The sequence below is a fragment of the Fluviibacterium sp. S390 genome (assembly GCF_049800695.1).
Taxonomy (GTDB): Bacteria; Pseudomonadota; Alphaproteobacteria; order Rhodobacterales; family Rhodobacteraceae; genus Meridianimarinicoccus.
This window is the reverse complement of record NZ_JBNAFN010000014.1, coordinates 1-54,449: the sequence shown is the minus strand read 5'-3', so window position 1 is coordinate 54,449 and position 54,449 is coordinate 1. Positions and strand designations below refer to the sequence as shown.

Annotated in this window: 56 protein-coding genes, 1 other RNA gene and 3 pseudogenes (1 of these 60 running past the window's edge); 36 read left to right on the top strand and 24 right to left on the bottom strand. The window is 64.8% G+C overall.

Annotated features, from left to right (window positions below):
* From ACP15K_RS12270 to ACP15K_RS12250, 5 genes are all read right to left on the bottom strand, one after another.
* Positions 1-877, bottom strand: the 5' portion of a protein-coding gene (locus ACP15K_RS12270; protein WP_424990636.1) for an SPFH domain-containing protein. Its footprint begins 251 nt before the window's first position; 877 of the gene's 1,128 nt are visible here — the first part of the coding sequence; it begins with the start codon at positions 875-877; its stop codon lies beyond the left edge, outside the window.
* Position 878: 1 nt separating this feature from the next.
* Positions 879-1,913, bottom strand: coding sequence for a DUF2927 domain-containing protein (locus ACP15K_RS12265; protein WP_424990635.1), 1,035 nt, complete (start codon positions 1,911-1,913; stop codon positions 879-881).
* Between the two features lie 9 nt (positions 1,914-1,922).
* The gene (locus tag ACP15K_RS12260) at positions 1,923-3,080 is read right to left on the bottom strand and encodes a toxic anion resistance protein (RefSeq protein WP_424990634.1); all 1,158 of its coding nucleotides are present in this window, start codon (positions 3,078-3,080) and stop codon (positions 1,923-1,925) included.
* 23 nt (positions 3,081-3,103) lie between these two features.
* Positions 3,104-3,967, bottom strand: coding sequence for a 5-bromo-4-chloroindolyl phosphate hydrolysis family protein (locus ACP15K_RS12255; RefSeq protein ID WP_193142591.1), 864 nt, complete (start codon positions 3,965-3,967; stop codon positions 3,104-3,106).
* A gap of 199 nt (positions 3,968-4,166) precedes the next feature.
* The gene (locus tag ACP15K_RS12250; RefSeq protein ID WP_193142590.1) at positions 4,167-5,051 is read right to left on the bottom strand and encodes a pseudouridine synthase; all 885 of its coding nucleotides are present in this window, start codon (positions 5,049-5,051) and stop codon (positions 4,167-4,169) included.
* Positions 5,052-5,126: 75 nt separating this feature from the next.
* On the opposite strand from ACP15K_RS12250, the gene ACP15K_RS12245 reads away from it, so the two are divergent.
* Entirely contained in the window at positions 5,127-5,594 is a 468-nt protein-coding gene (locus ACP15K_RS12245) for a nucleoside deaminase (protein WP_193142589.1), read from the top strand.
* Positions 5,594-6,205 carry a DUF5671 domain-containing protein gene (locus ACP15K_RS12240; RefSeq protein WP_424990633.1) on the top strand — a complete coding sequence of 204 codons (612 nt, stop codon included), beginning with the start codon at positions 5,594-5,596 and terminating at the stop codon, positions 6,203-6,205. The genes ACP15K_RS12245 and ACP15K_RS12240 overlap by 1 nt, the downstream gene beginning before the upstream one ends.
* Before the next feature lie 9 nt (positions 6,206-6,214).
* Here the strand turns inward: ACP15K_RS12240 and ACP15K_RS12235 are convergent, their stop codons facing one another.
* Complete coding sequence (locus tag ACP15K_RS12235) at positions 6,215-6,907, bottom strand: metal-dependent hydrolase (protein ID WP_424990632.1); 693 nt, start codon at positions 6,905-6,907, stop codon at positions 6,215-6,217.
* A 59-nt stretch (positions 6,908-6,966) separates the two neighbouring features.
* Here ACP15K_RS12235 and ACP15K_RS12230 point away from each other — a divergent pair, with 59 nt between their 5' ends.
* The 10 genes from ACP15K_RS12230 (at position 6,967) to ACP15K_RS12185 (ending at position 14,004) form a co-directional block, all read left to right on the top strand.
* Positions 6,967-7,638 (top strand): ceramidase domain-containing protein, encoded by a 672-nt coding sequence (locus ACP15K_RS12230; protein ID WP_193142586.1) that lies wholly within the window; start codon positions 6,967-6,969, stop codon positions 7,636-7,638.
* A gap of 31 nt (positions 7,639-7,669) precedes the next feature.
* The gene (gatC, locus tag ACP15K_RS12225) at positions 7,670-7,957 is read left to right on the top strand and encodes an Asp-tRNA(Asn)/Glu-tRNA(Gln) amidotransferase subunit GatC (protein ID WP_193142585.1); all 288 of its coding nucleotides are present in this window, start codon (positions 7,670-7,672) and stop codon (positions 7,955-7,957) included.
* Positions 7,957-9,444: an Asp-tRNA(Asn)/Glu-tRNA(Gln) amidotransferase subunit GatA gene (gene gatA, locus ACP15K_RS12220; RefSeq protein WP_424990631.1), complete on the top strand. Its 1,488-nt coding sequence runs from the start codon at positions 7,957-7,959 to the stop codon at positions 9,442-9,444. The genes gatC and gatA overlap by 1 nt, the downstream gene beginning before the upstream one ends.
* A gap of 4 nt (positions 9,445-9,448) precedes the next feature.
* Positions 9,449-10,033 (top strand): hypothetical protein, encoded by a 585-nt coding sequence (locus ACP15K_RS12215; protein WP_424990630.1) that lies wholly within the window; start codon positions 9,449-9,451, stop codon positions 10,031-10,033.
* Positions 10,030-10,710: an N-acetylmuramoyl-L-alanine amidase gene (locus tag ACP15K_RS12210; protein ID WP_424990629.1), complete on the top strand. Its 681-nt coding sequence runs from the start codon at positions 10,030-10,032 to the stop codon at positions 10,708-10,710. The genes ACP15K_RS12215 and ACP15K_RS12210 overlap by 4 nt, the downstream gene beginning before the upstream one ends.
* Positions 10,711-10,720: 10 nt before the next feature.
* Positions 10,721-11,113, top strand: an RNA gene (rnpB, locus tag ACP15K_RS12205) — RNase P RNA component class A.
* Between the two features lie 113 nt (positions 11,114-11,226).
* Positions 11,227-11,979 (top strand): DUF533 domain-containing protein, encoded by a 753-nt coding sequence (locus ACP15K_RS12200; protein WP_193142581.1) that lies wholly within the window; start codon positions 11,227-11,229, stop codon positions 11,977-11,979.
* Between the two features lie 179 nt (positions 11,980-12,158).
* The gene (gene rpmG / locus ACP15K_RS12195; protein WP_193142580.1) at positions 12,159-12,326 is read left to right on the top strand and encodes a 50S ribosomal protein L33; all 168 of its coding nucleotides are present in this window, start codon (positions 12,159-12,161) and stop codon (positions 12,324-12,326) included.
* A gap of 175 nt (positions 12,327-12,501) precedes the next feature.
* Complete coding sequence (locus ACP15K_RS12190; RefSeq protein WP_424990628.1) at positions 12,502-12,798, top strand: hypothetical protein; 297 nt, start codon at positions 12,502-12,504, stop codon at positions 12,796-12,798.
* A gap of 87 nt (positions 12,799-12,885) precedes the next feature.
* Positions 12,886-14,004, top strand: coding sequence for an acyltransferase family protein (locus ACP15K_RS12185; protein ID WP_424990627.1), 1,119 nt, complete (start codon positions 12,886-12,888; stop codon positions 14,002-14,004).
* A gap of 57 nt (positions 14,005-14,061) precedes the next feature.
* On the opposite strand, the gene ACP15K_RS12180 is transcribed toward ACP15K_RS12185, so the two are convergent.
* Positions 14,062-14,838 (bottom strand): Bax inhibitor-1/YccA family protein, encoded by a 777-nt coding sequence (locus tag ACP15K_RS12180; protein ID WP_193142577.1) that lies wholly within the window; start codon positions 14,836-14,838, stop codon positions 14,062-14,064.
* A 176-nt stretch (positions 14,839-15,014) separates the two neighbouring features.
* Positions 15,015-15,239: a DUF1127 domain-containing protein gene (locus tag ACP15K_RS12175; protein ID WP_193142576.1), complete on the bottom strand. Its 225-nt coding sequence runs from the start codon at positions 15,237-15,239 to the stop codon at positions 15,015-15,017.
* Between the two features lie 124 nt (positions 15,240-15,363).
* Here ACP15K_RS12175 and ACP15K_RS12170 point away from each other — a divergent pair, with 124 nt between their 5' ends.
* Entirely contained in the window at positions 15,364-16,236 is an 873-nt protein-coding gene (locus tag ACP15K_RS12170; protein ID WP_193142575.1) for a LysR family transcriptional regulator, read from the top strand.
* A gap of 6 nt (positions 16,237-16,242) precedes the next feature.
* Here ACP15K_RS12170 and ACP15K_RS12165 read toward each other — a convergent pair whose 3' ends face one another.
* Positions 16,243-17,202, bottom strand: a complete 960-nt coding sequence (locus ACP15K_RS12165) for an NADPH:quinone oxidoreductase family protein (RefSeq protein ID WP_193142574.1) — start codon at positions 17,200-17,202, stop codon at positions 16,243-16,245.
* Positions 17,203-17,489: 287 nt separating this feature from the next.
* On the opposite strand from ACP15K_RS12165, the pseudogene ACP15K_RS12160 reads away from it, so the two are divergent.
* Both ACP15K_RS12160 and hisN read left to right on the top strand, forming a co-directional pair.
* Positions 17,490-17,699, top strand: a pseudogene (locus ACP15K_RS12160) (helix-turn-helix domain-containing protein); the annotation flags it as partial.
* A 146-nt stretch (positions 17,700-17,845) separates the two neighbouring features.
* Positions 17,846-18,658: a histidinol-phosphatase gene (gene hisN / locus ACP15K_RS12155; RefSeq protein WP_424990626.1), complete on the top strand. Its 813-nt coding sequence runs from the start codon at positions 17,846-17,848 to the stop codon at positions 18,656-18,658.
* Positions 18,659-18,776: 118 nt separating this feature from the next.
* Here hisN and guaD read toward each other — a convergent pair whose 3' ends face one another.
* A complete protein-coding gene (gene guaD / locus ACP15K_RS12150; protein ID WP_424990625.1) occupies positions 18,777-20,081 on the bottom strand; it encodes a guanine deaminase in 1,305 nt (434 codons plus the stop codon).
* Between the two features lie 174 nt (positions 20,082-20,255).
* On the opposite strand from guaD, the gene mgtE reads away from it, so the two are divergent.
* The 4 genes from mgtE (at position 20,256) to ACP15K_RS12130 (ending at position 24,927) form a co-directional block, all read left to right on the top strand.
* Positions 20,256-21,632 (top strand): magnesium transporter, encoded by a 1,377-nt coding sequence (mgtE, locus tag ACP15K_RS12145; protein ID WP_193142570.1) that lies wholly within the window; start codon positions 20,256-20,258, stop codon positions 21,630-21,632.
* Positions 21,629-22,183, top strand: a complete 555-nt coding sequence (locus tag ACP15K_RS12140) for a 5-formyltetrahydrofolate cyclo-ligase (RefSeq protein WP_193142569.1) — start codon at positions 21,629-21,631, stop codon at positions 22,181-22,183. Before mgtE ends, ACP15K_RS12140 begins: the two co-directional genes overlap by 4 nt.
* Before the next feature lie 77 nt (positions 22,184-22,260).
* Complete coding sequence (locus tag ACP15K_RS12135) at positions 22,261-23,073, top strand: TIGR00282 family metallophosphoesterase (protein ID WP_193142568.1); 813 nt, start codon at positions 22,261-22,263, stop codon at positions 23,071-23,073.
* A gap of 78 nt (positions 23,074-23,151) precedes the next feature.
* Complete coding sequence (locus ACP15K_RS12130; protein ID WP_424990624.1) at positions 23,152-24,927, top strand: SLC13 family permease; 1,776 nt, start codon at positions 23,152-23,154, stop codon at positions 24,925-24,927.
* Between the two features lie 377 nt (positions 24,928-25,304).
* Here the strand turns inward: ACP15K_RS12130 and ACP15K_RS12125 are convergent, their stop codons facing one another.
* Both ACP15K_RS12125 and ACP15K_RS12120 read right to left on the bottom strand, forming a co-directional pair.
* A complete protein-coding gene (locus ACP15K_RS12125) occupies positions 25,305-25,862 on the bottom strand; it encodes a PEP-CTERM sorting domain-containing protein (RefSeq protein WP_424990623.1) in 558 nt (185 codons plus the stop codon).
* 414 nt (positions 25,863-26,276) lie between these two features.
* The gene (locus tag ACP15K_RS12120) at positions 26,277-26,828 is read right to left on the bottom strand and encodes a hypothetical protein (RefSeq protein ID WP_193142566.1); all 552 of its coding nucleotides are present in this window, start codon (positions 26,826-26,828) and stop codon (positions 26,277-26,279) included.
* Positions 26,829-27,290: 462 nt separating this feature from the next.
* On the opposite strand from ACP15K_RS12120, the gene ACP15K_RS12115 reads away from it, so the two are divergent.
* Together ACP15K_RS12115 and ACP15K_RS12110 are read left to right on the top strand one after the other, a co-directional pair.
* A complete protein-coding gene (locus tag ACP15K_RS12115) occupies positions 27,291-28,031 on the top strand; it encodes a YebC/PmpR family DNA-binding transcriptional regulator (protein ID WP_193142565.1) in 741 nt (246 codons plus the stop codon).
* A 110-nt stretch (positions 28,032-28,141) separates the two neighbouring features.
* The gene (locus tag ACP15K_RS12110; RefSeq protein ID WP_193142564.1) at positions 28,142-28,375 is read left to right on the top strand and encodes a YdcH family protein; all 234 of its coding nucleotides are present in this window, start codon (positions 28,142-28,144) and stop codon (positions 28,373-28,375) included.
* 45 nt (positions 28,376-28,420) lie between these two features.
* Here the strand turns inward: ACP15K_RS12110 and ACP15K_RS12105 are convergent, their stop codons facing one another.
* The gene (locus ACP15K_RS12105) at positions 28,421-29,833 is read right to left on the bottom strand and encodes a helix-turn-helix domain-containing protein (protein ID WP_193142563.1); all 1,413 of its coding nucleotides are present in this window, start codon (positions 29,831-29,833) and stop codon (positions 28,421-28,423) included.
* A complete protein-coding gene (locus ACP15K_RS12100) occupies positions 29,830-31,068 on the bottom strand; it encodes a multidrug effflux MFS transporter (RefSeq protein WP_424990622.1) in 1,239 nt (412 codons plus the stop codon). Before ACP15K_RS12100 ends, ACP15K_RS12105 begins: the two co-directional genes overlap by 4 nt.
* 175 nt (positions 31,069-31,243) lie before the next feature.
* Here ACP15K_RS12100 and ACP15K_RS12095 point away from each other — a divergent pair, with 175 nt between their 5' ends.
* The 6 genes from ACP15K_RS12095 to ACP15K_RS12070 all read left to right on the top strand — a co-directional run bounded on the left by ACP15K_RS12095 (position 31,244) and on the right by ACP15K_RS12070 (position 36,664).
* Positions 31,244-32,776 (top strand): acyl-CoA carboxylase subunit beta, encoded by a 1,533-nt coding sequence (locus tag ACP15K_RS12095; protein WP_193142561.1) that lies wholly within the window; start codon positions 31,244-31,246, stop codon positions 32,774-32,776.
* 15 nt (positions 32,777-32,791) lie between these two features.
* Positions 32,792-33,373 carry a DUF4760 domain-containing protein gene (locus ACP15K_RS12090; RefSeq protein ID WP_424990621.1) on the top strand — a complete coding sequence of 194 codons (582 nt, stop codon included), beginning with the start codon at positions 32,792-32,794 and terminating at the stop codon, positions 33,371-33,373.
* Positions 33,370-33,768, top strand: a complete 399-nt coding sequence (locus ACP15K_RS12085; protein ID WP_193142559.1) for a RidA family protein — start codon at positions 33,370-33,372, stop codon at positions 33,766-33,768. The genes ACP15K_RS12090 and ACP15K_RS12085 overlap by 4 nt, the downstream gene beginning before the upstream one ends.
* The gene (locus ACP15K_RS12080; protein WP_193142558.1) at positions 33,768-34,154 is read left to right on the top strand and encodes a hypothetical protein; all 387 of its coding nucleotides are present in this window, start codon (positions 33,768-33,770) and stop codon (positions 34,152-34,154) included. Before ACP15K_RS12085 ends, ACP15K_RS12080 begins: the two co-directional genes overlap by 1 nt.
* Positions 34,151-34,540 carry a hypothetical protein gene (locus ACP15K_RS12075; RefSeq protein WP_193142557.1) on the top strand — a complete coding sequence of 130 codons (390 nt, stop codon included), beginning with the start codon at positions 34,151-34,153 and terminating at the stop codon, positions 34,538-34,540. The genes ACP15K_RS12080 and ACP15K_RS12075 overlap by 4 nt, the downstream gene beginning before the upstream one ends.
* Positions 34,541-34,618: 78 nt before the next feature.
* Complete coding sequence (locus ACP15K_RS12070; protein WP_193142556.1) at positions 34,619-36,664, top strand: acetyl-CoA carboxylase biotin carboxylase subunit; 2,046 nt, start codon at positions 34,619-34,621, stop codon at positions 36,662-36,664.
* Between the two features lie 76 nt (positions 36,665-36,740).
* Here the strand turns inward: ACP15K_RS12070 and ACP15K_RS12065 are convergent, their stop codons facing one another.
* The gene (locus tag ACP15K_RS12065) at positions 36,741-37,187 is read right to left on the bottom strand and encodes a DUF4174 domain-containing protein (RefSeq protein WP_193142555.1); all 447 of its coding nucleotides are present in this window, start codon (positions 37,185-37,187) and stop codon (positions 36,741-36,743) included.
* A 153-nt stretch (positions 37,188-37,340) separates the two neighbouring features.
* On the opposite strand from ACP15K_RS12065, the gene scpA reads away from it, so the two are divergent.
* Both scpA and ACP15K_RS12055 read left to right on the top strand, forming a co-directional pair.
* Entirely contained in the window at positions 37,341-39,479 is a 2,139-nt protein-coding gene (gene scpA, locus ACP15K_RS12060; protein WP_193142554.1) for a methylmalonyl-CoA mutase, read from the top strand.
* 69 nt (positions 39,480-39,548) lie between these two features.
* Positions 39,549-40,058 (top strand): GNAT family N-acetyltransferase, encoded by a 510-nt coding sequence (locus ACP15K_RS12055; RefSeq protein ID WP_193142553.1) that lies wholly within the window; start codon positions 39,549-39,551, stop codon positions 40,056-40,058.
* Here the strand turns inward: ACP15K_RS12055 and ACP15K_RS12050 are convergent.
* Positions 40,043-40,498 carry a GFA family protein gene (locus tag ACP15K_RS12050; protein WP_193142552.1) on the bottom strand — a complete coding sequence of 152 codons (456 nt, stop codon included), beginning with the start codon at positions 40,496-40,498 and terminating at the stop codon, positions 40,043-40,045. The two genes, ACP15K_RS12055 and ACP15K_RS12050, sit on opposite strands and share 16 nt — an antisense overlap.
* Before the next feature lie 117 nt (positions 40,499-40,615).
* On the opposite strand from ACP15K_RS12050, the gene ACP15K_RS12045 reads away from it, so the two are divergent.
* Together ACP15K_RS12045 and ACP15K_RS12040 are read left to right on the top strand one after the other, a co-directional pair.
* Positions 40,616-41,296, top strand: a complete 681-nt coding sequence (locus ACP15K_RS12045; RefSeq protein ID WP_193142551.1) for a molecular chaperone DjiA — start codon at positions 40,616-40,618, stop codon at positions 41,294-41,296.
* 149 nt (positions 41,297-41,445) lie between these two features.
* The gene (locus ACP15K_RS12040) at positions 41,446-41,760 is read left to right on the top strand and encodes a hypothetical protein (RefSeq protein ID WP_424990620.1); all 315 of its coding nucleotides are present in this window, start codon (positions 41,446-41,448) and stop codon (positions 41,758-41,760) included.
* Here the strand turns inward: ACP15K_RS12040 and ACP15K_RS12035 are convergent.
* Genes ACP15K_RS12035 through ACP15K_RS12020 form a run of 4 tightly spaced genes read right to left on the bottom strand, consistent with a single transcriptional unit; the run spans position 41,757 to position 47,389 of the window.
* Positions 41,757-43,307 (bottom strand): exopolyphosphatase, encoded by a 1,551-nt coding sequence (locus ACP15K_RS12035; RefSeq protein WP_424990619.1) that lies wholly within the window; start codon positions 43,305-43,307, stop codon positions 41,757-41,759. The genes ACP15K_RS12040 and ACP15K_RS12035 overlap by 4 nt on opposite strands.
* Positions 43,308-43,364: 57 nt before the next feature.
* Positions 43,365-45,554: an RNA degradosome polyphosphate kinase gene (locus tag ACP15K_RS12030; protein ID WP_193142548.1), complete on the bottom strand. Its 2,190-nt coding sequence runs from the start codon at positions 45,552-45,554 to the stop codon at positions 43,365-43,367.
* Between the two features lie 21 nt (positions 45,555-45,575).
* Positions 45,576-46,289, bottom strand: a complete 714-nt coding sequence (locus ACP15K_RS12025; protein ID WP_193142547.1) for a DnaA ATPase domain-containing protein — start codon at positions 46,287-46,289, stop codon at positions 45,576-45,578.
* On the bottom strand, positions 46,286-47,389 hold the full coding sequence (locus ACP15K_RS12020; RefSeq protein WP_424990618.1) for an AI-2E family transporter: 1,104 nt from the start codon (positions 47,387-47,389) through the stop codon (positions 46,286-46,288). The genes ACP15K_RS12025 and ACP15K_RS12020 overlap by 4 nt, the downstream gene beginning before the upstream one ends.
* A 165-nt stretch (positions 47,390-47,554) precedes the next feature.
* Here ACP15K_RS12020 and proS point away from each other — a divergent pair, with 165 nt between their 5' ends.
* The 5 genes and pseudogenes from proS (at position 47,555) to ACP15K_RS11995 (ending at position 52,110) form a co-directional block, all read left to right on the top strand.
* Positions 47,555-48,892, top strand: coding sequence for a proline--tRNA ligase (gene proS / locus ACP15K_RS12015; RefSeq protein WP_193142545.1), 1,338 nt, complete (start codon positions 47,555-47,557; stop codon positions 48,890-48,892).
* Positions 48,893-49,047: 155 nt separating this feature from the next.
* Positions 49,048-49,737, top strand: coding sequence for an aquaporin Z (aqpZ, locus tag ACP15K_RS12010; RefSeq protein ID WP_193142544.1), 690 nt, complete (start codon positions 49,048-49,050; stop codon positions 49,735-49,737).
* 60 nt (positions 49,738-49,797) lie between these two features.
* Positions 49,798-50,011: pseudogene (locus tag ACP15K_RS12005) on the top strand (ammonia channel protein); the annotation flags it as partial.
* Between the two features lie 139 nt (positions 50,012-50,150).
* Positions 50,151-51,434, top strand: coding sequence for an ABC transporter permease (locus ACP15K_RS12000; protein WP_193142543.1), 1,284 nt, complete (start codon positions 50,151-50,153; stop codon positions 51,432-51,434).
* A complete protein-coding gene (locus ACP15K_RS11995; RefSeq protein ID WP_424990617.1) occupies positions 51,427-52,110 on the top strand; it encodes an ABC transporter ATP-binding protein in 684 nt (227 codons plus the stop codon). The genes ACP15K_RS12000 and ACP15K_RS11995 overlap by 8 nt, the downstream gene beginning before the upstream one ends.
* A 55-nt stretch (positions 52,111-52,165) precedes the next feature.
* Here ACP15K_RS11995 and ACP15K_RS11990 read toward each other — a convergent pair whose 3' ends face one another.
* The 4 genes and pseudogenes from ACP15K_RS11990 to ACP15K_RS11975 all read right to left on the bottom strand — a co-directional run.
* Positions 52,166-52,603, bottom strand: a complete 438-nt coding sequence (locus ACP15K_RS11990) for a DMT family transporter (protein WP_424990675.1) — start codon at positions 52,601-52,603, stop codon at positions 52,166-52,168.
* A 64-nt stretch (positions 52,604-52,667) separates the two neighbouring features.
* Positions 52,668-53,135 (bottom strand): DUF302 domain-containing protein, encoded by a 468-nt coding sequence (locus ACP15K_RS11985; RefSeq protein ID WP_193142541.1) that lies wholly within the window; start codon positions 53,133-53,135, stop codon positions 52,668-52,670.
* A gap of 72 nt (positions 53,136-53,207) precedes the next feature.
* Positions 53,208-53,870 (bottom strand): DNA-3-methyladenine glycosylase I, encoded by a 663-nt coding sequence (locus ACP15K_RS11980; RefSeq protein WP_424990616.1) that lies wholly within the window; start codon positions 53,868-53,870, stop codon positions 53,208-53,210.
* 53 nt (positions 53,871-53,923) lie between these two features.
* A pseudogene (locus ACP15K_RS11975) lies at positions 53,924-54,449 on the bottom strand (IS5 family transposase); the annotation flags it as partial.

The following is a 54,449-nucleotide window of genomic DNA, read 5'->3' as shown; positions in this document are numbered from 1 at the left end:
GCCCGGCCGGGCGGGTGCCCCAGGGCCCGGCGGCATGGGTCATCTGCTGGCCCATGGCCATCCCCATGCCCGCACCGATGCTCGCACCCATGCCCGAATTGGGCGTGGCGGCGGCGGTGGTCATCGCCTCGGCGGCGGAATAGCGGGTGTATTCGCCCAGATCGCCTGCCAGCCCCATCGAGGTGCGCATGTCCAGCGCCTTTTCCACAGCCGGTGGCAGCGAGATGTTCTCGATGTAAAGCTCGGGCATGGCCAGCCCATAGCCGGCCAGCGTCGGTGCGATTTCGGCGGCGACCAGTTTGCCCAGATCGGCGGTGTTGGCGGCCATGTCCAGTACCGGGATGCCCGAGGCGGCAATGGTGCGGCTGAACTCCTGCACGATGATGTTGCGGATCTGGAAGCTGATCTCGTCCATGGTGAACTCACCATCGGTGCCGACGATCTCGACCATGAACTTGGCCGGGTCCGCCACCCGGATCGTATAGGTGCCAAAGGCCCGCAGCCGCGTCGGCCCGAACTCGGGATCGCGCAGCATGATCGGGTTCTTGGTGCCCCATTTGAGGTTGTTGAACCGGGTGGTGTTGACGAAATAGATCTCGGATTTGAACGGCGAGCGGAAACCGTGATCCCAGTGCTGCAACGTGGTCAGCACCGGCATGTTGTTGGTTTCCAGCATGTAGAGGCCGGGGGTGAACACATCGGCCATCTGGCCTTCGTGGATGAACACCGCCGCCTGGCCTTCGCGCACGGTCAGCTTGGCGCCGTACTTGATGGCGTGGCCCTGGCGTTCGAACCGCCAGACCATGGTGTCGCGGGTGTCATCGGTCCAGTGGATGACGTCGATGAATTCCCCAGACAGGAAATTGAACAGGGACATGTCAGGTCTCTCCTTGTAGCGGGGGGATCTCGGCGTCGGCCTCGGGGGCGGTGGCCAAAGTCGGAATATCTTCTGCCTCAGCGTCGGGTGGCGGCTCGGGCAGCAGTTCGGCGGCAATGGTGCGCACGATCGAGGCGGCCTCGGGGGCGGTCATGCCCGGACGCAGGCGTGGATCGTAAAGGATCGTCAGCATCAGCGCGTCCTGCGTGGTCAGCAGCGCGAATTCCTCGTCGTCGTTGAAGATCGACGGGCGCACATCGGGGCTGTCGTTGGCCAGCCCCAGGCCCTGGGTGATTTCCTCGTGCAGGCACGACTGGCGCAGCAGCGGCGGATGCTCGGCCCGCACGATGCCGATGGCGCGGCGATAGATGTTCGGCGCGTTGTCGGCCGAAAAGGCGATGATCAGGCAGAAAGTGCTGGTGGGCATCTGGGTGATGGCGCGCATCACCCCGTCCGAGATGCCGGGCATGTTTTCCCGCAACATGGGTTCCAACGCGCGCCGCTCGTCCTCGTTGACCACATAGACGGTCAGGTTTCCGGGGCCGCTGGTGGTGCGGATGTCATGGCCGCTGGCGGCGCGCAGCCGCCCGGTCAGGGCTTTCACCGTGTCGTCATCGACCGCCCGCTGTGCCGCGCTGACCGAGGCGCCATAGACCAGCCCGACGCGCACCGGATCCTGCCAGCGGCGCAGCGGGCTTTCGGTCTCGCGCGCGACCAGCCGCCCCGACAGCGGGGCGTATTCGTCAAACAGCGCGATCTGCATGAAATTCCGGGCCAGCAGGTCGGCATCAAAGGGCGTGTCCAGCCCACCGCCATCGGTGCGCAACAACCCGCGCGTCACCAGATCTTCTTCGATCCTTGCATAGCGGGCGGCCAGTTCACGGCTTTCCTCGGACACCTCGACCTGCGGCGCGGGATCGCCGCGCGGCACTGCCCGTGGCGCGGTGTCAGGGCTCAAGGGCATCTCGCAGGCCGTCACCAGCAGCATGGCGGCCAGGGCGGCCGCCATGCGGGACAAGACTGCGGGACGGCCCATGATCCGGCCTCAGGCTTTGGGCGCGGCGGCCTTGGCCGACGCCAGGGTGTCGCGAAGCTCTGCCTCCATCTGCTGCAACTCGGCCTCGGCAGCGGCGCGCTTGGCCTTGCCCTCGTCGGCGATCTGCAGGCTTTCCTGAATGGTCGCGATAAGGTTGTCGTTGGCCGCCTTCACCGCCTCGATATCGAACACCCCGCGCTCGATCTCCTGCCGGACGGCCTTGTTGGCGGTGCGCAGGTTCTCGGCGTTGGATTGCAGCAAGTCGTTGGTCAGATCGGTGGCTTCCTTCACTGCCCCGGCGGCCTGTGCCGAGCGGTTGATCGTCACCGCTTGCGCCAGTTGGGTTTCCCAAAGCGGCACGGTGTTGACCAGGGTCGAGTTGATCTTGGTGATCAGCGACTTGTCGTTTTCCTGCACCAGTCGGATCGAGGGCAGGCTCTGCATCGTGACCTGGCGGGTCAGCTTCAGGTCATGGACCCGGCGTTCCAGATCGTCGCGCGCGGCACGCATGTCGCGCAACTCCTGCGCGGCGATGACCTGATCGGCCTCGGGGGCGGCACCGACCTCGGCATCCTTGGCGGGGATCGTGACCGCGTCCAGTTCCTTCAGCTTGGCCTCGCCTGCCACGATGTAAAGGGCCAGTTCGTCGTAGAACCCCAGCGTCTTTTCATACAGCAGATCCAGCGACTTGATGTCTTTCAGAAGCTGATGCTCGTGGCCCAGAAGGTTGTCGGTGATCTTGTCGATCTGACCCTGCACATCCTCGTACTGGGCCATGAATTTCGCCATCGGCTCCATCTTACCGGTCAGCTTTTCCCACCACGACCGCTTGCGGTTCGGGTCCAACTCGTCGACCGAAAAGCCGCGCAGGGTGGTGACGATCTCGCGCAGGCTGTCGCCCGCCGGTCCCACATCCTTGTTGCGCACATCGGCCAGCATGGCCTGGCTGATCTCCTGCAACTCGGCCTGCGCCTTCGAGCCGAACGCGATGATCGAACCTGTCTGGCTCATGTCGATCTCGTTCATCCGGCGGCGGATTTCATCGGCCACGGGTGCGTCGGCTTGCTCCAGCACGACAAGCGCGTCCTGCGGGACGGGCAGGGGGGCGGCCAGATCGGCCAGCAGCTCGGTCTGGGCGGCGGCCTTGGTGCGGGTCTCTTCGGACATCAGGGGCTCCTTGTCAGAAATTACTATTCCCGCGCCAGACGTTCGCGCAGCACCTCGATCTCGACATCAAGGTCGGTGCGGTTGTCCAGCAGCAGGGTTTCGGTCTTGGCGGCAAAATTGGCGTCCAGATCATCCAGCAGCGCGGCATAGTCGGCGCGTGCCTGGGGATCGCGGGTGCGGGCATGGATGTCGGCGAATTTCACCGTCGCGTCGCGGGCGCCCAGCAGGTAGACGCCCAGGAACTTGCGGGCGGCGGTCAGGTCGCGGGGGTCTTCCTCGACGGTGCGGAACATCTTGCGCACGGTATCGGCGAAACGATCGACACGCACTTCAAGCTTGCGATCGCCCGCGCGGGCGATGGCGGCGCGCATGTCGTCCAGGTATTTCTCGGCCTCGCGCACGGCGCGCTCCACCCGGTCGGACTGGAAGCGGTCAATCTCTTCCATGCCCTTGTCCTTCAGCGGGTCGATGCCGAAGGACAGGCTGTGCAGCACTGCGCCCAGAACCGTGAAGATGCCGGCATTCAAAAGGCTGCCATCCGCCAGCCCGGCCAGCCCAAGCCCCAGCCCGGTCAGCGCCGAGCCGAACAGCTTGCGCGGGATCGCCGGACGTTTCGAGATGCGCCGCTCGTTATAGGCATCCTCGGCCCGCAGCCCGTCGCGGGTCAGCCAGGCGGCCAGCATCAGCGTTGCGAAACAGGCCAGGTTCAGGGCCAGCCCCAGCGGGTCGGCCCGGAAGGCCGAGATCAGGAAGGGAAACGGCAGCAGGAACAGGAAATTGACGCGAAAGCCGACGCGGCTGCGGATCTTTCCGTCATAGGGGTGAACCTCGGGCAGATCGCCCGCCGTGGCGCCGGGGCTGAACTTGCCGCCGAACCGCTGGGCCATTACACCGCCCCCGTGAAGGCGACGTAAAGCACCAGCAGCACCAGCAGGGTGTATGACAGTTTTTGCATTCCGGTCCCGGACATGGCCATCCTCGAATGATCTCTGACTTCAAGAGATAGGGGACGAATGCCTCCCTGTTAAGGGAGGATGGCACGATGTGCCGGTTGCGCAAGCCCCGCGTGGCGGGAAATTTGTGCTCTCAGCGCGAGCCGGGCTTGCCGCGTCGCACGGGCCGGGGTGTCGGGGCCTTGCCGCCGCGGGCCGGTTTCCCCGGATCCGAGGGCCGGGTTTTTCCGTCGGGCGGCGTGGCGGCGGGGTCGTCCCGACGGCTGCGTTGCGGTTTGGGGCGTGCCGGGCCAAGGCCCAACTGGTCGCGCACGACACGCGGTTTGACCTCTTCCACCTTCCCGGCTTTCAGCTCGCCAAGTTGGAACGGGCCATAGGACACGCGGATCAGCCGGTTCACATCCAGCCCGATGGCCCCCATGGCGCGGCGGATCTCGCGGTTGCGGCCTTCGCGCAGCCCCACGGTCAGCCAGGCGTTCGAGGCCTGCTGCCGGTCCAGTTGCACCGCCATCGGCTGAAACCGCTCGCCCTCCACGGTGATGCCCTTGCGCAGCGGCTCCAGCGTTTCATCCGTGGGCGCGCCCTTGACGCGGACCCGGTACTTGCGAACCCAACCGGTCGCGGGCAGTTCCAGCTTGCGCTTGATCTCGCCATCGTTGGTCAGCAGCAGCAGCCCTTCCGAGTTCAGGTCCAGCCGCCCCACGCTCATCACGCGGGGCATGTCCTCGGGCAGGTTCTGGAACACCGTCGGGCGATCCTTCTCGTCGCGTTCGGTGGTCACCAGACCCGAAGGCTTGTGATAGAGCCACAGCCGCGTCGGTTCGGCTTCTTGCACCGGTTTGCCATCGAAGGTGATGCGATCGGAGGGCATGACATTGACGGCGGGGCTGGTGATGCGCTTGCCGTTCAGGGTGACGCGGCCGGCGGCGATCAGCTTTTCGGCATCGCGGCGCGAGGCGATCCCGGCGCGGGCCAGGACTTTGGCGATCCGGTCGCCGGGAGGGGTCTTGTCAGTCATGTCACAGCCTTAGTCCTCGGGGGCGGGAAACGAAAGCCTGTTGCATGGGCGCGGGGCCAAAGGCAAGAAAGGATGATGAGCACGTTCCATTCCCACATGAGCCTTGCGCTGGACGAGGCCCGCGCCGCCGCAGCGCGCGGCGAGGTGCCGGTCGGGGCGGTGCTGGCGGGGCCGGATGGCGCGGTACTGGCGCAGGCAGGCAACCGGACGCGCGAGATGGCCGATCCGACGGCCCATGCCGAGATGCTGGTGATCCGGCAGGGCTGTGCGCGGCTGGGATCGGAACGGCTGACCGGGTGCAGCCTGTATGTGACGCTGGAACCCTGCGCCATGTGCGCGGCGGCCATCGCGGCGGCGCGGGTGGCGCGGTTGTACTATGGCGCGGCGGATCCCAAATCCGGCGGCGTTGCTCATGGCGCGCGGATTTTCACCCGCGCCCAAAGCCACCACAGCCCCGAGATCTATGACGGCATCGGCGCGCAAGAGGCCGAACGCCTTCTGAAAACCTTTTTCGCGGAGTTGCGCGTGGGGCGGCCGGCCTGATGTCCCGTGCCCAGTTGCAGACTTTTGTGCGCGAGGCGCTGGTCGATGGCCAGGATCGCAACACCATTGCCGCAGCGCTGGCCAGCGCCGGTTGGGATGATCGCGAGATCGCCCGCGCAATGGATCTTTATGCCGACAGCGATTTCCCGGTGCCCGTGCCGCGCCCGCGCCCGGCGATCTCGGCCCGTGATGCGCTGTTCTACGCGCTGATGTTCATCGCGCTGGTGAATGCAGCACTGGCGGTTGTCCACCTGTTGCACGCAGGGATCGAACGGCTTTGGGGCGATCCGGAAACCCGTTTCTACAACACTGACTGGTGGCTGGCCGAGTTTCTGGTCTTTACCCCGATCTACCTGCGGCTGGCGCATCTGGATCGCCGCAATTGCCGCCGCGATCCCCGGCGGCGGCTGTCGCCGGTGCGGCAATGGCTGACGGCGCTGGCGGTGCTGGTCGCGGCCGTCAGCCTGCTGGGCTGTTTCGTCGTCACCATTCACGGCGCGCTGCAGGGTGACCGCGAACTTGTGTTCTTCGCCAAGACCGCCGCGACCGCATTGGTGGCGGCCGCCGTCCTGCTGTTGTTCCTGCGGCCCGATGATCTGGACGGCCGCTAGGGCTGCGGCCTACAGCGTCAGTGTCTCCATCACCTCGGGGGTCTTCACATCCACGTCCGGCAGGGCATCGACAAGCGGCTGGGCCGATTGCTCCAGCAGGGGGAAGGTCTTGTAATGGCAGGGGATCACCGTCTTGAAGGTGAAGAACCGCTTGGCCGCATAGGCCGCCCGCGCCATGTCCATGGTGAAATGCCCGCCGCAACACAGGATGCCGATTTCCGGATGATGCAGATCCTGGAACAGCTCCATGTCCATCATCACGTCCGTATCGCCCGAGAAATAGATCGTGCGGCCGCCCTGCGCGATCATGAACCCGGCCTCGCCGCCCGCGTACATCGGCCCGTGATCGGTGCCCAGCGACGAGGAATGCACCGCGTGTACCATGGTGACTTTGACATCGCCCAGTTGCACGGTGCCGCCCTTGTTGAAGCCGACGCCGTGGATGTCCTTGGCAGCTTCCCAATGCGAGACGATGTCGAAACTGCCCACCACCGGGATCTCAAGCGCCCGCGCGATTTCCAGCATGTCGCCGGTATGATCGAAATGGCCGTGGCTCATCAGGATGGCGGTGGCGCCTGCGATGGCCTCGGCCCGGCGATCGTCGGGAAAGGCCGGGTTGCCGTCAAGCCAGGGGTCGACCAGCAGGATCTGATTGCCGATCTCGATGCGAAAGCCCGAGTGGCCAAGCCAGGTGATTTTCATGGGAACCTCCCTACATGTCCCGAAGCAGGGTCACGATAGCACAGGGACGGGACAAGGGAATGGATCTGACGCAGGCGCTGGATGGCTATTGCGAGCGGTTGGGGCCCGCGTTCTGGGCTGAGCCGTGGAATGCGGTGACAAACCTGGCCTTTCTCGTGGCGGCCCTGGTGATGGCGCGGCGGTTGCACGGGCAGGCGGTGCCGCTGGCGCAGGTGCTGACCGGGCTGCTGGCGTTCATCGGGCTGGGCAGTTTCCTGTTTCACACCACAGCGCAGGTCTGGTCGGCGCTGGCCGACACGCTGCCCATCGTGCTGTTCGCGCTGGTCTATCTGTTTGCAGCGAACCGGGCCTACCTTGGGCTGCGACGGCTGCCGGCACTGGCGCTGGCCCTGCTGTACCTGCCGCTGACCGCCGCCCTGACACCGTTGCTGTCGGCGTTGCCCTTCGTTCGCATTTCGGCGATGTACTGGCCGCTGGTTGGTGCGTTTCTAGTCTATGCCTTCGTGCTGCGTGCCCGGCTGCCGCAGGTGGCGCGCGGGCTGGTCATTGCCGGGGGGCTGCTGACGGCATCATTGACCTTCCGGTCGCTGGACATGCCCCTGTGCGGGGCCTTGCCCATGGGGACGCATTTTCTGTGGCATTGCCTGAATGCGGTGCTTCTGGGCTGGGTGATCGAAGTCTATCGCCGCCATCACCTGCGCTCGCTTGCAGCCCCGGCTTCGGACCGCTAAAGCGGGGCGCAGCACAATTACGGAGACACGCATGTCGATCGACCGCGACACCGCCGCGCGCGTGGCCAAGCTCGCCCGCATCCGGGTGGAGGAGGACGCGCTGCCCGCCCTGGCCCAGGAATTCAACACCATCCTCGGCTTCATCGAACAATTGGGCGAGGTGGATGTAGACGGCGTGGAGCCGATGGTTTCGGTCACGCCCATGCGCCTGAAACGGCGCGAGGATGTGGTCACCGATGGCGACCAGCAAGACAAGGTTCTGGCCAATGCGCCGGACGCCCGCGAAGGCTTTTTCGCCGTGCCGAAGGTGGTGGAATAATGTCGGACCTGTCGAAACTGACCATCGCCGCCGCCCGCGACGCCCTGCGCGCCGGCGAAACCACGGCTGCCGAGCTGACCGAAGCCTGCCTGTCGGAGATCGACACCGCCGGCGCGCTGAACGCCTTTGTCCACAACACCCCCGAGATCGCGCGCCAGCAGGCCGCGGCAGCGGACGCGCGGATCAAGGCGGGGGATGCGCCCGACATGTGCGGCATCCCGCTGGGCATCAAGGATCTGTTCTGCACCAAGGGCGTGCCGTCGCAGGCGGCCTCGGCCATCCTGGACGGGTTCAAGCCCGAGTATGAAAGCACCGTCACCACAAAGCTGTGGAACGCGGGCGCGGTCATGCTGGGCAAGCTGAACATGGATGAATTCGCCATGGGCTCGTCGAACGAGACCTCGACCTATGGCAATGCGGTGAACCCCTGGCGGCGCGCCACGGAAGAGACGGCGCTGACGCCGGGCGGCTCCTCGGGCGGCTCGGCCGCCGCGGTGGCCGCCGACCTGTGCCTTGCAGCGACCGGCACCGACACCGGCGGCTCGATCCGCCAGCCTGCGGCCTTCACCGGCATCACCGGGCTGAAGCCGACCTACGGGCGCTGTTCGCGCTGGGGCATCGTGGCCTTTGCCTCCTCGCTGGATCAGGCCGGACCGATGACAAAGACCGTGCAGGACGCGGCAATCATGCTGAACGCCATGGCCGGACACGATCCGCTGGACAGCACATCCGCCGATCTGGCGGTGCCGGATTTCGAAGCGGCGATCACCGGCGACATTCGCGGCCAGAAGATCGGTATTCCCAGGGAATACCACATGGACGGGATGCCGGCGGAGATCGAGAAGCTCTGGGCCGACGGGCGGGACATGCTGCGCGATGCGGGGGCCGAGATTGTCGACATCTCGTTGCCGCACACCAAGTATGCTCTGCCGGCCTATTACGTGATCGCCCCGGCAGAAGCCTCGTCAAACCTGGCGCGCTATGACGGCGTGCGCTTTGGCCATCGCGCCAAGCTGGCGGCGGGCGACGGCATCACCGAGATGTACGAAAAGACCCGCGCCGAGGGGTTCGGCGCCGAGGTGCAGCGCCGCGTCATGGTCGGCACCTATGTGCTGTCGGCGGGTTTCTACGACGCCTATTACAACCGCGCCCGCAAGGTGCGCACCCTGATCAAGCGCGATTTCGAGACCGTCTTTGCCGAGGGCATCGACGCCATCCTGACCCCGGCGACGCCCTCGGCGGCCTTCGGGTTGGGCGAGATGAATGATGCCGATCCGGTCAAGATGTACCTTAACGACGTGTTCACCGTGACCGTCAACCTTGCCGGTCTGCCGGGCATCGCGGTGCCCACGGGTGTGGATGGTCAGGGGCTGCCGCTGGGGCTGCAACTGATCGGCAAGCCCTGGGAAGAGGGCGCGTTGCTGAACCAGGCCAGCGTGCTGGAAAGGGCCGCCGGGTTCGCGGCCAAACCCGCGCGGTGGTGGTAAGCTGATGCGCGCCGCGCCGATCGCCGTCACCCTGTCGCTGCTGGCGCTGGCCGCCTGCAGCCCCTCGGTCCCCGATTCGGGTAACGTGGTCTATCTGGAGCCGGTCTCGCCCGAGGCGCGCGCCGCCCGCAACGCGGCGCTGCAGGGCCCCTCGGGCCGTGGCACGGTCGGGCTGGAACCGGTGGCGGGAAGCACGACCCTGATCAGCAGCACCCCCGGTGCCGTCGGCAACGACACCACCTATACCGGGGCCGCGCCGGCGCAGATCACCCATGTGACCCCTACGGCGGTGGCGGTCGAACAGGTCGAGGCGCGCCCGGTGCCCTCGCGCCCGTCGACGGGCAGCCCGTCGGTGGTGGGCTTCGCCCTGGATACCTCGCACCCGGTGGGGCAGTCGGTCTATGCGCGCTCCAACCCTTCGGCGGAACGCGCCGCCCGCGCTTGCGCACGCTATGCCTCGGACGATCTGGCACAAGCGGCCTTCCTGAACTCGGGCGGGCCGGAACGCGACAGCGCCGGCATCGATCCCGACGGCGACGGCTATGCCTGCAACTGGAATCCTGAACGGTTTCGCAAGGCCATCCGGTGATCTGGCATCCCTCGCCGAACTTCGGCCCCCGGCGCAACGGCGCACGGCCCGGTCTGATCGTTCTGCACTATACCGCCATGGACAGCGCCCAGTCGGCGCTGGAACGGCTGTGTTCGACCGAGCATGAGGTTTCGGCCCACTACCTGATCGGCCGCGACGGCACGTGCTGGCAACTTGTCCGCGAGGCCGACCGCGCCTGGCACGCCGGGGCCGGGGCCTGGGCCGGGCAGGGGGATGTGAACTCCCGCTCCATCGGGATCGAGCTGGACAATGACGGGCAGACGCCGTTTTCCGAACCGCTGATGGCGCGGCTCGAGGCGCTGCTGGGCGAAGTGATGGCCAATTGGCAGATTGTACCCCAGGCGGTGATCGGCCATTCCGACATGGCGCCGGACCGCAAGTCTGATCCGGGGGCGCGCTTTGACTGGTGCCGCCTGGCGCGGCAAGGGCTGGCGATCTGGCCCGAGGTCGCGACCGCACCCGCAACGGACCCCGACGCCTTCGCCCGACTGGCCTGCACCTTCGGCTACCCAGATGCGTCCCCCGACGCCCTGTTGACCGCAGTTCGCGACCGTTTCCGCCCGGCGGCGCGCGGGCCGTTGGCGGCGGAAGACATGGCGGTGATTGCCGATCTGGCCCGCCGCTTCCCCGTTGACCCGGACCCCGTCCCGGCCTAACAGGCGGGGCGCGGATGGCTGGGTGATCGCGGGCAGCAATGCCCGAGGAAAGTCCGGACTCCATGAAGCAACGGTGCCGGGTAACGCCCGGCCGGGGCAACCCGAGGGAAAGCGCCACAGAAAACAGACCGCCATGGGGCAGGTCGGCCTTGCCGATACCGTCCATGGTCAGGGTGAAACGGTGGGGTAAGAGCCCACCGCGCGGCTGGCAACAGTCGTGGCACGGCAAGCCCCACCGGGAGCAATGCCAAATAGGGATCTCACGCGGCTTCGTCCGCAGGCCGCTTCAGCCGCGAGATCCGGGTTGGCAGCTAGAGCGCATCGGCAACGGTGCGCCCAGAGGAATGGTCATCCAGGGGGGGCAACTCCCGGACAGAATCCGGCTTACAGGCCATCCGCGCCCTTCTTTTCTGCCCCTGCGACGACGCGGAGCCGGAAAAGTTTTGCAATATCGTCGGTTTGGGGGTCCACTTGACCGGGCGGGAAGCATTGCCCGCCAAAACGGGAGGACCACAAATGAGCTTCATGCGAACGCTAGCTACCGTCGCCATGGGATTTGCCGCGGCAAAGGGAGTGGACAAGTTCAAGAACATGGGCGGCATGGCCGGGATGCAAGACATGATGTCGGGCAAGTCCGGCGGTGCCGGCGGCCTTGGCAGCATGGGCCTGGGCGGCATGACCGACCAGATCGCCCAGATGGCTGATAAACTGGGCGTGCCCGGCGGCAGCAAGGCCGTCAAGGACTTGATGGGCAGCCTCGGCGGCATGGGTGGCAGCAGCAAGGACAGCGGCGCCGCAGCCATGGGCCTTGGCGGGCTGATGTCGGCCATGGGCGGTGCTGCGGCGGCCGGTGGTCAGCAGATGGATGACATGATGGGTGGCATGTTCGCCAATACCCCGGTCTCGGTCGCAGCCGAATCCAACGCCAAGCTGATGATCCGCGCCATGATCCAGGCCGCCAAGGCCGATGGCGAGATCGACGCCGACGAGCAGGCCAAGATCCTCGATCAACTCAAGGATGCCGATCCCGATGAGGTCGCCTTCGTGAAGGCCGAACTGGCCGCACCGGTCGATCCGATGGGGCTGGCACAGGACACGGGCGAGGCCATGAAGGCGCAGGTCTATTCCATGTCGCTGATGGCGGTGAAGGTCGATTCGGCGGCCGAGATCACCTACCTGCGGCAGCTTTCGACGGCGCTTGGTCTGACCGATGCGGCCCGCGATCAGGTGCATCGCGCCATGGGCCTGCCGCCGCTGCCGCGCGGCTGACCGGGCGGGGCCGGGCCGCGCCCGCTGGCGTCATGACCCGGCCTGCCATTCCTTGCGGCTTTGCGCGCCTTGCCCCGGATTTCCGGGCGGTTTCACTTGACACCGGGGCGGGCATCCGTAAAAGGCGGGTTTCATGAATTCTTCGGGTGGTCCGTTCCGCCCGGTTGAGGAGACCTCCCATGGCGAAGCCGACCACAATCAAGATCCGCCTGAACTCGACCGCGGGCACCGGCCACTTCTACGTGACCAAGAAAAACGCCCGCACCATGACCGAGAAGATGGTGACCAAGAAATATGACCCGGTGGTGCGCAAGCACGTCGAGTACAAGGAAGGCAAGATCAAGTAAGATCGCCAACCTTTCGAATTTTGGGGCCACGCATCGCGCGTGGCCTTTTTCGTGGGTGCATGACGTTTGGGCAAGGTTCTGCGAAACAACGAGAATTCCGCAAAGGGCTTTGTCACGGCGCATTTCCCTCGCTAGGCTCGGAGTGAACGACTTTGGACAGGGAGAATCGACAATGATGAATGGTTTGAAAATTGCCGGCGGTCTGGCCGTGGCTCTGGGCCTGATGGGCTGCGACATGCCCTCGGGCGGTTCCAGCAGCGGGACGCCCACGGTGGCCGAGAGCGCATGTGCCGCCGCCGTGGCAGATGTGACCCAGAACCCGATGATCGCCGTGACCTCCTCGGAGTTCTCGGAAGCGGGCACTTATGTGACGCTTGCCGTCGGGGAGCAGAAAGCGCCGTGGAAATGCATCGCCTACAGCGATGGCAGCACTGACGGGGTAGAGTTCCTCGGCTCCGAGGGTGCGCTGTAGCGCCCTGCGGACGGCCATGACGATGCGGCCAACGCGCGGGGCAACCCGCGCGTTTGTCATTTTTTCCGGCAAACGTCTGGCAGTCACATGCCCTTGATTCTGTCGCGGGCCGCTGCCGCAAAACGCAACGACATTCCCGGTCTCGACGGGCTGCGGGCGCTGGCGGCGGGGATCGTGGTTCTCAGCCATATGTCCAACGCCAAGTGGCTCAGCCTTGGCGGCCTGTCCTTTGCGGGCTGGGGCAAGACGGGCGTGTTCCTGTTCTTCTTTCTCAGCGCCTTCCTGCTGTCGCGCATCCAGATCGGGCAGGGGGCCGGGTTCTGGACGCCGGGCGGGATGGCGGCTTATGGGCTGCGCCGACTGGCCCGGATCGTGCCGCTCTACCTGCTGTATCTGACGTTGGCGCTGGTCACCACATGGGCGCTGCAAGCCTCAGGCCAGCGCGCCACGGCCGCCTTTCCCTTCCCGCTGTGGTGGCAGGAGTACCTCGGCCACCTGACCCTGCGCGACGGCAAGAGCGTCACCTGGAGCGTGCCGGTCGAGCTGAAATACTACGTGTTGCTGCCGGTGGTCACGCTGGGCTTCGACCTGCTGCGGCGGTTGGGCTCGGGCGCGACGGTCGGGATCGGGCTGGCGGGGTTCGGGGTGCTGGCAGTGCTGTCGCGTGATGCGGCGGCCAGCAACAGCGTCGCGCTCTGGCCCTATCTTTGCTGTTTCTGGGCCGGATCCCTGGCGGGTGTCCTGTCGGCCACGGCACAGGCAAGCGAGGTGCGTCCGGCGCGGGGTGTCGCGGGCGGGGGCATGATTCTGGGCCTGATCCTGCTGGTGCTGACCATCCCGGACCTGTCTGACGTTCTGTTCGGGGATGCCGTCACGGCCACGTTGCGGGTCTGGCTGGTGCCGCTGGCCAGCCTGTGTGCGGGGCTGCTGGTGCTGGGGCTGGAACATGGACCGCGCCCCTTGTGTGCGGTGTTCGTGGCCCCGTTGATGCGGGCGGGCGGCGCGCTCAGCTTCGGCATCTACCTGTGGCACATGGCGGTGCTGGACCAGATCGCCCTTCGCACGGATTTGACCGGAGGGCTGGCCATCCTGGCCTTGCTGGCGGGAACTCTGGCGCTGTCGCTGGCCAGCTACCTTGCGATCGAAGCCCCGATCCTGCGCCGCAGCCAGCGATTGGCCCAGCATCTGACCCGCGCGCGTCCATGAAAAAACCCGCCGGAAAGGCTCCGGCGGGTTGTGATCTGTTCAGGCTTTGCCCGGCGATTACTCGCGGTTGCCGAGGAACTGCAGCAGGAACATGAACATGTTGATGAAGTCCAGGTACAGGCTCAGCGCGCCCATGATGGCGGCTTTGCCCAGCCATTCCTGATCACCGGCTTGCGCCATCTGGAGGTAGGTGGTCTTGATCTTCTGCGTATCATAGGCGGTCAGCCCGGCGAAGATCAGCACACCCAGCACCGAAATGGCGAAGGCCATGGCCGACGAGGCCACGAAGATGTTGATGATCGACGCGATGATCAGACCCACCACACCCATGATGAGGAAGGTGCCAAGCGCGCTCAGGTCTTTCTTGGTGGTGTAGCCGTAGAGGCTGAGCGAGGCGAAGGCGATCGAGGTCACCAGGAAGGTGGTCACGATCGATTCCCCGGTGAACACCAGGAAGATCGAACTGATGGAAATGCCCATCACCGCGGCGAAGGCGTAGAACACCGTCTGGGCCGTGGCCGCCGACATGCGGTTGATCCCGGCTGAGAAGCCGAAGACGAACAGCAGCGGTGCGAACATGACCAGCCATTTCAGCGGCGAGGTGTAGATCGCGGCGCCAAGGCTTGTCAGATAGGTATCGGCACCGATTTGCGCGGTTGCGCCGGTGGGGTCGCTGGTCACGGCAAGGCCGGCAATGGCCCAGGATGTCAGGGCCGTGATCAACATGCCGATCGACATGGTGCCGTAGACCTTGTTCATATGGGCGCGAAGGCCCTCGTCGATCTGCGCGGTCCGGGCCCCGGCCTGTGCGCGGATCGTCTGATATTCAGCCATGAAGCTCTCTCCTGTCATATCTGGCAGGCGGCCAGTTCACGGGCCGCACTTGCAACAGAATATCGGCAACCGGGCGCGGTTTTTCAAGCGAGTGTGGGTACGATTTCAGCCGATCTTCCGGATTTGTTCGGCCTGCGGGGGCTGATTCCTGTCAATGTCGGGGCCGGCAGGGCCTTTCAGCGCCGTTGCAGCCAATGGGCGGGCGCATCCCAGACCAGCCGCGCGGCCTCTTGCTCGGCCTGGGCGCGGGTGATCCCCACATCCGCCAACATCCGGTCGTCCAGTTGCTGCAAGGCACGCCGCTGGCGGTGCGCTGCCCGGACGGCTTGGAAGAGACCGGGCAGGGACAGGCGGCGGGATTGGCGGGGCAGGGCACAGGTGCAGGAGACGGGCGCGGACATGGGGTGTTCCTTTCAGTGTTCGTGATGCAGTTTGGCTCTTTCATGAATTCTGTTGATGTTTCTGTGCCGCTGTGGTGAATTTGTAGAACGAATGATTTTGAACCAAAACATCACAGGTATTGATATGAGGCGTGTTCTTGACCTGTCAGCCCTGCGCAGTTTTGTGGCCGTGGCCGATACCGGCGGCGTGACGCGGGCGGCAAACCTTCTGAACCTGACGCAATCGGCGGTCTCGATGCAGATGAAGCGGCTGGAGGAGGCACTGGACGTGCAGCTTCTGGACCGTTCCGCTCGCACCGTCACCCTGACCGCGGCGGGAGAGCAGTTGCTCGGCTACAGCCGCAAGATGCTGGCCCTGAACGACGAGGCGGTCAGCCGCCTGACCGACACCGTCTTCGAAGGCGAACTGACGCTTGGCGTACCGCATGACATCATCTACCCGCATATTCCCGGCGTGCTGCAACGCTTCAACGCCGAGTTTCCCCGGATGCGGGTGCATCTGGTGTCGTCCTACACCCGCAAACTGAAGGAAGAATTCGCCCGCGGCGATTGCGATCTGATCCTGACCACCGAGGAAAGCCCCGATGCGCAGGGTGAAACCCTTGCAGCGTTGCCGCTGGTCTGGATCGGGGCGCCCGGCGGGATCGCGTGGAAGCAGCGCCCGCTGCGGCTGGGGTTCGAACCGGGCTGCATGTTCCGCGCCCCGGTCCAGCAGGCGCTGGATCAGGCAGGCATCGAATGGGACATGGCGGTGGAATCGGATTCCTCGCGCACCATCGAAGCTTCGCTCAGCGCCGATCTGGCCGTGGGCGCGGTTCTGTCCGGCACCGCCTCGCCGCAACTGGACGAAATCCCGCACGGCGGCGCCCTGCCGCAACTGCCGTCGCGCCAGATCAACCTTTATGTCAACGGCGCCGGCCAGGAGACGCCCGTGGCCCGCATGGCCGAACTGGTGCGCGCGGCCTACCAGATCCGTCGCGCCCGCGCCGTGGCCTGAGCTGGCTCAGGGGGTGATGACCACTTTGCCGGTGGACTTGCGGCTGCGCAGCAGCTCCAGCCCCACGTCGGCTTTCTCCAGAGGCAAGGTGTGGCTGATGTGCGGCCGCAGCTTGCCCTCGGCGTACCAGTCGAACAATTCGGCCATCGAGTCTGTCAGCACCTTGGGGGCAAAGGCCAGGTAGCCGCCCCAGTACAAGCCATGGACGGTGATGTTCTTCACCAGCAGGTAATTGGCGGGGATCTGCGGCACCTGACCGGCGGCAAAGCCGATCACCAGCACCCGCGCACCGGGACGGCAGGCGCGCAGCGCCGCCGAGAACATCGGATCGCCCACCGCATCATAGATCACGTCAACGCCGCCCATGGCTTTCAGCGCGGCCTTCAGGTCAGGGGTTTCGCTGTCGATGACCTCATCGGCCCCGGCCCGGCGCGCGATGTCCAGCTTTTCGACCCCGCGGGCGCAGGCGATCACCCGTGCGCCCATGCGATGGGCGATCTCGACCGCCGTCAGGCCCACACCCCCGGCCGCGCCCAACACCAGAACGGTTTCGCCCGGTTGCAGGTTGGCCCGGTGGCGCAGCGCCACATGCGAAGTGCCATAGGCAATCTGGAACGCCGCCGCATCGGCGAAGGGCATTGCATCGGGCAGCGGCACGCAGCGGTCCGCAGGCACGCAGGCGACCTCGGCCAGACCACCACCGCCCGAGTAGGTTCCGACGCGGGTGCCCACCGCCAGGCCCGTCACCTCGGATCCCACCGCCCGCACCACGCCGGCGAATTCCATCCCCAGGGTCAGGGGCAGCGGCGGCTTTTCCTGGTACTGCCCCTTGATGGTCAGCAGATCGGCGAAATTCAGCCCACAGGCGGCAATGTCGATCTGCACCTCGCTCGGGCCGGGTCGGGGCGGCTCCACACTGTTAAGTTGCGGCGTTCCACCGATTTCTTCCAGTTGCCAAGCCCGCATTTGGTTCTCCTTACCCAAAAAACACTGTTTGCCGTCCGAGGTTTCGAATATGTGAAGTGTTAACCACTGGTAAAGATTAAGCTGACGTTGCACTGTATTTTTGAGAAATTTTTCCAGTATATGCGTTACAAGAGTGTTGCACGCCCCGAAGCGGTCGCTTTCCGGTCCTGTACCCATGGTGCGGGGACATGCCGGAACAGCACAGCGGGAGAATCCCCAACGGCCCAGAACGGGCCAGGCGTTTCGGCTTTCACCAGTTTGGTATTGAGCGATTTGGGAGAACAGGAATGCCACATCCAGTGGATACCCACGTGGGAAACGTCATCCGTCAACGACGGCGCGAGATGTCGATGACACAACAGCAACTGGCCGAGCAGGTCGGGATCAAATTTCAGCAGATCCAGAAGTACGAAACCGGGGTGAACAGGGTCAGCGCCTCTCGCCTTTGGGAAATCTCTCAAGCCCTGTCGGTGCCGATCGACTATTTCTTCAAGGGCTACAACCCCAGGGCGCAGGACCCGGCAATCGAAGTGACCCCGTTCCGCCGCTAGGGCGGAGCTTTGCGAAAACCCCGTCCCCGGCCGCGCAGGCCGGGTGACAGACGCGCTTGCGCCCGTTATGACGCCTCCATCTTCAAGTGCGGGTGGTCGACGTGGTCCAACAATCAGAAATCTCCGGTCTTCTCGACTGTGCCCTGAAACTGGCCGATGCGGCGGCCGGGATCAGTCTGTCGCACTTCCGCACACGGGATCTGGCGGCCGACAACAAGGCCGCAACCGGGTTTGACCCGGTCACCATCGCGGACCGCGAGGCCGAACGCGCGATGCGGCAACTGCTGGCGGACCTGCGCCCCCAGGATGCGATACTTGGAGAGGAATTTGACGTCAAAACAGGCACTTCCGGCCTGACGTGGATCCTTGACCCCATCGATGGCACACGCGCGTTCATGTCCGGGACCCCGACCTGGGGCACGCTGATCGCCTGCTGCACGGCAGACGGCCCGCTTCTGGGGGTAATCGATCAGCCGCACACTGGCGAGCGTTTCATCGGCACGCCCGACGGCGCACATCTGGCGCATCGTGGCACGACAACACCGATGACGGCGGCCGCGACGACCGACCTGTCGCAGGCCATCCTGTTTTCAACCTTCCCCGAGATCGGCAGCCCGGCCGAACGCGCCGCCTTCACCCGCGTGGCCGAGCGTGCCCGTCTGGTGCGCTATGGCATGGATTGCTACGCTTACGGGCTGCTGGCCATGGGCCAGATCGACCTGGTCATCGAGGCCGGGCTGAACGCCTATGACATCGCCGCCCCGGTCGCGGTGATCGAGGCCGCTGGCGGGATCGTCACCGATTGGCAGGGCGGGCCGGTCTGGCAGGGCGGTCAAGCACTGGCCGCCGCCACGCCCGAGCTTCACGCCGCGGCCTTGGCGCTGTTGAACCGGCCAGATACCTAGACAGACGCGCGCTTCGGCTTGCGCCCTGCCCAGTCTTCTTGGCAAAAATACTCAAGGCACCCCGACAGCATTGCGCGACCACGTCGCAGCACATCGCGCCACCGACCCAAATTCCAGTTTACTCAGACGCGTTGACCCGACGCCCCTGCACATAGGTCGCTGCCACCGACCGGTCGTCGCCCATCATGATGGTGGGAAAGACCGCCTCCCAGATGTCATTGGCTTGTGCTTGGCGCTGCGCGATGGCGGGGGTTGCGGCCAGGTCCAATACCACCAGATCCGCATTGCTGCCGGGCGCCAGCGTGCCAAGGCGATCGTCCATCCGCAGCGCGCGGGCCGAGCCTTCGGTGGCCAGCCACAGAAGCTGCGCCGGATGCAGGGCGGTGCCGCGCAACTGGCCGACCTCATAGGCTGCGGCCATGGTCCGCAGCATGGAAAAGCTTGACCCGCCGCCGGTGTCCGTGGCCAGCCCGACGCGCTGTCCGGCGCGGCAATGGTCTATCGTCGCGAACAGGCCCGAGCCGATGAAGGTGTTCGAGGTCGGGCAATGGATCAGGCTGGCGTCCACCGCGCGCAGGCGGTCGATCTCGCGCGGCTCCAGATGGATGGCATGGCCGTACAGGCCGCCGGGGCCCAGCAGCCCGTGGGATTCGTAGGTGTCCAGGTAGTCCCGCGCCTCGGGAAACAATTCGCGAACCCAGGCGATCTCCTCGTGCTGTTCGGACAGATGGGTCTGCATCAGGCAGTCGGGGTGTTCGGCCCAAAGCGCCCCAAGGGCCGCCAGCTGGTCGGCTGAGGAGGTGGGGGAGAACCTTGGCGTGATGACATAGGCCGCGCGCCCGCGCCCGTGCCAACGGGTCAGCAGCGCCTTGCTGTCGTCATAGGCGCTTTGGGCGGTGTCGCGCAGCCCCTCGGGCGCGTTGCGATCCATGCTGGTCTTGCCGGCGGCCACGCACATGCCACGGGCCTCGGCGGCCTGGAACAGCGCCTCGACGCTTTCGGGATGGATGGTGCAGAAACTGGCCACTGTCGTGGTGCCATTGGCCAGCAGAAGATCCAGATAGCGGGCGGCGATCTCGGCGGCATAGGCCGGGTCGCCGAACTTCATCTCTTCGGGGAAGGTGTAGGTGTTCAGCCAATCGATCAGCCGCTTGCCCCAACTGGCGATCATCGCGGTCTGGGGATAATGGGCGTGGGCATCGACAAAGCCGGGCAGGATCACCCCATCGCCATGGTCGATCCGCCGGGCGTCGGGGTGGGCGGCCAGCACCGTTTCAGCCGGGCCGTGGGCCAGGATCTTGCCGTCGGCCACCGCCACTGCGCCCCGGCGATCGTGGCGGGCGGCTGTTTCAGGCGGTCCGGCGAAAGGATCGTCCCGAAACTGCACAACCTGACCCAACAGTACCGTCACCTTGCCCGACATGGCCCAACCCTTCCTGCCTTGTGCCCACGGCCGGTTTTTTCGCCATACCAGGGCCATTCCGGCCAAGCATGGCAGTTTGTTGCAAATCCGTACATGCCCCCCTTGCCGAGCGGACCACCCCCTTGTTAGGTCCAGCCTACGGCACGTCGAGACAGCACCGCAGCGGAGGGGCAGATGAGCGAACATCCCGAGACTTTCGAGCCCGCCGACACTGTCCTGGATCCGCGCCGGATCACCAAGATCCTGGCCGCGGTGGCCGACCGCGACGCGGCCCTGCTCAACGACAACCTTGACGGTCTGCACCCCGCCGACATCGCCGACTTCCTGGAACAGGTCAGCGATGGCGACCGCGATGCCTTCCTTGAACTGTGGTCCGGCGAAGACGCGGGCGAGGTTCTGTCGGAACTGGACGAGGGCCTGCGCGAAGAGGTCATCGGCCAGCTGGATCCTGCGGCCCTGTCCGAAGGTGTCCGCGATCTGGAAACCGACGACGTGGTCGACCTGGTCGAGGATCTGGAAGACGACCAGAAGGCAGCCATCCTTGACGCGCTGGAGGATTCCGACCGGTTCGCGGTGGAACAGTCGCTGGCCTTCCCCGAGGATTCCGCCGGCCGCCTGATGCAGCGCAACGCGGTCACGGCGCCCGAGGATTGGACCGTGGGCCAGATGATCGATCACATGCGCGATGCCACCGATCTGCCCGAACAGTTCTACCATGTGACCCTGCTCGATCCGCGCATGAGCCCGGTGGCCAATGTCACTCTGGGCCGACTGCTGAGTTCGTCGCGCGCCACGCTGCTGAAAGACATCACCGAGGAAGTTTTCATCCTGATCCCGGTGACCGAAACCGGCGAGGATGTGGCTTATGCCTTCAACCAGTACCACCTGATCTCGGCCCCGGTGGTGGACGAGGCCGGGCGCCTAGTCGGGGTTATCACCATCGACGACGCGATGATCGTGCTGGACGAGGAAAACGAGGAAGACCTGCTGCTGCTGGCCGGGGTCAGCGGCGAAACCAGCCTGTCCGACACGGTGGTTGAAACCGTGCGCGCGCGCCTGCCCTGGCTGGCGGTGAACCTGCTGACCGCGATCATCGCCTCGCTGGTGATTTCCCAGTTCGAGGATGCGCTGACGCAGGTTGTGGCGCTGGCGGTGCTGATGCCGATCGTGGCTTCGATGGGCGGCAACGCGGGCACCCAGTCGCTGACGGTGGCGGTGCGGGCGCTGGCCACGCGCGACCTGACCGGATCGAACGTGACGAGGGTGATCCGGCGCGAGGCGCTGGCCGGGCTGGCCAACGGCGTGTTCTTCGCGGTGGTCATGGGGCTGATCGGTGGGCTCTGGTTCAGTTCGCTGACCCTTGGCTTGGTGCTGGGCGTGGCGATGGTCATCAACCTTCTGGTGGCGGGGCTGTCGGGCATCCTGATCCCCATCGTGCTGGAGAAACTGGACTTCGACCCGGCGCTGGCCTCGGGCACTTTCGTGACCACGGTGACGGATGTGGTGGGTTTCTTCGCCTTTCTCGGTCTTGCCAGTTACGTGCTGCTATGAGCGTCGAGGCCAAGACTGCTGCCCGCAAGGCCGGGTTCGCCCGGCGCAAGACGGCACATGACCAAGCCGATCCTGCCCCGGCGCTGGCCGCTTTGCGCGCGGTCTTGTCCGATCATCAGGGGGCCATCCTGTCCGGCTATATGGCGATCCACACCGAGATGGACCCGCTGCCGGTGATGTCCGACTGGACGCGCGTGGCCCCGGTGGCGGTGCCGGTGATCCTTGGCAAGGGGCAACCGTTGAGTTTTCACCGCTGGACCCCCGAGGCCGAGATGACCGACGGTCCTTTCGGTGCCCGCATTCCGGCCCGGTCCGATCCACTGGTGCCCGAAGTGCTGATCGTGCCGATGGTTGCGTTTTCGCGCAGTGGTGCGCGGCTGGGCTATGGCGGCGGGTTCTATGATCGCACGCTGGAAGGGTTGCGCGCGCGCGGGCGTGTGCTGGCCATCGGGCTGGCCTATGCCGCGCAGGAAGATCCGGACCTGCCGGTCGAACCGGTGGATCAGACGCTGGATATGATCGTCACCGAACAGGGTGTGATCCGGCCCTGATCGGCCTGTGCCCCCAAGCCGCCCGGCGGATTGCAATTCTGCTTGCTCCGGACCCGCGCGCCGCCTAGGCAAAGCTTATGAGACTACTTTTCCTAGGTGACATCGTTGGGCGGTCCGGGCGGACCGCGGTTCGGGAGCGGCTGACGCAATTGCGGGCCGACTGGAAGCTGGATTTCGTCGTGGTCAACGGCGAAAACGCAACCTCGGGTGCGGGGCTGTCCCCGGATCATGCCAAGCAACTGCTGGAGTCCGGCGTCGATTGCCTGACACTGGGCGATCACGCCTTCGATCAGCGCGACATGCTGGGCTTCATCGACAAGGAGCCGCGCATCCTGCGACCGATCAATTTCGCCAAGGAAGCGCCCGGCAGCGGTGCCCGGATGTTCAAACTGCCGGACGGGCGCAAGATCCTGGTGGCGCAGGTTCTGGGCCAGGTGTTCATGAAGCGCCCCTTCGACGATCCGTTTTCGGCGCTGGACCTTCTGTTTCGCCGCAACCCGCTGGGCGGGCAGGCGCAGGCGATCCTGCTGGATGTGCATGCCGAGGCCACTTCGGAAAAGATGGGGCTGGGCCATTTCTGCGATGGCCGTGCCTCGCTGGTGGTGGGCACACATACCCATGTGCCCACGGGCGATGCGCAGATCCTGCCCGGCGGCACCGGCTATCTGACTGATGCCGGCATGTGCGGCGACTACAATTCCGTCATCGGCATGGACAAGGCCGAGCCCTTGCGCCGTTTCGTGACCGGCATGGGCAAGGGCCGCTTTGTTCCGGCCAACGGCGAGGCCACCCTGTCGGGGGTTCTTGTGGAAACCGATGATCGCAGCGGCAAGACGACCTCGATCCGCATGATCCGTCATGGCGGACGGCTGGAAGCCAGTACCCTGTGAGATTTCCGTTGTCCCGGCGCTGGTGTTCTGTCTGTTATGGCGTCGGTGTGACGTGAAGAGGGACCAGACCGCACAATGATGGCCATTCTCGGAATGGAACATGCAGCGCCGATCATCGCCCTGATGATCGTGGCCCTGATGTTCATCGGGTTTCTGCGCGAGACCTTCCCCGCCGAGGTTGTGGCCCTGGGCGGGGTCTCGGCAATGCTGGTGCTGGGGATCCTGCCCTACGACTCTGCGCTGTCGGTGCTGTCGAACCCGGCGCCCTGGACCATTGGCGCCATGTTCATCGTCATGGGGGCGCTGGTGCGCACCGGTGCGCTGGAATGGTTCATCGGCCAGACCGAGGTGGTGTCCCGCAGGAAGCCCTTCATGGCGGTGCTCGTGCTGTTGTTCTTCGTGGTTGTGGCCTCGGCCTTCGTGTCGAACACGCCGGTGGTGGTCGTCATGATCCCGGTGTTCACGCAATTGGCGCGGTCGCTGGGCCTTGCGCCCTCGAAACTGCTGATCCCGCTGTCCTATGCCGCAATCATGGGCGGAACGCTGACGCTGATCGGCACCTCGACCAACCTGCTTGTCGATGGAGTCGCGCGGGAGCAGGGCTTGGAACCCTTCACGATCTTCGAAGTGACCCCGCTGGGTCTGGCCGTGGTGGCCTGGGGCGCGATTTACCTGGGCGTGCTGGGACCGAAGCTGTTGCCGGAGCGGGACAGCATGTCGAGCCTGCTGTCGGGCCGCAAGGGCATGAAGTTCTTCACCGAGGTGGCGATCCCCGAAGGCAGCGCCCTGACCGGCCAGACCGTGACCGAGGTAGATCTGTTCAAGCGCGACGGTGTGCGCCTGATCGACGTGTTGCGCGGCGATGCCTCGCTGCGCCGCGACCTGTCGGCGGTTGTGCTGGAGCCGGGGGATCGCGTGGTTCTGCGCACCCAGATCGCCGAGGTTCTGGGCCTGCAGAAGAACCGCGACCTGCGCATGGTGGACAAGCTGTCGTCGGTGGAAACCACCACTGTCGAGGTTCTGATCACACCGGGATGCCGCATGGTGGGCCGGTCGCTGGGCGCGCTGCGCCTGCGCCGCCGCTATGGTGTCTATCCGCTGGCGGTGCATCGCTCGAACCAGAACATCGGCCGGCAGATGGATGACATCGTGGTGCGCGTGGGCGACACGCTGCTGCTGGAAGGCGCGCCCGAGGACATCCAGCGACTGGCTGCCGACATGGAGTTGGTGGACGTCTCCTCGCCGTCCGCACGGGCCTACCGGCGCAGCCATGCCCCCGTCGCCCTTGCCGCGCTGGCGGGCATCGTCGTTCTTGCGGGGCTTGGTGTCGCGCCGATCCTGATGCTGTCGGTTGTGGCCGTGGCCGTGGTGCTTCTGACCCGCTGTATCGATGCCGAGGAGGCGTTCTCTTTCGTGGATGGGCGGCTGCTGGCGCTGATCTTCTCGATGCTGGCCATCGGGGCCAGCCTGGAAGCCTCGGGCGCGGTCACGCTTCTGGTGAATGGTATTTCACCGCATTTGACGGGGTTGCCGCCCTTCGTGCTGGTGTGGTCGGTCTATCTGCTGACCTCGATCCTGACCGAGATGGTGTCGAACAATGCCGTGGCGGTTGTGGTCACCCCGGTGGCGATCGGTCTGGCGACGGCGCTGGGGATCGATCCGCGCCCGCTGGTGGTGGCGGTGATGATCGCGGCGTCCGCCAGCTTTGCCACACCCATCGGCTATCAGACCAACATGATGGTCTACGGTCCGGGGGGCTACAAGTTCAGCGACTACCTGAAGGTGGGCATTCCGTTGAACCTGAGCATGGGTGTCCTCGCCTCGTTCCTGATCCCCTTCATCTGGCCGCTCTGAAGCAGCGGGCGCCGATGCGAGAGCGGGCCGGAACCCGTGCCGAAACCTGTCCGGGCAAGGCTTTGATGTTGGGGTGATTGGTGTTCCGGGCACGGGCCAGACAGGCCACCTTGATGCGCGGGCCTATCTCTCAGGGTTTGGCCCTTCCCGGTTCAGCTGCCCACGACCATCCACGCGACAGGAACGCCAATGGGAGCCGCCAAGCGGCGGTGCGGGTCTTGTGTGTGAATACGGGGGGAGGGGGCGGTGCCAGGCCCGGCTGTCATCGACCGGCGGGAAGTGCTGTTCACGCCTGGATACGCGGGGCGTTTGGCGAACGTGTCTACCAAAGAAAAAGGGGCCCGAAGGCCCCTTTCCCAAATCTTGATCCGAATGGATCAGGCGCGTGCCTTGCGGCGGCGGGCCAGACCCAGCAGACCCAGACCACCTGCCAGCAGGGGCAGGGCGGCCGGAAGCGGAACTTCCGAGGTCGTGAACGATGCGCCGACGTTCACCGGGTAGGTGATGCCGTCTTCCCAGTACAAGGTGAACGTGTCACCCTGGTTCATGAACAGACCCGGCAGCGAAGCCAGAGCCGCGGCAGAGCTGCTCGAGAACACGATCACGATGCCGTCGTTCTTGAACGAGTTGACCGTGGCCGAGGTGAAACCGTACTCCACGTTGTTCAGGTCCCGACCGCCGTTCGAGCCGGTAGCGGACAGTGCGATGGTGTTCACACGCAGGCGCTCAAGGGCGGTGTAGGTGAACTCGGCGGAATCGCCGGGGCTCAGGATCTCGTTCGTGGTTACCGAAACATTGGCGACAATGTCAGCGGTCGTGATCTTGTTGGACGGTGCCGGCACGGGGCCGGAGCCGTACACAACAACCGCTGCCGAAGCGGCGTTTGCTGCGAAAATGGTTGCGGCGATGGCCGCTGCTTTCAAAAACTTGCTCATACGGTGTTACCCTCTCTTAACTCCTGCATAGAGTTATGGGGCAAAAATGGCCTTGGGTCAACAAATCGTTGCGAATTCTCCCGCATAGGGTGCGCGGTGTGACACAGGCCAAAAACTGTCAAAAAATCTCGTGTCATTCGATAAGCTGCTGAATAAAAACAGATTAAATCAGACCTGACCGGAGGCGAGGTAGAAGAATCCGCTCAAAATCCGTGCAGGTCTGAAACCTGGGTGCCGGTCCAGAGCGAGATTCTTTCTAAATTTTTAAGGTGTTTTGGGGATCGAAGGACTGAAGAGCCCGGCGATTCTGTCGAAAATGACCGGTCTCTACGGCGATTTCGACGCGATTCTGCTTTGAAAAACATGGCAGGAAGGGCATTGCTGCCCTTCCCTGGAGTTGTTCGAATATGGTTGTCAGGACTTGGCTTTACGCCGCGCCATTCCCAGCAGGCCGAGCGCACCGGCCAGAAGCGGCAGCGCCGCAGGCAGGGGAACTTCGGATGTGGTGAACGAGGCGTTGATCGATGCCGGACTTTGCGTGTTTGCCCCGGACCAGTAGAGCGAGAACATGTCGCCCGCGTTCATGATAAATCCGTTCAACGACGCGACCCCGATAGAGGACGTCGGTCCAAACGTGAAGATCTGCCCATCGTTCAGGAAGGACATCGTGGTCGACGACGTCAGTCCGTATTCAATGGCCCGGACGGTTGCGCGCGTACCGGTTGCAGTCAGGGCGATGGTGTTCACCCGCAGACGCTCCAACGCGGTGAACTTGAACTGGTCAAGATCTTGGGGTGAAAGGACGTCCGCCACATTGACCGTGTTCCCGACAGAGATGTCGGTAAGAACCATTGCATTCGCGGCAGCGGGTGTTGGGCCGGCTCCGTAGACGACCACAGCGGCGCTTGCGGCATTGGCCGTCAGCAGGGCCGCTGCGACGGCAGTTACTCTCAAAATCGCTTTCATAATCGAGCTTCCCTCTCGTCAATCATTAACCAGATATCGCAAAATCTTTCCCAAAGGTCAACGATTGCGTTAACGCATTCCCTTGGTCGGGCCTTCTCTGGGGTGAAGATTTCCCGGCGTGCCGGCAAAGACCCATCTCCCTAACGCTAGGGAAACAAAGCGAATTTACTGACAATCCGGGCCCGTCAGGCCGCATCCGTCCCGCTTGGGGGTGGCCGCAACTTTATCGGCAGTCAAAGCGTGTGACATTCCGCACTAAACCTAAGGTTGTATTTTTGCGGAAACCCAGGCCCGTCACAGGTCTATCGGGGTCGTGATTCTGGTCCGACGGCGGATTGTGCCGGTCTCGTCCCCATGGGGCCGCAAGCTTGGTCCGGAGGGGTGCCCCGTGTCCAGGGCTTGCAGCCGCGCGCGGGCCTGCTTTATAGAGGCGCATCGCTTCACAGGCAGAGGAATTCGTGTATGGCCGGCCATTCCAAATGGGCAAACATCCAGCATCGCAAGGGCCGTCAGGACGCTGCACGGTCGAAACTGTTTTCCAAGCTTTCCAAGGAAATAACGGTTGCAGCGAAGATGGGCGACCCGGACCCGGACAAGAACCCGCGTCTGCGTCTGGCAGTCAAGGAGGCCAAGTCGAACTCGGTCCCCAAGGATGTGATCGACCGCGCCATCAAGAAATCCCAGGGCGGCGACGCGGAAACCTATGACGAAATCCGCTATGAAGGCTACGGCCCCGGCGGCGTGGCCGTCATCGTCGAGGCGATGACCGACAACCGCAACCGCACCGCCTCCAGCGTGCGGTCGACCTTTTCCAAGAACGGCGGCAACCTCGGCGAGACCGGGTCGGTGTCCTTCATGTTCGACCGCAAGGGAGAGATCGTCTATCCGGCCTCGGTCGGCGATGCGGACGCGGTGATGGAAGCGGCGATCATGGCGGGTGCCGAGGATGTGGAAAGCTCGGAAGACGGCCACATCATCTATACCGCCGACACCGATCTGAACGACGTGTCGAACGCCATGGAAGAGGCGCTTGGCGAAAGCGAAAGCACCAAGCTGATCTGGAAGCCGCAGACCACCACCGAGCTGGACCTGGACACGGCGCAGAAGCTGTTCAAGCTGATCGAGACGCTGGAAGACGATGACGACGTGCAGAACGTCACCGCGAACTTCGAAGTGTCGGACGAGGTCATGGCCGCGCTGTGACTCTCCGGCGGGCAGTTTGCCTGCAACGGCACCCCGCGCAAATGACACGTGTCAAGGTGCGGGGTGCTGCGGTTTCCTAGGATGTATGGGCGCTACCAACGAGGTTAGAGATGGCCCATACGCCCCATGACCTGTCAGACGAGTTTCCCGACCGGATCCATGTGCTGCACGATTTGCGCATGAAGGACGCCACGGTCGCGCGTCTGGTGGATGAATACAATCAGATCAACGAAACCCTGTACCGGGTGGACACCAACAAGCTGCCCATGGCCGATGTCGAGGCCTTGCGGCTGCGCAAGTCCCGTGTCGCGCTGCGGAGCGAGATCGACCGGATGCTCGGATAGGCCGAGAAACTTCGGGACGACTTGCGATCTGCGGGCCGTCCCCGGTCAGCCCTCGACCTCATAGGGCAGGGTGCCGCGGCGGTTCGGATCGACCACCAGCCGCCGTTCCAGCGGTGGAACCGACCGCTGGTGGCAATTCGTTCGTTCGCAGATCCGGCAGGAAATGCCGATGGGCTCGAACGCCTTGGCATTGTCCAGATCCAGATCGTCGGCGTAGACCAGCGACCCGGCGTGCTGCACTTCGCACCCCAGCCCGATGGCGTAGCGCCGGATCGGGGCGTGGAAGCTGCCGCCGGGTTTCGACACATCCCGCGCAAGGCAGAGATAGCGCCGCCCGTCCGGCGTTTCAGCCAGTTGCCGCAGGAACCGCCCCGGCGTTTCCAGTGCCCGGTGGACGTTCCACAGCGGGCAGGCGCCGCCATAGCGGGCGAATTGCAGCATCGTGGCCGAATGGCGCTTGGTGATGGTGCCGGCCTGATCGACCCTCACGAAGAAGAAGGGGATGCCCTTGGCACCGGCGCGTTGCAGGGTCGACAGACGATGCGCCACCTGCTCGATCGAGGCGCCGAACTGGTCGGCCATGCGTTCCAGGTCGTGCCGCGTGGCCTGTGCCTGCTGCTGGAACAGCCCGTAAGGCAGCAGGGCCGCGCCCGCGAAATAATTGGCCAGACCGATCCGGGCGATGGCCGCGGCTTCCTCGGACTGGAAGCGGGCCAGATCCAGCGTCGCGCCGATCAACTCGCCCTGTGTCAGCAGCGCCACCTGGTGCAGAAGCTGGAAGGTGATCGAGGCTGCCGGCGCCCGGTTGGACAGATGCAGGGACTTGCTGCCGGGATCATAGCCACGCAGCACGGCATTGTCCTCGAACCGGACGCTGACGCCGATCCTGTCCAGCGTGTCCAGCGCCCGCCGTCGCAGGTCCGGATGGCCGCCCACCAACGGCGCCCCGTCGGCAAAATGCTCGGCCGCGCGATCCACCGCGTCGATGTAGTTGTCACAATAGTGAAAGAAGTCGCGCACTTCTTCCCACGGCGACTGGGCATGGCTGCCGCCGCCCGCGCCCAGGGCCTCGTCCAGCGAGGCCAGCCGTTCATGCGACCGGCGGTAGGCGTGGTGCAGTTCCAGCAAGGCGCGCGCCAGCGCCGGCGCGTTGGAGGCCACCAGCCGCAGGTCGGCCAGCGGCGGATCATTGCCCGAAAACACCGGATCGGCCAGCGCCTCGCGCATGTCCGACACCAGCCGCTCGCTCTCGCCGCTGCTGAGTTCTGTAACATCCAGCCCGAATTCCTGCGCCAGCGCCAGAACCACCCCCGCCGCGATGGGTCGGTGGTTGTTTTCCATCTGGTTCAGATAGGGCAGGGACACGCCCAGCTTCTCGGCAAAGGCCTTCTGGGTCAGCTCCAGCCTGCGGCGAATGTCGCGCAACTTGGCGCCGGCATAGATCTTCTGGCGGGTCATGGCTGCATGTCAGAGGGGTCGGTGGCGCCGACCTGACGCGCGCGGCGGATCACATACAGGATCGACAGCACGGACAGGACCGAGGTCACGAACATCATCCAGATCAGCGGATAGGCGCCGCGCCCGGGCACCAGAACCGCCGCGGCCAGCGCCGAAAGGGCCGCGCCGCCGCCGATCATCATCGCCCCGCCCAGGCCCGAAGCCGTGCCCGCCAGACGCGGCCGCACCGACAACATCCCGGCGGTGGCATTGGGCAGAACCAGCCCGTTGCCCAGCCCCACGAAGGTGGTGAAGCCGAAGAAGACCCACGGGTTGTGCCAGCCGGCCAGCGACAGGATCAGCGACAGACCCAGCCCGGTGCAGCACAGCAGGGTGCCGGTTAGGATCATCGCGTTGATGCCGCGCCGGATCGAATACGCGCCCGAGATCGCATTGCCGGCCATATAGCCCACGGCGGGTGAGCCCAGCAGGATGCCCAGCATCAGCGGGCTGAGCGAGAACACCTCGGTGCCCACGTAGGGCGCGCCGCCGAGGTAGGCAAAGAACGCCCCTGACGAGAACATGGCGGCGAAATTGTAGCCCCAGAAGCGGGGGGAGCGCAGAAGTTCCGGCGCTTCGCGCATTTGGTCGGCCAGCGCGTTGGGGCCGGGGGTGGCGGTTTCTCCCAGGTCGGCCCAGGTCAGATACAGCGCGCCCAGCCCCAGGATGCCGAGGATATGGAAGGTCCATTCCCAGCCCAGAAGCTGATCGATGGCGCCGCCCAGCATCGGCGCCAGCATCGGCACCAGTGCCATGCCCATGGTGACATAGCCGATCATCGAAGCGGCTTCATTCTGCGGAACCACATCGCGCACGATGGCGCGTGACAGCACCATGGTCGCCACCACCACCGCCTGTCCCATGCGCAGGGTCAGATAGACCTCGACCGAGGGCGAAAACGGGATGGCAAAGGAAAACCCCACGAACAGCGCCAGCGACCACAACAGCACGGGACGGCGGCCCAACCGGTCCGACAGCGGCCCGATGAACAGCTGCAACACGGCATTCACCGCCAGGTACAACGTCACCGACAATTGCACGACGCCATAGCCGGTGTCGAAATGCTCGGCCATCGCGGGCAGCGAGGGCAGAAACATGTTCATGGCCGCCGCGGACATGCCCGCCAGCACCACCAGGGTGGCCAGGTGCGGCGGCGTGTCCCGGTCGAGGAACTTGTGCGGGTAACGGGCAGCCATGGCGGTGTCCTTCGTTGATGGCGCGTCAAATCTATAAGGTGCTGACAGCAAACAATGTTTGCAATTATGCAATTTGCAGTAGCATGTATAATATGCAGTTGCAAATTTTCTGAATTCCACTTTGCGGACTGCCATCTCCTGTATAGGGTGCCTGCAAAACAAGGGAACCCGGCATATGAAAGATATTCTTCAGGAGCTTGAGCATCGTCGCACCGAGGCGCGCCAGGGGGGTGGTGAGAGTCGGATCGAGGCGCAGCACCGCAAGGGCAAGCTGACCGCCCGCGAACGCATCGAACTGTTGCTGGACGACGACTCCTTCGAAGAGTTCGACATGTTCAAGGCGCATCGCTGCACCGATTTCGGCATGGAAGCCGACCGGCCCGCCGGCGACGGCGTGGTGACCGGCTGGGGCACGATCAACGGCCGCATGGTCTATGTCTTCAGCCAGGATTTTACCGTCTTCGGCGGGTCGCTGTCGGAAACCCACGCGGAAAAGATCTGCAAGATCATGGACATGGCCGTGCAAAACGGCGCGCCGGTGATCGGGCTGAACGACTCGGGCGGGGCGCGGATCCAGGAAGGCGTGGCTTCTCTGGCAGGCTATGCCGAGGTGTTCCAGCGCAACATCATGGCGTCGGGCGTGGTGCCGCAGATCTCGGTCATCATGGGGCCCTGTGCGGGGGGCGCTGTCTATTCGCCGGCGATGACCGATTTCATCTTCATGGTGCGCGACACCTCGTACATGTTCGTCACCGGTCCGGACGTGGTGAAAACCGTGACCAACGAACATGTCACCGCCGAGGAACTGGGCGGGGCGTCGACCCACACCAAGAAATCTTCGGTCGCCGATGGCGCCTTCGACAATGATGTCGAGGCCCTGACCGAAGTGCGCCGCCTTGTGGACTTCCTGCCGCTGAACAACCGCGAAAAGCCGCCCGTGCGCCCGTTCTTTGACCAGACCGACCGCACCGTGCCGTCGCTCGACACCCTGATCCCGGACAACCCGAACCAGCCCTACGACATGAAAGAGCTGATCGTGAAAACCGCCGACGAGGGCGATTTCTACGAGATCCAGGAAGATTACGCCAAGAACATGATCACCGGCTTTATCCGTCTGGAGGGTCAGACGGTGGGCGTGGTGGCCAACCAGCCGATGATCCTGGCCGGTTGCCTGGACATCGACAGCTCGCGCAAGGCGGCCCGCTTCGTGCGCTTCTGCGACGCCTTCGAGATCCCGATCCTGACGCTGGTCGACGTGCCGGGCTTCCTGCCGGGCACCAGCCAGGAATACGGCGGGGTCATCAAACATGGGGCCAAGCTGCTGTTCGCCTATGGCGAAGCGACGGTGCCGAAAGTGACGGTGATCACCCGCAAGGCCTATGGCGGCGCTTATGACGTGATGGCCTCGAAACACCTGCGCGGCGATTTCAACTATGCCTGGCCCACCGCCGAGATCGCAGTGATGGGCGCCAAGGGCGCGACCGAGATCCTGTACCGGTCGGAACTGGGCGAGCCCGAGAAGATCGCCGCCCGCACTGCCGACTATGAGGACCGTTTCGCCAACCCCTTCGTGGCTGCGGAAAAGGGCTTCATCGACGAGGTGATCATGCCGCATTCGACGCGCAAGCGGGTGGCGCGGGCCTTTGCGTCGCTGCGCAACAAGAAGGTCACCAACCCGTGGAAAAAGCACGACAACATCCCGTTGTGATGCGTTAGTCTCCCCGTGACAATCAAGGGGGATGTCATGGGGATACTGCCACTACTGACACTGATCATAGGAGTTTTCTCGGGTCTTATCATTGCCACGGGGGCACCGGATTGGTTGTCCGAACTGGCGCGGCAGAAGGGGTTTTTCACCACCGAAGCCTTGCAGGTGTTGCTGATCGCGGCGGTTCTGACCCAGGCCCACCGTATCCGCGCCGGGGGCCAGGAAAACCACAAGCGCGAAACACGCATCGCGACACTGGATTTCATCGCGTCGGTCTGGGGGTACTACGACACCTCGCGCATCGCGCTGGAGCGGAAAATTCCAAAGTCGGTGGTGACGCTGGAAGAGTTGACCAAAGAGGACAGGGAGCACGTGGACGTCTTGTTGAACACCATGAACATCGTCGCCGCCGGCATCCGGCATGACGCGCTGGACCGCTCCGTGATCGCGGATGTCTACGGTCTGCACTATCTGGCGGTAAACCGGAAGTACGCAGCCTATGTGGCGGAGCGGGCGCAACGGGCACGCATCGACCCCTGGCCGCATCTAACGTGGTTTCTGGGTGAACTGGGCATACCGGCGGGGGCAAGGGCATGACCAGATTTCACAAGATCGCCACGGCACCGACCCCGGTCGGACCCTTCTGTCACGCCACCGAGGCGGACGGCTGGGTGATGCTGACCGGCCAGATGCCGACCACGCCGGGCGCACCGGACGCGCCGCTGCCCGAAGGGGTAGAGGCGCAGACCGTGCGGGTGATCGAGAACCTCAAGCTGGTGCTGGAGGGGATCGGGTTGAGCCTGGAGGACGTGGTGCAGTGCCGCTGCTACCTGACCGAGTTCAAGCGCGACTTCGACGCCTTCAACAAGGTCTACATGTCCTATTTTCCGGACGGGCAACGTCCGGCCCGCACCACCATCGGGGTGACCGCCCTGGCCGTGGATGCGCTGGTCGAGATCGACATGCTGGCCGTCCGGCGGGGCGCCGCCTGATGCGGCGCAACGGCTGGCATATGGTCAAGACGGACGACGGTCTGACATTGGCGCGGCGGTTGCCGGCGCGCTTCGATGTCGAAGCAACAACCCGGCTGCCACGGCTGCGGGCACGGGTTCTGGCGCACGAGGTTCGCAAGGATCTCTGGCGTCTTCTGCGCAGCCAGCGGGGGTTTTCACCAGTGATTGAGCTGTCCGAGCGCGACGGGGGACTGTTTCTGCGCGCCGGCGGTCAGATCGCGGGACCGGTGCCGGGGGGCCTGGGCTCGCGTATTGCACATATGTTGGAAACTCCCGCCCTCAGACATCGCTGGGCAACCCATGCCCGGCTGCGCCCCACGGCGGCGAAGATGGCCACGCGGGCCGGAACGAAGGCGGGTTCATGATCAAGCATCGCGGATTCCCCGGGCGGCTGCCCGGCACCGATTACCAGTTCACCATTCGCCGGGCTTCCAAGGCCGGGGCGACGCCGCTGAAGGCGCGGGAGCGGTACAAGGATCGCAAACCCGCCGACCGGCGCGCCGATGCCGCCTTTCTGGGCGCCCTGATCGACCATTTCGGCGAGGCACCCTTCGAGCGTGGCAACCTGGATGCCGGGCGGCTGAGCTGGCTGCTGGGGCGCGAGGTTGTTCCCGCCGAGGAACCATTCGATCCAGCAAGTTACGAGGCGCTTCTGCATGTGGATATGCGGGCGGCGCGGGCCGGATTTCCGGCCCTGTTCCAGGATGAAGACGAGGTCTGGGACGGCGAAGACGATGCAGACGACGCCTGAGACGGCGGCGCTGACAACACCGAGATTTCCGGAGGTGGCGGGGCCGCACCGGGCAGGACTGAAGAGGAAGAAGGCAACATGTTCAACAAAATCCTGATCGCCAACCGCGGGGAAATCGCCTGCCGTGTCATCAAGACGGCGCGGAAGATGGGGATCCAGACGGTTGCCATCTATTCCGATGCCGACCGCAAGGCGCTGCATGTGCAAATGGCCGACGAGGCCATCCACATCGGCCCGCCGCCGGCCAACCAGTCCTACATCGTCATCGACAAGGTGATGGAAGCGGTCAAGGAAAGCGGCGCACAAGCGGTGCATCCGGGTTACGGTTTCCTGTCTGAAAACAGCAAGTTCGCCGAGGCTCTTAAAGCAGCGGGGGTGGAATTCGTCGGACCGCCGGTGCCGGCGATCGAGGCCATGGGCGACAAGATCACCTCGAAAAAGATCGCCCAGGAAGCGGGCGTGTCCACCGTGCCCGGTTACATGGGGCTGATCGCGGATGCCGAAGAGGCCGTCAAGATTTCGAACCAGGTCGGTTACCCGGTGATGATCAAGGCCTCGGCCGGCGGCGGCGGCAAGGGGATGCGCATCGCGTGGAACGATGCCGAGGCGCGCGAGGGTTTCCAGTCATCGAAGAACGAGGCCGCCAGCAGCTTCGGCGATGACCGCATCTTCATCGAGAAATTCGTCACCCAGCCGCGTCACATCGAGATTCAGGTGCTCTGCGATACCCATGGCAACGGCGTCTACCTGGGGGAGCGGGAATGCTCGATCCAGCGCCGCAACCAGAAGGTTGTGGAAGAAGCGCCGTCGCCTTTCCTGGATGAGGCCACTCGCAAGGCGATGGGTGAACAGGCCGTGGCGCTGGCCAAGGCCGTGGGCTACGCCAGTGCCGGCACCGTGGAATTCATCGTCGATGGCGAGAAGAACTTCTACTTCCTTGAGATGAACACCCGCCTGCAGGTGGAGCACCCGGTGACCGAACTGATCACCGGCGTCGATCTGGTCGAGCAGATGATCCGCGTTGCCGCCGGTGAACCGCTGAGCTTCACCCAGGACGATGTGAAACTGACCGGCTGGGCCATCGAGAACCGGCTTTATGCTGAAGATCCCTATCGCGGCTTCCTGCCGTCGATCGGACGCCTGACCGCCTATCGCCCGCCCGCCGAAGTGGCCGCCGGTCCGCTGCTGGTCAACGGCAAATGGCAGGGCGAAGCCCCGGAAGGGCCGACCGCGGTGCGCAACGATACCGGCGTCTATGAGGGCGGCGAGATCTCGATGTACTACGACCCGATGATCGCCAAGCTGTGCACCTGGGCGCCCAGCCGGTCGGAAGCCATCGAGGCGATGCGCGTGGCGCTGGACAGCTTCGAGGTCGAGGGCATCGGCCACAACCTGCCGTTCCTGTCGGCGGTGATGGATCATCCCAAGTTCATCTCGGGCGACATGACCACGGCCTTCATCGCCGAGGAATATCCCGACGGCTTCGAAGGCGTGACCCTGCCGGTCACCGATTTGAAACGCATCGCCGCCGCCGCTGCTGCCATGTACCGGATCGCCGAAATCCGCCGCACCCGCGTATCGGGCCGCATGGACAACCACGAACGCAAGGTCGGCACCGACTGGGTTGTGACGCTTCAGGGCGAAGAATTCCCGGTGGTGATCGCGGCGGATGCCGACGGCTCGACCGTCCGCTTCGACGATGGCGGCAGCCTGCGGGTGGCGTCGGACTGGACGCCCGGCGACAGCCTTGCCAAACTGGATGTGGACGGCAAACCGCTGGTTCTGAAGGTCGGCAAGGTGACCGGCGGCTTCCGCCTGCGCACCCGGGGTGCCGACCTGAAGGTACAGGTGCGCACGCCGCGTGCCGCCGAACTGGCGCGGCTGATGCCGGAAAAACTGGCGCCCGACACATCCAAGATGCTGCTCTGCCCGATGCCGGGCCTGATCGTGAAGGTCGACGTCGAAGTCGGCGACGAAGTTCAGGAAGGCCAGGCGCTGTGCACGGTGGAAGCCATGAAGATGGAGAACATCCTGCGCGCCGAGAGAACCGGCAAGGTCTCGAAGGTCAATGCCAGCGCCGGCGACAGCCTGGCGGTGGACGATGTGATCATGGAATTCGAATGACCGACAGTCCAGCCATATCCCGGCTGGCGGTTCCGGGCCGACAGGCCCGGATCACGACACCTGCGCGGCGGCGGGATTACCCGGCGCCGCCTGCCGCGTCGCGGATCTCCTGCTTGCGCAGGGGCATCTTGTCGATGGCGCGGGTCAGTTCGCGCACATCCCACGGCGCGGGCTTGCGCAGCGCCACCTTGCCGTCCTTGCCCAACAGCGTCAGCTGGAAACCGCGCGGGCGCAATTGCGTCCGCAGCGCAGATTTTGCCGCCGGATCGGTGTCGGCAATCACCACCACGTCCCGGACGAACAGTTCGTCCTTGCGGGCGTTCAGCAGTTCTATCTGCTTGATGAAGCGCGGATCGTTGGGCGTGTCGGCAAAGACCACCACGGGCCTCGCCACCCACAGAAACTGGTCCAGCTCCGTGGCCTCGGTCAGCAGCGGTCTGTCCATGTCCTGGGCCGACACCGGAAAGACGGCGGCCATCGAAAGCGTCAGAACGGCGAATGCGAGTGATCTTAAAGGTCTCATGCGGCCTCCCGTTCCTGAAAATATAGGTTGGGGAGGCCGCGAAGCACAGGCGATTTCACCGCTTCGTGCTTTGCCTTCCCCTACGTTCTTCTCACGTCCTGCCGGACCTGCGCCTGACGGGCGGCCGGACCCCTATCTAGAAAGGGCCTGCGCATGAGCGACAAGCTGGACACCTGGAAATCCCTGGCCGAAAAAGAATTGCGCGGCCGGTCCCTGGACGACCTGACCTGGACCACTTTGGAGGGAATCGACGTCAAGCCGCTGTATACCGAGGCCGATACCGCCGCCCTGCCGCAGATGGGCGAGCTGCCGGGATTCGGACCGTTTACGCGCGGCGTAAAGGCCACCATGTACGCGGGCCGTCCCTGGACCATCCGCCAATACGCGGGCTTTTCGACTGCCGAGGAATCCAACGCCTTCTACCGCAAGAACCTGGCCGCCGGGCAGCAGGGGGTTTCGGTCGCCTTCGATCTGGCCACCCACCGGGGCTATGACAGCGACCACGAACGCGTGGTTGGCGATGTCGGCAAGGCGGGCGTCGCCATCGACAGCGTCGAGGACATGAAGATCCTGTTCGACGGCATCCCGCTGGACAAGGTCTCGGTTTCGATGACCATGAATGGCGCGGTGATCCCGATCCTGGCGAATTTCATCGTCGCGGGGGAAGAGCAGGGCCATGACCGCAGCCTGCTGTCGGGGACCATTCAGAACGACATTCTGAAAGAGTTCATGGTGCGCAACACCTATATCTATCCGCCCGAGCCGTCGATGCGGATCATCTCGGACATCATCGAATTCACCAGCAACGAGATGCCCAAGTTCAACTCGATCTCGATCTCCGGCTATCACATGCAGGAAGCGGGCGCGAACCTGGTGCAAGAGCTGGCCTATACGCTGGCCGACGGGCGCGAATACGTGCGCGCCGCCATCGAAGCCGGGATGGACGTGGACAAGTTCGCCGGACGGCTGAGCTTCTTCTTCGCCATCGGCATGAACTTCTTCATGGAAGCGGCCAAGCTGCGTGCCGCGCGGATGCTGTGGCATCGCATCATGACCGAGTTCGGGGCCAAGTCGGACCGTTCAAAGATGCTGCGGACCCATTGCCAGACTTCGGGGGTGTCGCTGCAGGAGCAGGATCCCTACAACAACGTCATCCGCACCGCCTATGAGGCGATGTCGGCGGTTCTGGGCGGCACCCAGTCGCTGCACACCAACGCGCTGGACGAAGCCATTGCCCTGCCGACCGAATTTTCGGCCCGGATCGCGCGCAACACCCAGATCATTCTTCAGGAAGAAACCGGGGTGACCAAGGTCGTCGATCCGCTGGCGGGGTCGTATTATGTCGAAACCCTGACCGCGCAACTGGCCGAGGAAGCCTGGAAGCTGATCGAGGAAGTCGAGGACATGGGCGGCATGACCAAGGCCGTCGCGTCCGGCATGCCGAAGCTGCGGATCGAAGAATCCGCCGCCCGCCGTCAGGCCATGATCGACCGGGGCGAAGAGGTGATCGTCGGGGTCAACAAGCACCGTCTGGCCAAGGAAGACCCGATCGACATTCTGGACGTGGACAACGTCAAGGTACGGGAATCACAGATCGCCCGTCTGGAAAAGATCCGCGCCACCCGTGACGAGGCCGCTTGCGCGGCTGCCCTTGGCGAACTGACCCGTCGCGCCAAAGAGGGCGGCAATCTGCTGGAGGCCGCCGTCGAAGCGGCACGCGCCCGTGCATCCGTTGGAGAAATCAGCATGGCAATGGAAAAGGAATTCGGCCGCCATCGTGCCGAGGTCAAGACGCTGGCCGGGGTTTATGGCGCCGCCTATGAAGGCGACGACGATTTCGCCGCCATCCAGTCCAGCATCGAGGACTTCGCCGAGGCCGAGGGCCGCCGCCCGCGTATGCTGGTGGTGAAGATGGGGCAGGACGGGCATGACCGGGGCGCCAAAGTCATCGCCACCGCCTTTGCCGACATCGGCTTTGACGTGGACGTGGGGCCGCTGTTCCAGACGCCCGCCGAGGCCGCGCAGGATGCCATCGACAACGATGTGCATGTGGTGGGGATTTCCTCGCAGGCCGCCGGTCACAAGACGCTGGCGCCGCAGCTGATCGAAGAGCTCAAAGCCCAGGGCGCCGGGGACATCATCGTGATCTGTGGCGGGGTGATCCCGCAGCAGGACTATGATTTCCTGACCAAGGCCGGGGTGAAGGCGATCTTCGGGCCGGGCACCAATATTCCCGAGGCCGCCAAGGACATCCTGACCCTGATCCGCAAGGCGCGGTCGCAGGCGGCCTGAGGGCTTTTCCAGTCGTCACAACATGATTTTCGGGACGCCGCCCGCGCGGCGTCCTGCTATGTCGGGGGCATGAAGATTCTGTCCGCCACCCCCGACCATCACGCGGCCATTGCCGCGATCCGCACCGATGTGGTGCGCCAGACCACCGCCATCTTTCACACCAACGAATGGACCGTCCCCGAGGTCGCCGATCTGATCGCAGCCCGGCGCGCGGCGGGGCGCGATCTGTGGGTTGCGTTGGATGCGCGTAGCACGGTGCTGGGCTTTGCCACCTACGACCGGTTTCGCGGCGGCGACGGCTATGATCGCACCATGGAGCATTCGATCTTCCTGACACCACAGGCGCGCGGGCAGGGGGCTGGTCGTGCCCTGATGCAGGTGTTGGAGGCGCAGGCCGCCACTGTCGGCGTGCATGTCATGGTTGCGGCCATCGACGCGGACAACCAGGCGGCGCAGCAATTTCACGCGGCCCTTGGCTATGCCGAAACCGGGCGGATGCCGCAGGTTGGGCGCAAGTTCGGCCGTTGGCTGGATCTGGTGCTGATGCAGAAGATCCTGGGTGATCAGCCTGCGGATTGAGCCTCGAACCGTCCCATTGCATCGAAAAACTCCGCCGCGCCGGGCATTCCGGCAAAACTGACTGTGGCGCCGGTTTGCACCCATGGCAGGGCTTCGGCGGTGCAGGTGGCCATGAACGGCGGTAGATCCGCCAGCCCGTCGAACAGGACGCTGCGCAGGTTCACGAAATCCTCCAGTCCGGTGATGCGGGTGAAGATCCAGCTCAGGCAATGGGGGCAGAAGTGGTGCCGCTGGTCGGCGTCATGCAGCCCGCCGATCACCGGGTCCGCGCCCTCCACCTGAAAGGCCGCGGCCGGCACCAGCGCGCTGAGCGAAAAGGCGCTGGCGGTCATCTGCTGGCATCCCCGGCAATGGCAGGCCGAGGTCATGACGGGATTGGCCGAAAGGGTCATGCGGACCTGTCCGCAGCGGCAGCTTCCGGTGTGAAGGGGTGTGGTCATGGAAACTCCAGAACAAGGCAAGGTGGCGACGATGCGGTCAGCCTAGCATGCCGGGAAATGCGTACCAGCGGCCAAGTTGCCTCTTTTCGCGCCTGCACAATCGGGTAGCCTGCGCCTATGTCGATCTGGTCCCGAATTGCCGATGCCCTGTCTGCCCTCACCCAGGGGCAGCCGCTGGCCGATGTGTTCGACCGGCTGCGCACGCCGCCGGAACGCTCGGTGGCATTCACCATCGCCGTGATTGCCCTTGGCGCCAAGATGGCAAAGGCCGACGGGCAAGTGACCCGCGATGAGGTCGCCGCCTTTCGTCAGGTCTTCCACATCCCGCAGTCGGAAGAGGCCAATGCCGCGCGGGTGTTCAATCTGGCCCGGCAGGACGTCGCCGGGTTCGAGGTTTATGCCCACCGCATCCGCCGCATGTTCGGCGAAGGCCACCGGGCGCTCTATGACCTGATGGAGGGGCTGTACTATGTCGCGGTCGCCGACGGTGAATACCATCCTTCCGAACATGATTTTCTCAGCCAGGTGGCCGAGATCTTCGGTCTGGACGCGGCAGAAGTCGCGCGCATCCGCAGGCGCTTTGTGTCTGACATGGCGCCGGATCCCTATGACGTGCTGGGTGTGTTGCCCGACACGCCCTTGCCCGAGGTGCGCGCCGCCTGGCGGCAATTGGTGCGCGAGACCCATCCCGACCGGATGATGTCACGGGGTCTTCCGGAAGAGGCGATCAAGCTGGCCGAAAAGCGGCTGATCGCCGTGAATCAGGCTTGGGAAGAAATCTCGAACACGCGCGCCTGATAGGGAAAATCATCCCGAAAATCATCGTCACGCCGCTTCACCTTGAGGGTAGCGGACCTTGTCGTGGATGCCGGGGATCCCGATATTGGGGGTATGAGGCGCGTTTCGGCGCCTGCCGGGATGCGTCTTCCAACCCAATGGAGGACACCATGTTCAAACGCTTGATAACCGCAGCCCTGATCTTTGGCGCCGCCGCCACGGCCCCGCCTGTTCATGCACAATCGCCGACGGCCTGTGCGCCGCGCGAGGTGATCGCCAGAACCCTGGAAAAGACCTATGGCGAACATCTGTCCGCCGCGGGCCTGCAATCCGAAACCCAGCTGCTCGAGGTCTGGAACGACCCGGTCAGCGGCAGTTGGACCATTGTCGTGACCGAAGCCAACGGGCGCGCCTGCATCGTGGCCTCGGGCCAGCATTGGCACGCCATCATGCGCGCGATGGTCCCGCCGGGAGAGCCCAGTTAACTGGTCACAGCCCGGCTGAGCGCCACCACCTCGGTCTCGGCGTCCAGGGCCCGCGCCAACGAGGCAAACCGGGCCTGGGCAACCTCTCCGTACAGGGTCATCGCCTGTGGCCCGATGGTCAGCCCCAGTTTCCGTTCCTTGGGCTGCCAGCGCATGGTGCCCATCTGCTCGGCCCGCTGGGCGGTGAACATGGCGCCAAAGCGCATGGCGCGGCCCAGAACCTCGGCGCGGGTGACATCTGCGGGATCGATCAGATCCACCAGCGCATCGAAACGCCCGTTGGCGCGGCTGTTCTTGTAGCGGTGCAGCAGGGCAAGCCCCAGGAAGATCCGCTCGGCATGGCTGAGCCCGCCGAAATTGGCACGTGTCGCATAGTCGAAACAGACATCCGCGCGATAGTCGGGATGGGTGCGCCAGCTGACGTCATGCAGCAGGCAGGCGGCCTTGACCAAGCGGCGCAGGGCCAGCGGCTCCTTGTCATAGATTGGCCGGATGAACCGGTACAGCGCCTTGCCGAACCCCGGCACGCGGGCATCCTTGGCTTCGGCGAAACGCGCCGCTTCGATCAGCGGATCGCGGTCGCGCAGAACCTGCGGCATCTGCTCATACAGCAGCCCCTCGCGCAGGCCGTAAGAGGACACGAAGATATCCTTGGGATCGAAAACACGCAACACGCCCGACAACACATCCGCCGCATCCGGCACCAGCGCCATCCGCCCCGACGAGATGCCGGCCAGGCTGCGCAACTCTTCGGTATCGGTGTCCTTGATCCAATCCAGAGTTGCCTTAAGATCGTCCGGCAACATCTTGTATTCATGCAGAACCTTCAGGGGATAGTCACGCCGCGCCATGTCCAGCTTGGCGATGGCCCGCCACGATCCGCCGACAAGGAACAGCCGGTCATCCGAGGCATCAAGCGCCTCTTTCAGCCTGTTCAACTCGCTGTCGATATGGGCGCGCAGGGCCTTCTTGCCGCCCTTCACGTCGCGCAATTTCAGAGGCCCGAGAGCCGAGGTTTCGCGGTTGCCCACCTTGCCACGCGACACCTGCGCCATCTCCATGGACGACCCCCCGATGTCGCAGACCAGGCCTTCGGCGCGGGGCCAGCCCAGCAGCACGCCTTGTGCCGCCAGCCGCGCCTCTTCCTGCCCGTCGATGACATAGAGCTTCAGGCCGGTCTTGCGCTCGATCTCTTCGCGGAATTCGGGGCCGTCCGCGGCCTCGCGCATGGCGGCGGTGGCCACGGCGTTCAGCGGCTCCAGCCCCAGACCGTCAGCCAGCGACTGGAACCGTTGCAGCGCGTCCAGCGCGCGGCTTTTGCCTTCGGGATTCAGAAGGCCGGTCTCGGCCAGCCCCTTGCCCAGCCCGCACATGACCTTTTCGTTGTAAAAGTAGGCGGGTGAGCGGGCCGCGCCGTCAAAGACCACAAGACGGATGGAGTTGGATCCTACGTCCACAACGCCCACGCGGGACAGCTTGCGGGCCCGGGGATCCTGAAACAACGGGTGTCCGAACGGACCCCAGTCCGTCAGCAGATCCTGCACCATCGAACGCCCTTTCCCACAACCCGGCGGAGGCGACCTTGCCCGCCAAGATGTTCCGCGTCAACTTTCGTGAGTCAGCAGGGGCCGCGTGGTCAGGCGTGGCACATCGTCCGCCCCGGCAGACCCGCGCCCGGACAGCGATGGGTTTTCCATGAAGAACCGGTGGCAGTTGAACAGCTTTTCCGGCTGGTCATCCAGAACGCGGGTGAAGCTGCCATCGGGATTCAGCACCCAGCTTTGGGACTGGTCGTGCAGATTGGCGATCATGATCTGATCGACGATCTGCTTCTTCACCGTCTTGTTGTGACACTCCACCAGCGTTTCGACCCGGCGGTTCAGGTTGCGACCCATCCAGTCGGCGGACGAGATGAACACCCGCGATTGTTCCGATGGCAAGCCGCCGCCATTGCCGAAACAGGCAATGCGCGAATGTTCCAGAAACCGTCCGACGATGGATTTCACCCGGATGGTCTCTGACAATCCCTTCACGCCGGGGCGCAGCCCGCAGATGCCGCGGATCACGCACAGGATCTTCACCCCGGCCTGGCTGGCCCGGTACAGCGCGTCGATGACCTGCGGTTCGATCAGCGAGTTCATCTTCACCCAGACCTCGGCCGGGCGTCCGGCGCGGGCGTGGTCGGCCTCGGCCTCCAGCATCTGGATGATGTCGGCTTTCATGTCCTTGGGGCTGAGCGACAGGTTTTCCAGCCCGACGGGCGGGGCATAGCCCGACAGGTAATTGAAGACCTTTGTGGCGTCGCGTCCCAGCCCTTCGTCGCAAGTGAAGAAGCTCAGGTCGGTATAGATCCGCGCCGTGATCGGGTGATAGTTGCCGGTGCCCCAGTGCGAATAGGTGACCAGCTTGTCGCCCTCGCGCCGCACCACCGAGCTGATCTTGGCATGCGTCTTGTAGTTGACGAACCCATAGACCACATGGGCGCCGGCACGTTCCAGCCGGCGCGACTGGCGGATGTTGGCGGCTTCGTCGAACCGGGCCTTCAGTTCAACCAGCGCGGTGACCGATTTGCCGTCTTCGGCAGCTTCGCACAGCGCCTCGACAATCGGGCTGTTGTGCGAGGTGCGGTACAGCGTCTGCTTGATCGCCAGAACGTTGGGATCCTGTGCTGCCTGCTTGAGGAAGCGCACCACCATGTCGAAGGTTTCATAGGGGTGGTGCAACAGCATGTCCTTCTGCTTGATCGCCGCGAACATGTCGCCGTCGTGATCCTGCACCCGCTCCGGCACCCGCGGCGTGTAGGAGGGCCACAGCAGATCGGGGCGCGCGTCGGTGACCAGTTCCTTGACATCGACGATGCCGATCATGCCGCGGGTTTCGATCACTTCGTCGCCGCTGACGTGCAGCTGTTCGGTGATGACGCGGGTCAACTCACCCGGTGCGTTGGTCGAGATCTTCAGCCGGATCACCTCGCCCCGGCGGCGGCGTTTCAAGGCGGTCTCGAACTCGCGGACCAGATCCTCGGCCTCTTCCTCGACCTCCAGATCGCTGTCGCGCAGCACCCGGAACGAACATTCGCCCTTCAGGTCATAGCCGGGAAACAGGCTGTCCAGATGCAGCAGCAAAAGCTCTTCCAGCGGCAGATAGCGCAGCTGGCCGGGCTTGGCAGGCAGGGGCACGAACCGGTCGATCTGCTGCGGGATCGGCAGCAGGGCGCGCAGCGGTTTCTTGTCGGACCGTCGTTCCAGCATCAGCGCCAGCGAAAACCCGGTGTTGGGGATGAAGGGGAAGGGATGCGCCGGGTCCACTGCCAGCGGCGACAGCACCGGGAACACCTGGCTGAGGAACACCTGTTCCAGGTGGCGCTTGTCGGCGGCGGTCAGCTTGCGGCGGGTCAGCAGGAAGATGCCTTCGGCTTCCATTTCCTTGCGCAAAAGGGCGAACACCCGCTGTTGCGATTGCATCAGGGCGCGGGCGTTCTTGTCGATCAGCGCCAGTTGCTCGGTCGGCAACAGGCCGTCGGCCGCGGGCGTGGTGTGGCCTTCGCGGGCCAGTTCGCGCAGGCCCGCCACGCGCACGGTATAGAATTCGTCCAGGTTGTTGGCCGAGATCGACACGAAGCGCACCCGTTCCAGCAGCGGCACGGCGGGGTTTTCCGCCTCTTCCAGCACGCGCCAGTTGAAAGCCAGCCACGACAACTCGCGATTGAAGAACCGCGCGGGTCCGGTCAGGTCAGTGTCATGCAACTCGACAGGTTCCGGGAGGGGCGTGTTCAGGAAATCGGCGGCGGTCATCTGGGGCAGGGCATCCTTGGGTCAGGGGGCGTCGGTGTCCTCCGCATCCGGGCCGGTGACTGCGAGGAACGCATCAGGATCCTCAAGCACTTGCGCGGCCATCACGCGGGAAATCCGTTTTTGACGGCTCAGGGACGCGCGGTCAAGGGCTTCGACCACCCGTTCGGCGTTGCTGAGCGAGCGATCGAGCCGCCGGGTCAGGAAGGTGATGGTCTCGGGCGTGACCGGCACCTGCCGATCATCAAAGAGCTTGACCAGCGCCATTTGCAACAACGTGTCGTCGGGCGCGTCGATGCGGGTGACAGCCAGGGTCAGCATCCGGCTGAGCAGATCGGGCAGCGCCAGGCCCCAGGTGCCGGGGGTGTCGGGCGCGGTCAGCAGCAGCGGCGCGCGGGCGGCGACCGCCCGGTTGAACAGGTGAAACAGCATCTCTTCGCGCGCCGGATGCCCGGCCACCAGATGGGCGTCGTCCACCACATAGGCCGGTGCCGGGGCGGGCAGCGTCTCCAGCCGTGCGCCCGACAGCATCGCGGCGCCGGTGTCGCGCGCCCAGATCGCCGCCAGATGGGTGCGCCCGGCACCCAGCGGCCCGCACAGCAGCATCCGCTGTTCGGGCCAGTCCCGCCAGTTGTCCACGGCGAACAGGCCCGCCGCGTTGGACGGCGCGGGCAGAAACTCGGCCCGGCCAAGGCGCGGGTCCGGCGACAGGTCGAGGGGCAACTGCGTGTCGGTCATTCGGCGGCGGGATCATCCCGGTCTGCGGGCGCCTTGGCCCCGTCCCGTGCTTCGACCCCAAGGTACAGTCGGCCAGAGCGGTACTGCTCGACCGCGAAGCGCACCAGTACCCCGATCATGGCCGAGATCGGCACGGCCACCAGCATCCCGGTAAAGCCGAACAAGGTTCCGAAGATCGACAGCGCCAGCAGCAGCCAGACCGGATGCAGCCCGACCGAGCCGCCGACCAGTTTCGGGGTCAGGAAATTGCCCTCGACCACCTGCCCGAAGGCGAAAATTCCGGCCACCAGCAGGATCATCAACGGCTGATCCCAGAACTGGAACAAGGCCAGCCCGATGGACAACGCGCCGCCCACCAACGATCCCACGAAAGGAATGAACGAGATCAACCCGGCAAAGACGCCGACCAGCAGGCCGAAGTTCAGCCCCACCAACATCAGCGCCACCGCATAAAAGCTGCCCTGGATCAGGCAGACCAGGCCCTGACCTCGGATGAAGCCGGCCATGGTGCGATCCATTTCGCCAGCCAGACGACGCAGCGTGGGGGCGTGATCGCGGGGCAACAGCGCGTCGATCTGCGCCACCATCCGGTCCCAGTCCAGCAGCATGTAGACCGTGACCACGGGCACCACGAAGATCAGCACCACCACGTTGACGAAGCTCATGGCACCGCTCAGCACGCTGGTCAGGACTTCCACACCGCGTTCGCGGATGGTTTCGCCGATGCCGGGAAGCGTGCCGTGCAACTGGCTGATCTGCTCGCCAATCGACGGGAACCGGGTTTCTATGAAAGTTCGCGCCTGTGCCGTCAGTTCCGGGGCCAGTTGGATCAGGTCGATCAACTGCCGGATCATCGCCGGAATGATGATCAGCAGTCCTGCCGCCGCCACCAGCGCGAAACCGACCGAAATCACCGCCGTGGCGGCCGTGCGTGACAGGCCGCGTGCCTCCAGCCGGTCGGCCAGCGGATCCAGCAGATAGGCGATGGCACTGCCGATCAGGAAGGGCAGCAGAACGTTGCCCAACGCCCAGAGCACCGCGAAAAACACCACTGCGACAATGCCCCAGATCTTGGTCTGGGTCTGGACGGGTAGGGCCATGCTTCCTCCTGCGGTTCGCCCTTTCATCGCCCATGGCCCTGACGGGTGCAAGGATTCATGCCGCAGGCGCACAGGGGGTATGAGGGTGAGGGTGCGCTTGTCTGCCCTGCCGGGATGGCCTAAGCGGTCTTGAACGCCAAAACGCTAGTTGAAAAGGTGCCCGACATGCGCTTGTCCCGCTACTTCCTGCCGGTCCTCAAGGAAACCCCCGCCGAGGCGCAGATCGCCAGCCACCGCCTGATGTTGCGGGCCGGGATGATCAAGCAGGCCAGCGCCGGGATCTATTCCTGGCTGCCGCTGGGCTTCAGGGTGCTGAAACGGATCGAGCAGATCGTGAACGAGGAACAGATCCGCGCGGGTCACATCCCGATGCTGATGCCGACGTTGCAATCGGCGGACCTGTGGCGCGATTCCGGCCGCTATGACGACTATGGCGAAGAGATGCTGCGCATCACCGACCGCCATGGCCGCGACATGCTGTATGGTCCCACCAACGAAGAGTTGGTCACCGACATCTTCCGCAGCTACGTCAAAAGCTACAAGGATCTGCCGCTGACGCTCTATCACATCCAGTGGAAGTTCCGCGACGAGATCCGCCCACGCTTTGGCGTGATGCGGGGGCGCGAGTTCCTGATGAAGGATGGCTACAACTTCGACCTGACCAAGGAAGACGCGCTGCACGCCTACAACCGGCATCTGGTGGCCTATCTGCGCACCTACGAGCGTATGGGCCTTCAGGCAATCCCGATGCGCGCCGACGGCGGCCCCATCGGCGGCGACTATACCCATGAATTCCTTGTGCTGGCCGACACCGGTGAATCCGAGGTGTTCTATGACAGCCAGGTCACCGATCTGACCTTCGGCGACCGCGACATCGACTATGACAGCGTGGCCCAGTGCCAGGGCGTACTGGACGAGTTCACCTCGCGCTATGCCCGCACCGACGAAACCCATGACGCAGCCCTGTTCGACCAGGTCCCCGAAGAGCGCCGCCGCGTGGCGCGTGGCATCGAGGTCGGGCAGATATTCTATTTCGGCACCAAGTATTCCGATGCTCTGGGCGCGACCGTCATCAACGACAAGCAGGAACAGATCCCGGTGCACATGGGCAGCCACGGCATCGGCGTCAGCCGCCTGCTGGGCGCGATCATCGAGGCCAGCCATGACGACAAGGGCATCATCTGGCCCGAAGGCGTGACGCCCTTCCATTGCGGCATCGTCAACCTGCGTCAGGGCGATGCGGCGACCGACGGGGCCTGCGCGGACCTGTACGCCGCGCTGACCAAGGCCGGGCTGGAGCCGCTCTACGACGACCGCGACGAACGCGCCGGGGCGAAATTCGCCACCATGGACCTGATCGGCCTGCCGTGGCGGATCACCGTCGGGCCGCGCGGCCTGAAGAACGGCGTGGTCGAACTGACCTCGCGCAAGACCGGCGAAAGCGTCGAGATGTCGGCCGAGGATGCGGTGGCGCGGATCGTCGAGATCTATCGCGATATCTGAACGGCATGCGCCGGTTTGGCAGTCGAAAGGCATCGCGCATCATACGCGGTGCCTTTTTGCTGTTTTTTGCGCCCCCTACCGCCGGAATTCACTTGCGCCGCGCCGGACCTGTTGCAGACTGCGGTTAACCAACTTGACCAACTGCGGAGCGTTTCATGACAAACAGATTGATGGCGGAGTTCATTGGCACCTTCTGGCTGGTGTTCGGCGGCTGCGGCGCTGCCGTGCTGGCCGCCGGTGTGCCCGATGTGGGGATCGGCTGGCTGGGCGTCGCCTTTGCCTTCGGCCTGACCGTGCTGACCATGGCCTATGCGGTGGGCGGTATCTCGGGCGGGCATTTCAACCCTGCCGTCACCCTGGGACTGACCGTCGCTGGCCGGTTTGAATTCAGGGAACTGCCGCCTTACTGGATCGCCCAGACGCTGGGCTCGGTGGCGGCAGCAGCGGTGCTCTACCTGATCGTCTCGGGCCAGCCCGATTTCGCCGGGGTTGGCGGGTTTGCCTCAAACGGTTATGGCGAGGCCTCGCCCATGGGCTATTCGCTGACGTCCGCACTGGTCATCGAAGTGGTGCTGACCGCGGCCTTCCTGATCATCATCCTGGGGGCCACGTCGTCGAAGGTGCCAGCGGGCTTTGCGCCCATTGCCATCGGGCTGGGGCTGACCCTGATCCACCTGATCTCGATCCCGGTGACCAACACCTCGGTGAACCCGGCCCGGTCCACTGGTGTGGCCTTCTTCGCCGAAGGTCCGGCGCTGGAGCAGCTTTGGATGTTCTGGGTGGCGCCGCTGGTTGGCGGCGCACTTGGCGCGTTCATCTGGGGCGTGATGAGCGACGAAGACTGATCCCATCGGCGGTGGGGCTGGTCCTCACCGCCGCGTGTTCGCAAACTGATGCATTCCCGTGCATGGTGGGAGCGGATCACGTTCGGCAAGTCCATGCTGGTGGGGAAGCTAACGGGCACGATCGCGGGGCTTGCGGCCATCCCCCCCCGCCCGGGGCATCGTCGGCCCGGTCAAGGCACTGTTGATCGGTGCGGTGGCCGGGGTGCTGTGTCAGGACGCGGTCAACCCGATCCGCAACATCTGGAAGATCGACGACCTGCTGGGCCTGGACGCGCGCGGCGCGCGCGCCGACGACAAGCATTCTGCTTTCCTCATGACCTTGTGCTCCAATGGCGGGGCGGGTGTGCTGCCCCGGCTTGACCTCTGCTGCGCGCTCGCTCAGGGTCCGCGCGAGCAGACAGGCAGAGACGTATATGGCCCAGACACCACCCTTTTCCCGGTTCGAATGGATGATCGCCTGGCGCTATCTGCGCGCGCGGCGGGCCGAAGGTGGCGTCAGCGTGATGACATGGATTTCGCTGGTGGGCATCGCGCTGGCGGTGTTCGCCCTGATTGCCACGCTGGCCGTGCGCTCGGGCTTTCGGGCGGAATTCGTGGATACGATCCTGGGCGCCAACGCCCATGTCACCTACTACAACATCACCCGGCTGAATGACGCGGGCGAGCCCGAGCGGCTGATCCCCGATTACCTTGAGGTGGCCGACCGTCTGCGCGCCGTTCCCGGCGTCACCCGCGTGGCGCCGCTGGTCAAGGGGCAGGTTCTGGCCGGCGGGCGCGGCCGCAACGCCGGGGTGCAGGTGTACGGGATGGCGGCCGAGGATCTGGCCGCCCTGCCGCGCATTGCCGATCCCGAGATGGGCACGGGCGACCTGGCCCGCTATGGCGAGGGCGTGTCCATCGGCGCGGGCGTGGCGCGGATGCTGGGGTTGCTGCCCGGCGACCAGATCAAGCTGATCTCGCCTGACGGTGCCAAGACGCCTTTCGGCACTTCGCCGCGTGTCGGCGTCTACGAAGTGGTGCATGTGTTCAGCGCCGGCCGCTATGACATTGATTCCACGCGGGTCTACATGCCCTTTGCCGAGGCCCAGTTGTTCTTCAACCGTGACGGGGTGGCCGACGAGATCGAGATCATGCTGGCCAACCCCGAAGATGTGGCCAGGGTCATGCCGGACCTGTGGCGCGAGGCAGGCAACGACGGGCTGTTCCAGACCTGGCAGGATGCCTCGGGCGCTTTCCTGCGGGCGCTGGCGGTCGAGGACAACGTGATGTTCGTGCTGCTGTCGGTGCTGGTGCTGATCGCGGCAATGAACATCGTGTCGGGACTGATCATGCTGGTGAAGAACAAGCAGGGCGACATCGGCATACTGCGCACCATCGGGCTGACCGAGGGCGCGGTGCTGCGGGTGTTCTTCATCTGCGGCGCTTCGGTCGGGGTCATCGGCACGCTGGCGGGCGTGGTGCTGGGCTGTCTTTTCGCAATTTATATCGATCCGATCTTCGCGCTGGTCAACGGGCTGTCGGGGGGCGGGGTCTGGGATCCGTCGATCCGGGGCATCTATTATTTGCCCGCGCAGCTGCATCTGGACGACGTGCTGACCGCCATGGGACTATCGCTGTTCCTGTCCTTCGTGGTGACGATCTTTCCGGCCCGACGTGCGGCGCGGATGAACCCGGTGGAGGCGCTGCGTCATGGCTGAGCCGATGCTGGAGCTGACCGGGATCACGCGGGTCTACAACAAGGGGCGGCCGGGCGAGGTTTCGGTTCTGCGCGGCGTAGATCTGCGCATCGCGCCGGGGGAACTGGTGGCGCTGGTGGCGCCCTCGGGGGCCGGCAAGTCAACGCTGCTGCACATCGCGGGGCTGCTGGACCGTCCCGACGCGGGCCGGGTCAGTATCGACGGGCGCGACACCGGGGCGCTGCGCGATGGCGCGCGTACCCGGATGCGGCGCGAACGGGTGGGCTTCGTTTACCAGTTTCACCACCTGCTGCCGGAGTTCTCGGCGCTGGAAAACATCGTCCTGCCTCAACTTGCCAATGGGGTGGGGCAGGCAGAGGCCGCCCGTCGGGCGGAAGATCTGTTGGGGCGCGTCGGGCTGACCGCCCGGGCCGGGCATCGGCCCGCCGCCCTGTCGGGCGGCGAGCAACAGCGCGTGGCCTTCTGCCGGGCGCTGGCCAATGGTCCGGGGCTGTTGCTGGCGGATGAGCCCACCGGCAACCTTGATCCCGAAACGGCGGAAACAGTGTTCGACGTCATGGTCGCCATGGCGCGGGATACCGGTCTGGCCGGTCTGGTGGCCACCCACAATCCGGATCTGGCGGCGCGCATGGACCGTGTCTTGCGGCTGGAGGCTGGGCAGTTGGTGGCGGCCTGACGGCCGCGGAATTCCGCCTTCGGCGGGAGTATTTTTGACAAGAAAAAGAGGCGCGTTAGCCCTTGAGGGCGAGGCCGAGGCCCAGGGCCATGATGGCGATGCCCGCCAGGCGCAGGGGGCTGAGGTCGGTCACAGGCGCACCCAGCAATCCGAAGCGGTCAATCAGCGCCGCCGAGACGAGCTGTCCCAGCAGCACGAAGAACACCGCGTTGCCGACGCCGAAATGGGGCGCGGCCCAGGTGATGGTCAGCACGTAGAAGGCGACCAGCGTTCCGGCAAGATAGAGAGGCCAGGGGTGGCCGGTGAGGATCGCGGGCGCCCGGGGCGCGCCGCTGAGCAGCACCACAAGCGCTGTAACCGAGAGCGCGACACCGAACAGCACGAGGGCCGCGGAGATCGGCGACCCGATGCGCTGCCCCAGCCCGGCGTTCAGCGCGGCCAGCACCGGGATGCCGAGACCGGCCAGGAACATAACGGCGGCGTATTTGAACATCTCGGGCATTGCGATCTCCTTCCGGGATCACAAAGCACAGGGGCCGGGGGCAGGCAATGGGGGGTCAGTCGGCCAGGGCCTGTTCGGCGACACCGGCAAACAGCGCGTCCAGTTCGGCGGCGGCGGCGGCCAGATCCGTGCCGCCTTCGTCAAGATAGGGGGCGAAGACATGGCTGGGGGTCTTGTAGGACAACAGCGCCGTGCCGTCCGGTTCCTCGGTCACATAGACGCGGATCGGGGCTTCGATCATCGCTGCGGTTGACAGGCCAAGGATGCGCACCGCGAAGACGTTGTTGAACAGCCCGATAACCTGGTTGCCGGGAATGGTGATGCCGCGCGCCTTGGCGGCCCCGGTGGGACCGGCCTGGGTGACGACGCCAAGCTGGTTTTCGGCGGCGGCGGCTTTGACCGCGTCGATCATCTGGTCATAGGTCTTGGCGCTGGCGTGGATGGCCCATCCGTTACGCGGGGCGATGCTGTCGGCAAAGGCGGGGCTGGCGAGAAGGGTAAGGGCGAGGGCGATGCGGCGCATGGGAGGATCCTTGTTGTTTGCCCCACCCTAGCGCCGATCCTGCGAGCCCCTCATCACGCTTGGGTGAAGGCGTCAGACCGACAGGGCCAGCACGCGGCAGACCTCGGTCAGGGAGCGGCCGGATTGCGCCATCCAGGTGTTGAAGGCCTCCTGCACCGCCGCCATGGCCTTTTTCGAGGTGGGCGGTTTGTCGATCACTCCTTCGGCGATCAGCCGGGCGACCACATCCTTGGACAGGATGAAACTGTCGACGCCCATCTTGCGCAGGGCGTATTGGCCGGTGGTGCCACCGATGCGGGCGCCGTGTTTTTTCATCAGCGCCAGCAGGCCGATGAAATCGGTGGCAGGCCATTCGCCGAAGACCTGTCCGGCGCCGCCCTGCGCGCGCAGGGATTGCAGGAACACCGCGTTGTCGCGCACCGAGGTGACCTTGGCGCCGTTGCGGATGATGCGGGGGTCGGACATGAGTTCGTCGAACCAGCCGTCATCCATCATGGCGCAGGCGTTCACGTCGAAGCCCCTGTAGGCCTCAAGAATGCCCGGCCATTTGTTTTCGACCACCCGCCAGTTGAGACCAGTGGAGAAGATGGCGCCGGAGAAGGCGGCGAGCCAGTCGGCCTCGGGGATCTGCGCGATCTCGGCGGGTGGTTTGGGGCCGTGGACCTGGTATTTCACAGACTCGGGCGAGCCCTTGCGGGTGACGGCGATGGTGTAGATGTCGTTGAAGGCGCGCATAGAAACTCGCAGGTTAAGAGCGTTCGGTTCTAGGGTCAGGACTCGTTCTTGTCTCAAAGCCAGAACATGACGGTTGCGGCCAATGCGATGGCTGAGAGGAAGACTTTTGGGCATCGGTCGTAGCGAGTGGCCACACGCCGCCAGTCTTTCAGTCTTCCGAACATGATCTCGATGCGGTTGCGGCGCTTGTATCGACGCTTGTCATACTTGATGGCTGTCTTGCGCTGCTTTCGGCCGGGGATACAGGCTCGTATCCCCTTGTCTTTCAATGCTTCTCTGAACCAGTCTGCGTCATAGCCCCGGTCCCCGAGCAGCCACTCGGCATTCGGCAGGCTGCTCACCAATGCCCGTGCGCCGATGTAATCGCTCACCTGCCCGGCGGTGACGAAGAGATTGATTGGTCGCCCCAGGCTGTCGCAGACGGCGTGCAGCTTTGTATTCATACCGCCCTTGGTTCGGCCGATCAGGCGGCCACGCCCCCCTTTTTAACGCCCAGGCTGGACGCGGTGCGGTGTGCCTTCAGATACGTCGCGTCGATCATCACGGTCTTTTCTTCACTGTGTTCGGCGGCCAGCCCAG

Bases quoted from the DNA above. Each gene is read 5' to 3' on its own strand.
- ACP15K_RS12020 (WP_424990618.1), bottom strand. From the start codon at position 47,389: ATGGCCCTACCCGTCCAGACCCAGACCAAGATCTGGGGCATTGTCGCA.
- ACP15K_RS12165 (WP_193142574.1), bottom strand. From the start codon at position 17,202: ATGCGGGCTTGGCAACTGGAAGAAATCGGTGGAACGCCGCAACTTAAC.
- ACP15K_RS12115 (WP_193142565.1), top strand. From the start codon at position 27,291: ATGGCCGGCCATTCCAAATGGGCAAACATCCAGCATCGCAAGGGCCGT.
- ACP15K_RS12245 (WP_193142589.1), top strand. From the start codon at position 5,127: ATGAGCACGTTCCATTCCCACATGAGCCTTGCGCTGGACGAGGCCCGC.
- ACP15K_RS11980 (WP_424990616.1), bottom strand. From the start codon at position 53,870: ATGCGCGCCTTCAACGACATCTACACCATCGCCGTCACCCGCAAGGGC.
- ACP15K_RS12200 (WP_193142581.1), top strand. From the start codon at position 11,227: ATGAGCTTCATGCGAACGCTAGCTACCGTCGCCATGGGATTTGCCGCG.
- ACP15K_RS12135 (WP_193142568.1), top strand. From the start codon at position 22,261: ATGAGACTACTTTTCCTAGGTGACATCGTTGGGCGGTCCGGGCGGACC.
- ACP15K_RS12105 (WP_193142563.1), bottom strand. From the start codon at position 29,833: ATGACCCGCCAGAAGATCTATGCCGGCGCCAAGTTGCGCGACATTCGC.
- ACP15K_RS12175 (WP_193142576.1), bottom strand. From the start codon at position 15,239: ATGTCCGCGCCCGTCTCCTGCACCTGTGCCCTGCCCCGCCAATCCCGC.
- ACP15K_RS12235 (WP_424990632.1), bottom strand. From the start codon at position 6,907: ATGAAAATCACCTGGCTTGGCCACTCGGGCTTTCGCATCGAGATCGGC.
- ACP15K_RS12085 (WP_193142559.1), top strand. From the start codon at position 33,370: ATGACCAGATTTCACAAGATCGCCACGGCACCGACCCCGGTCGGACCC.
- ACP15K_RS12265 (WP_424990635.1), bottom strand. From the start codon at position 1,913: ATGGGCCGTCCCGCAGTCTTGTCCCGCATGGCGGCCGCCCTGGCCGCC.
- ACP15K_RS12035 (WP_424990619.1), bottom strand. From the start codon at position 43,307: ATGGTGCAGGATCTGCTGACGGACTGGGGTCCGTTCGGACACCCGTTG.
- ACP15K_RS12120 (WP_193142566.1), bottom strand. From the start codon at position 26,828: ATGAAAGCGATTTTGAGAGTAACTGCCGTCGCAGCGGCCCTGCTGACG.
- ACP15K_RS12125 (WP_424990623.1), bottom strand. From the start codon at position 25,862: ATGAGCAAGTTTTTGAAAGCAGCGGCCATCGCCGCAACCATTTTCGCA.
- ACP15K_RS12140 (WP_193142569.1), top strand. From the start codon at position 21,629: ATGAGCGTCGAGGCCAAGACTGCTGCCCGCAAGGCCGGGTTCGCCCGG.
- ACP15K_RS12255 (WP_193142591.1), bottom strand. From the start codon at position 3,967: ATGGCCCAGCGGTTCGGCGGCAAGTTCAGCCCCGGCGCCACGGCGGGC.
- ACP15K_RS12075 (WP_193142557.1), top strand. From the start codon at position 34,151: ATGATCAAGCATCGCGGATTCCCCGGGCGGCTGCCCGGCACCGATTAC.
- ACP15K_RS12180 (WP_193142577.1), bottom strand. From the start codon at position 14,838: ATGGCTGAATATCAGACGATCCGCGCACAGGCCGGGGCCCGGACCGCG.
- ACP15K_RS12055 (WP_193142553.1), top strand. From the start codon at position 39,549: ATGAAGATTCTGTCCGCCACCCCCGACCATCACGCGGCCATTGCCGCG.
- ACP15K_RS12030 (WP_193142548.1), bottom strand. From the start codon at position 45,554: ATGACCGCCGCCGATTTCCTGAACACGCCCCTCCCGGAACCTGTCGAG.
- ACP15K_RS12100 (WP_424990622.1), bottom strand. From the start codon at position 31,068: ATGGCTGCCCGTTACCCGCACAAGTTCCTCGACCGGGACACGCCGCCG.
- scpA (WP_193142554.1), top strand. From the start codon at position 37,341: ATGAGCGACAAGCTGGACACCTGGAAATCCCTGGCCGAAAAAGAATTG.
- ACP15K_RS12190 (WP_424990628.1), top strand. From the start codon at position 12,502: ATGAATGGTTTGAAAATTGCCGGCGGTCTGGCCGTGGCTCTGGGCCTG.
- proS (WP_193142545.1), top strand. From the start codon at position 47,555: ATGCGCTTGTCCCGCTACTTCCTGCCGGTCCTCAAGGAAACCCCCGCC.
- ACP15K_RS12170 (WP_193142575.1), top strand. From the start codon at position 15,364: ATGAGGCGTGTTCTTGACCTGTCAGCCCTGCGCAGTTTTGTGGCCGTG.
- gatC (WP_193142585.1), top strand. From the start codon at position 7,670: ATGTCGATCGACCGCGACACCGCCGCGCGCGTGGCCAAGCTCGCCCGC.
- ACP15K_RS12130 (WP_424990624.1), top strand. From the start codon at position 23,152: ATGGCCATTCTCGGAATGGAACATGCAGCGCCGATCATCGCCCTGATG.
- ACP15K_RS12215 (WP_424990630.1), top strand. From the start codon at position 9,449: ATGCGCGCCGCGCCGATCGCCGTCACCCTGTCGCTGCTGGCGCTGGCC.
- ACP15K_RS12050 (WP_193142552.1), bottom strand. From the start codon at position 40,498: ATGACCACACCCCTTCACACCGGAAGCTGCCGCTGCGGACAGGTCCGC.
- ACP15K_RS12070 (WP_193142556.1), top strand. From the start codon at position 34,619: ATGTTCAACAAAATCCTGATCGCCAACCGCGGGGAAATCGCCTGCCGT.
- ACP15K_RS12185 (WP_424990627.1), top strand. From the start codon at position 12,886: ATGCCCTTGATTCTGTCGCGGGCCGCTGCCGCAAAACGCAACGACATT.
- guaD (WP_424990625.1), bottom strand. From the start codon at position 20,081: ATGTCGGGCAAGGTGACGGTACTGTTGGGTCAGGTTGTGCAGTTTCGG.
- ACP15K_RS11985 (WP_193142541.1), bottom strand. From the start codon at position 53,135: ATGCGCCGCATCGCCCTCGCCCTTACCCTTCTCGCCAGCCCCGCCTTT.
- ACP15K_RS12230 (WP_193142586.1), top strand. From the start codon at position 6,967: ATGGATCTGACGCAGGCGCTGGATGGCTATTGCGAGCGGTTGGGGCCC.
- ACP15K_RS11990 (WP_424990675.1), bottom strand. From the start codon at position 52,603: ATGTTCAAATACGCCGCCGTTATGTTCCTGGCCGGTCTCGGCATCCCG.
- ACP15K_RS12025 (WP_193142547.1), bottom strand. From the start codon at position 46,289: ATGACCGACACGCAGTTGCCCCTCGACCTGTCGCCGGACCCGCGCCTT.
- gatA (WP_424990631.1), top strand. From the start codon at position 7,957: ATGTCGGACCTGTCGAAACTGACCATCGCCGCCGCCCGCGACGCCCTG.
- ACP15K_RS12250 (WP_193142590.1), bottom strand. From the start codon at position 5,051: ATGACTGACAAGACCCCTCCCGGCGACCGGATCGCCAAAGTCCTGGCC.
- aqpZ (WP_193142544.1), top strand. From the start codon at position 49,048: ATGACAAACAGATTGATGGCGGAGTTCATTGGCACCTTCTGGCTGGTG.
- ACP15K_RS12000 (WP_193142543.1), top strand. From the start codon at position 50,151: ATGGCCCAGACACCACCCTTTTCCCGGTTCGAATGGATGATCGCCTGG.
- mgtE (WP_193142570.1), top strand. From the start codon at position 20,256: ATGAGCGAACATCCCGAGACTTTCGAGCCCGCCGACACTGTCCTGGAT.
- ACP15K_RS12240 (WP_424990633.1), top strand. From the start codon at position 5,594: ATGTCCCGTGCCCAGTTGCAGACTTTTGTGCGCGAGGCGCTGGTCGAT.
- ACP15K_RS12110 (WP_193142564.1), top strand. From the start codon at position 28,142: ATGGCCCATACGCCCCATGACCTGTCAGACGAGTTTCCCGACCGGATC.
- ACP15K_RS12080 (WP_193142558.1), top strand. From the start codon at position 33,768: ATGCGGCGCAACGGCTGGCATATGGTCAAGACGGACGACGGTCTGACA.
- ACP15K_RS12065 (WP_193142555.1), bottom strand. From the start codon at position 37,187: ATGAGACCTTTAAGATCACTCGCATTCGCCGTTCTGACGCTTTCGATG.
- rpmG (WP_193142580.1), top strand. From the start codon at position 12,159: ATGGCGAAGCCGACCACAATCAAGATCCGCCTGAACTCGACCGCGGGC.
- ACP15K_RS12260 (WP_424990634.1), bottom strand. From the start codon at position 3,080: ATGTCCGAAGAGACCCGCACCAAGGCCGCCGCCCAGACCGAGCTGCTG.
- ACP15K_RS11995 (WP_424990617.1), top strand. From the start codon at position 51,427: ATGGCTGAGCCGATGCTGGAGCTGACCGGGATCACGCGGGTCTACAAC.
- ACP15K_RS12095 (WP_193142561.1), top strand. From the start codon at position 31,244: ATGAAAGATATTCTTCAGGAGCTTGAGCATCGTCGCACCGAGGCGCGC.
- ACP15K_RS12040 (WP_424990620.1), top strand. From the start codon at position 41,446: ATGTTCAAACGCTTGATAACCGCAGCCCTGATCTTTGGCGCCGCCGCC.
- ACP15K_RS12045 (WP_193142551.1), top strand. From the start codon at position 40,616: ATGTCGATCTGGTCCCGAATTGCCGATGCCCTGTCTGCCCTCACCCAG.